General features: G+C 69.0%; 49 protein-coding genes (1 of these 49 cut by a window edge). 21 read left to right on the top strand and 28 right to left on the bottom strand.

From position 1 onward, the window contains the following. Positions 1-628, top strand: partial view of an SIS domain-containing protein gene (locus ACZ6DT_RS06645; protein ID WP_465589665.1) — the 3' portion only. It extends 101 nt beyond the left edge of the window; the window shows 628 of its 729 coding nt (coding positions 102-729); its start codon lies off the left edge, out of view; it ends in the stop codon at positions 626-628. Between the two features lie 95 nt (positions 629-723). On the opposite strand, the gene ACZ6DT_RS06640 is transcribed toward ACZ6DT_RS06645, so the two are convergent. After that, on the bottom strand, positions 724-2589 hold the full coding sequence (locus ACZ6DT_RS06640) for an ABC transporter ATP-binding protein (RefSeq protein ID WP_465589662.1): 1866 nt from the start codon (positions 2587-2589) through the stop codon (positions 724-726). Between the two features lie 146 nt (positions 2590-2735). On the opposite strand from ACZ6DT_RS06640, the gene ACZ6DT_RS06635 reads away from it, so the two are divergent. Continuing rightward, positions 2736-4094: a glycosyltransferase 87 family protein gene (locus ACZ6DT_RS06635; RefSeq protein WP_465589659.1), complete on the top strand. Its 1359-nt coding sequence runs from the start codon at positions 2736-2738 to the stop codon at positions 4092-4094. On the opposite strand, the gene ACZ6DT_RS06630 is transcribed toward ACZ6DT_RS06635, so the two are convergent. From ACZ6DT_RS06630 to ACZ6DT_RS06610, 5 genes are all read right to left on the bottom strand, one after another. Further along, positions 4095-4304 carry a helix-turn-helix domain-containing protein gene (locus ACZ6DT_RS06630; protein ID WP_003071237.1) on the bottom strand — a complete coding sequence of 70 codons (210 nt, stop codon included), beginning with the start codon at positions 4302-4304 and terminating at the stop codon, positions 4095-4097. A 178-nt stretch (positions 4305-4482) separates the two neighbouring features. After that, entirely contained in the window at positions 4483-6111 is a 1629-nt protein-coding gene (locus ACZ6DT_RS06625; protein WP_465589656.1) for an ABC-F family ATP-binding cassette domain-containing protein, read from the bottom strand. Between the two features lie 142 nt (positions 6112-6253). Beyond that, positions 6254-6922, bottom strand: coding sequence for an acVLRF1 family peptidyl-tRNA hydrolase (locus ACZ6DT_RS06620; RefSeq protein WP_465589653.1), 669 nt, complete (start codon positions 6920-6922; stop codon positions 6254-6256). A 247-nt stretch (positions 6923-7169) separates the two neighbouring features. Continuing rightward, positions 7170-10049, bottom strand: coding sequence for a S8 family serine peptidase (locus ACZ6DT_RS06615; protein WP_465590558.1), 2880 nt, complete (start codon positions 10047-10049; stop codon positions 7170-7172). A 212-nt stretch (positions 10050-10261) separates the two neighbouring features. Beyond that, on the bottom strand, positions 10262-11824 hold the full coding sequence (locus tag ACZ6DT_RS06610) for a deoxyguanosinetriphosphate triphosphohydrolase family protein (RefSeq protein WP_465589650.1): 1563 nt from the start codon (positions 11822-11824) through the stop codon (positions 10262-10264). A 41-nt stretch (positions 11825-11865) separates the two neighbouring features. Here ACZ6DT_RS06610 and ACZ6DT_RS06605 point away from each other — a divergent pair, with 41 nt between their 5' ends. Beyond that, positions 11866-12993 carry a lycopene cyclase family protein gene (locus ACZ6DT_RS06605; RefSeq protein ID WP_465589647.1) on the top strand — a complete coding sequence of 376 codons (1128 nt, stop codon included), beginning with the start codon at positions 11866-11868 and terminating at the stop codon, positions 12991-12993. A 72-nt stretch (positions 12994-13065) separates the two neighbouring features. Further along, entirely contained in the window at positions 13066-14748 is a 1683-nt protein-coding gene (locus tag ACZ6DT_RS06600) for a GGDEF domain-containing protein (RefSeq protein ID WP_465589644.1), read from the top strand. 73 nt (positions 14749-14821) lie between these two features. Here the strand turns inward: ACZ6DT_RS06600 and ACZ6DT_RS06595 are convergent, their stop codons facing one another. The 4 genes from ACZ6DT_RS06595 to ACZ6DT_RS06580 form a co-directional block, all read right to left on the bottom strand. After that, complete coding sequence (locus tag ACZ6DT_RS06595; RefSeq protein WP_465589641.1) at positions 14822-15982, bottom strand: sulfotransferase family protein; 1161 nt, start codon at positions 15980-15982, stop codon at positions 14822-14824. 10 nt (positions 15983-15992) lie between these two features. Further along, the gene (locus tag ACZ6DT_RS06590) at positions 15993-16775 is read right to left on the bottom strand and encodes an SDR family oxidoreductase (protein ID WP_465589638.1); all 783 of its coding nucleotides are present in this window, start codon (positions 16773-16775) and stop codon (positions 15993-15995) included. Further along, a complete protein-coding gene (locus ACZ6DT_RS06585) occupies positions 16772-17941 on the bottom strand; it encodes a hypothetical protein (protein ID WP_465589635.1) in 1170 nt (389 codons plus the stop codon). Before ACZ6DT_RS06585 ends, ACZ6DT_RS06590 begins: the two co-directional genes overlap by 4 nt. Before the next feature lie 317 nt (positions 17942-18258). Further along, positions 18259-18726 (bottom strand): nuclear transport factor 2 family protein, encoded by a 468-nt coding sequence (locus ACZ6DT_RS06580; RefSeq protein ID WP_465589632.1) that lies wholly within the window; start codon positions 18724-18726, stop codon positions 18259-18261. 76 nt (positions 18727-18802) lie between these two features. Here ACZ6DT_RS06580 and cysD point away from each other — a divergent pair, with 76 nt between their 5' ends. Together cysD and cysC are read left to right on the top strand one after the other, a co-directional pair. After that, positions 18803-19711, top strand: a complete 909-nt coding sequence (gene cysD, locus ACZ6DT_RS06575) for a sulfate adenylyltransferase subunit CysD (protein ID WP_465589630.1) — start codon at positions 18803-18805, stop codon at positions 19709-19711. Beyond that, a complete protein-coding gene (gene cysC / locus ACZ6DT_RS06570) occupies positions 19711-21537 on the top strand; it encodes an adenylyl-sulfate kinase (protein WP_465589627.1) in 1827 nt (608 codons plus the stop codon). Before cysD ends, cysC begins: the two co-directional genes overlap by 1 nt. A 158-nt stretch (positions 21538-21695) precedes the next feature. On the opposite strand, the gene ACZ6DT_RS06565 is transcribed toward cysC, so the two are convergent. The 4 genes from ACZ6DT_RS06565 to ACZ6DT_RS06550 are packed head-to-tail and all read right to left on the bottom strand — an operon-like array spanning position 21696 to position 25210. After that, entirely contained in the window at positions 21696-22733 is a 1038-nt protein-coding gene (locus ACZ6DT_RS06565) for a serine hydrolase (RefSeq protein WP_465589624.1), read from the bottom strand. An 18-nt stretch (positions 22734-22751) separates the two neighbouring features. Next, positions 22752-23405 carry a response regulator gene (locus tag ACZ6DT_RS06560; protein ID WP_465590555.1) on the bottom strand — a complete coding sequence of 218 codons (654 nt, stop codon included), beginning with the start codon at positions 23403-23405 and terminating at the stop codon, positions 22752-22754. Continuing rightward, positions 23402-24631, bottom strand: coding sequence for a sensor histidine kinase (locus tag ACZ6DT_RS06555; protein WP_465589621.1), 1230 nt, complete (start codon positions 24629-24631; stop codon positions 23402-23404). Before ACZ6DT_RS06555 ends, ACZ6DT_RS06560 begins: the two co-directional genes overlap by 4 nt. Positions 24632-24640: 9 nt before the next feature. Continuing rightward, positions 24641-25210: a TetR/AcrR family transcriptional regulator gene (locus ACZ6DT_RS06550; RefSeq protein WP_465589618.1), complete on the bottom strand. Its 570-nt coding sequence runs from the start codon at positions 25208-25210 to the stop codon at positions 24641-24643. 89 nt (positions 25211-25299) lie between these two features. On the opposite strand from ACZ6DT_RS06550, the gene ACZ6DT_RS06545 reads away from it, so the two are divergent. Both ACZ6DT_RS06545 and ACZ6DT_RS06540 read left to right on the top strand, forming a co-directional pair. After that, positions 25300-26517, top strand: coding sequence for an MFS transporter (locus tag ACZ6DT_RS06545; RefSeq protein ID WP_465589616.1), 1218 nt, complete (start codon positions 25300-25302; stop codon positions 26515-26517). Between the two features lie 13 nt (positions 26518-26530). Next, positions 26531-28495, top strand: coding sequence for an ABC1 kinase family protein (locus ACZ6DT_RS06540; RefSeq protein ID WP_465590552.1), 1965 nt, complete (start codon positions 26531-26533; stop codon positions 28493-28495). Here the strand turns inward: ACZ6DT_RS06540 and lepB are convergent. The 9 genes from lepB to ACZ6DT_RS06495 form a co-directional block, all read right to left on the bottom strand. Then, positions 28419-29210, bottom strand: a complete 792-nt coding sequence (lepB, locus tag ACZ6DT_RS06535) for a signal peptidase I (RefSeq protein WP_465590549.1) — start codon at positions 29208-29210, stop codon at positions 28419-28421. The genes ACZ6DT_RS06540 and lepB overlap by 77 nt on opposite strands. Before the next feature lie 31 nt (positions 29211-29241). Beyond that, the gene (locus ACZ6DT_RS06530; RefSeq protein ID WP_465589613.1) at positions 29242-29571 is read right to left on the bottom strand and encodes a YnfA family protein; all 330 of its coding nucleotides are present in this window, start codon (positions 29569-29571) and stop codon (positions 29242-29244) included. A gap of 174 nt (positions 29572-29745) precedes the next feature. Beyond that, on the bottom strand, positions 29746-30153 hold the full coding sequence (locus tag ACZ6DT_RS06525) for a metal-sulfur cluster assembly factor (protein ID WP_465589611.1): 408 nt from the start codon (positions 30151-30153) through the stop codon (positions 29746-29748). Then, entirely contained in the window at positions 30150-30599 is a 450-nt protein-coding gene (gene sufU / locus ACZ6DT_RS06520) for a Fe-S cluster assembly sulfur transfer protein SufU (RefSeq protein WP_125783745.1), read from the bottom strand. The genes ACZ6DT_RS06525 and sufU overlap by 4 nt, the downstream gene beginning before the upstream one ends. Continuing rightward, the gene (locus tag ACZ6DT_RS06515) at positions 30596-31942 is read right to left on the bottom strand and encodes a cysteine desulfurase (protein WP_465589609.1); all 1347 of its coding nucleotides are present in this window, start codon (positions 31940-31942) and stop codon (positions 30596-30598) included. The genes sufU and ACZ6DT_RS06515 overlap by 4 nt, the downstream gene beginning before the upstream one ends. 39 nt (positions 31943-31981) lie before the next feature. Beyond that, a complete protein-coding gene (sufC, locus tag ACZ6DT_RS06510; protein WP_465589607.1) occupies positions 31982-32752 on the bottom strand; it encodes a Fe-S cluster assembly ATPase SufC in 771 nt (256 codons plus the stop codon). Positions 32753-32787: 35 nt separating this feature from the next. Beyond that, complete coding sequence (sufD, locus tag ACZ6DT_RS06505; protein WP_465589604.1) at positions 32788-33960, bottom strand: Fe-S cluster assembly protein SufD; 1173 nt, start codon at positions 33958-33960, stop codon at positions 32788-32790. Between the two features lie 2 nt (positions 33961-33962). Next, positions 33963-35369: a Fe-S cluster assembly protein SufB gene (gene sufB, locus ACZ6DT_RS06500; protein ID WP_465590546.1), complete on the bottom strand. Its 1407-nt coding sequence runs from the start codon at positions 35367-35369 to the stop codon at positions 33963-33965. Positions 35370-35407: 38 nt separating this feature from the next. Beyond that, a complete protein-coding gene (locus ACZ6DT_RS06495; protein ID WP_465589602.1) occupies positions 35408-36208 on the bottom strand; it encodes a helix-turn-helix transcriptional regulator in 801 nt (266 codons plus the stop codon). A gap of 211 nt (positions 36209-36419) precedes the next feature. On the opposite strand from ACZ6DT_RS06495, the gene mptB reads away from it, so the two are divergent. The 5 genes from mptB (at position 36420) to ACZ6DT_RS06470 (ending at position 41845) form a co-directional block, all read left to right on the top strand. Continuing rightward, positions 36420-38006, top strand: coding sequence for a polyprenol phosphomannose-dependent alpha 1,6 mannosyltransferase MptB (gene mptB, locus ACZ6DT_RS06490; protein WP_465590543.1), 1587 nt, complete (start codon positions 36420-36422; stop codon positions 38004-38006). 19 nt (positions 38007-38025) lie between these two features. Continuing rightward, positions 38026-38952, top strand: coding sequence for an ABC transporter ATP-binding protein (locus tag ACZ6DT_RS06485; RefSeq protein WP_465589599.1), 927 nt, complete (start codon positions 38026-38028; stop codon positions 38950-38952). After that, positions 38949-39749 carry an ABC transporter permease gene (locus ACZ6DT_RS06480; RefSeq protein WP_465589596.1) on the top strand — a complete coding sequence of 267 codons (801 nt, stop codon included), beginning with the start codon at positions 38949-38951 and terminating at the stop codon, positions 39747-39749. The genes ACZ6DT_RS06485 and ACZ6DT_RS06480 overlap by 4 nt, the downstream gene beginning before the upstream one ends. Before the next feature lie 64 nt (positions 39750-39813). Then, the gene (locus tag ACZ6DT_RS06475) at positions 39814-40782 is read left to right on the top strand and encodes a COX15/CtaA family protein (protein WP_465589594.1); all 969 of its coding nucleotides are present in this window, start codon (positions 39814-39816) and stop codon (positions 40780-40782) included. A 115-nt stretch (positions 40783-40897) separates the two neighbouring features. Then, the gene (locus tag ACZ6DT_RS06470; RefSeq protein WP_465589591.1) at positions 40898-41845 is read left to right on the top strand and encodes an acyl-CoA desaturase; all 948 of its coding nucleotides are present in this window, start codon (positions 40898-40900) and stop codon (positions 41843-41845) included. Between the two features lie 119 nt (positions 41846-41964). On the opposite strand, the gene ACZ6DT_RS06465 is transcribed toward ACZ6DT_RS06470, so the two are convergent. Then, the gene (locus ACZ6DT_RS06465; protein WP_465589588.1) at positions 41965-42831 is read right to left on the bottom strand and encodes an ATP-grasp domain-containing protein; all 867 of its coding nucleotides are present in this window, start codon (positions 42829-42831) and stop codon (positions 41965-41967) included. After that, positions 42828-43136: a hypothetical protein gene (locus tag ACZ6DT_RS06460; protein ID WP_037344035.1), complete on the bottom strand. Its 309-nt coding sequence runs from the start codon at positions 43134-43136 to the stop codon at positions 42828-42830. The genes ACZ6DT_RS06465 and ACZ6DT_RS06460 overlap by 4 nt, the downstream gene beginning before the upstream one ends. A 95-nt stretch (positions 43137-43231) precedes the next feature. On the opposite strand from ACZ6DT_RS06460, the gene ACZ6DT_RS06455 reads away from it, so the two are divergent. Beyond that, on the top strand, positions 43232-44203 hold the full coding sequence (locus ACZ6DT_RS06455) for a quinone oxidoreductase family protein (RefSeq protein WP_465589585.1): 972 nt from the start codon (positions 43232-43234) through the stop codon (positions 44201-44203). Next, positions 44200-44739, top strand: coding sequence for a GNAT family N-acetyltransferase (locus ACZ6DT_RS06450; protein ID WP_465589582.1), 540 nt, complete (start codon positions 44200-44202; stop codon positions 44737-44739). Before ACZ6DT_RS06455 ends, ACZ6DT_RS06450 begins: the two co-directional genes overlap by 4 nt. A gap of 337 nt (positions 44740-45076) precedes the next feature. Here ACZ6DT_RS06450 and ACZ6DT_RS06445 read toward each other — a convergent pair whose 3' ends face one another. From ACZ6DT_RS06445 to ACZ6DT_RS06435, 3 genes are all read right to left on the bottom strand, one after another. Further along, on the bottom strand, positions 45077-45649 hold the full coding sequence (locus ACZ6DT_RS06445) for an FKBP-type peptidyl-prolyl cis-trans isomerase (protein WP_465589579.1): 573 nt from the start codon (positions 45647-45649) through the stop codon (positions 45077-45079). Between the two features lie 10 nt (positions 45650-45659). Continuing rightward, positions 45660-47915 carry a HelD family protein gene (locus tag ACZ6DT_RS06440; RefSeq protein ID WP_465589576.1) on the bottom strand — a complete coding sequence of 752 codons (2256 nt, stop codon included), beginning with the start codon at positions 47913-47915 and terminating at the stop codon, positions 45660-45662. Between the two features lie 167 nt (positions 47916-48082). Then, a complete protein-coding gene (locus tag ACZ6DT_RS06435; protein WP_465589573.1) occupies positions 48083-49096 on the bottom strand; it encodes a heme o synthase in 1014 nt (337 codons plus the stop codon). 299 nt (positions 49097-49395) lie between these two features. Here ACZ6DT_RS06435 and tkt point away from each other — a divergent pair, with 299 nt between their 5' ends. Genes tkt through pgl form a run of 6 tightly spaced genes read left to right on the top strand, consistent with a single transcriptional unit; the run spans position 49396 to position 57561 of the window. Further along, positions 49396-51498, top strand: a complete 2103-nt coding sequence (tkt, locus tag ACZ6DT_RS06430; RefSeq protein WP_465589570.1) for a transketolase — start codon at positions 49396-49398, stop codon at positions 51496-51498. 15 nt (positions 51499-51513) lie between these two features. After that, positions 51514-52626 (top strand): transaldolase, encoded by a 1113-nt coding sequence (gene tal, locus ACZ6DT_RS06425; protein WP_465589567.1) that lies wholly within the window; start codon positions 51514-51516, stop codon positions 52624-52626. A 9-nt stretch (positions 52627-52635) separates the two neighbouring features. Continuing rightward, a complete protein-coding gene (locus ACZ6DT_RS06420; protein WP_465589564.1) occupies positions 52636-54270 on the top strand; it encodes a glucose-6-phosphate isomerase in 1635 nt (544 codons plus the stop codon). After that, positions 54267-55796 (top strand): glucose-6-phosphate dehydrogenase, encoded by a 1530-nt coding sequence (zwf, locus tag ACZ6DT_RS06415; RefSeq protein ID WP_465589561.1) that lies wholly within the window; start codon positions 54267-54269, stop codon positions 55794-55796. Before ACZ6DT_RS06420 ends, zwf begins: the two co-directional genes overlap by 4 nt. Continuing rightward, positions 55793-56809, top strand: coding sequence for a glucose-6-phosphate dehydrogenase assembly protein OpcA (opcA, locus tag ACZ6DT_RS06410; protein WP_465589558.1), 1017 nt, complete (start codon positions 55793-55795; stop codon positions 56807-56809). Before zwf ends, opcA begins: the two co-directional genes overlap by 4 nt. Next, positions 56806-57561 carry a 6-phosphogluconolactonase gene (pgl, locus tag ACZ6DT_RS06405; protein WP_465589556.1) on the top strand — a complete coding sequence of 252 codons (756 nt, stop codon included), beginning with the start codon at positions 56806-56808 and terminating at the stop codon, positions 57559-57561. Before opcA ends, pgl begins: the two co-directional genes overlap by 4 nt. Positions 57562-57671 lie beyond the last annotated feature (110 nt).

Below are 57671 nucleotides of genomic sequence, written 5' to 3'. Positions count from 1 at the left end.
GGGGGTCATCCGGGCGGACGCCCTGGTGTTCACCGCCGGGGCCGGGCATTCGCTGGCCGCGGTCGCCGAGACCTTCTACCGCGCGGGCGGGCTCGCCTGTGTGTACCCGGTCTACCACCCCGAACTGCTGCCGCTGCACGGCGCGCAGCACAGCACCAAGACCGAGCGCCGCTCCGGGCTCGCCGAAGAGGTGCTGGCCGAGCGCGCGCCGGGGCCGGACGACCTGCTGGTGGTGTTCTCGACCTCGGGCGTCAACCCGTACCCGGTCGAACTGGCCGCCGGGGCGCGGAAGCGCGGGGCGTCGGTCATCGCGGTGAGTTCGGCCGCGTCCGTGGCCGCGGCGCCCAAACGCGCTGCGACGACGCTGATCGAAGAGGCGAGCATCGTGCTCGACTCCCACGTCCGCCCCGGCGACTCGAGCTATCCGCCGGACGCGCCGCGCACCGCGCCACTGTCCACTGTGATCAACGCGTTCCTGTGGAACCTCGTCCTCGCCGAGGTCGTGGACCTCGGCGCGGCCCAGGGTGTCGACATCCCGCTGTGGCGTAGTTCCAACGTGGACGGTGGCGACGAGGCCAACGCCGCGCTGCTGGCCAAGTACGGCGAGCGGGTCCCCGCCCTCCGCTAGCTTCTCCGCTCGCGCGGACGCAGGCCCCCCACGCGCGCTAGGAACGGTCCGTTCCTTGCGAATTTTGCAAGGAACGGACCGTTCATGGCACGCGGTCACGCAACCGCGGGCTCCTCCGAGAACTGCGTCAGGTACAGCGCCGCGTAGCGCCCTTCGCGCGCGAGAAGCTCTTCGTGCGTTCCCCGCTCGACGATCTCGCCGTGCTCGATCACCAGGATCTGGTCCGCCGCCCGCACCGTCGACAACCGGTGCGCGATGACCAGCGCGGTCCGCCCGTCCAGCGCGTCGGTCAGTGCCTCGCCCACGGCGGCCTCGGACTGCGAGTCCAGATGCGCGGTCGCCTCGTCGAGAACGACGACCCTCGGCTGCGCCAGCAGGAGCCGGGCGATGGTCAGCCGCTGCCGTTCCCCGCCGGAGAGCCGGTAACCCCGCTCCCCCACCACGGTCTCCAGCCCGTCCGGCAACTCCCGGATCAGCTCGGACAGCCGCGCCTTCTCCAGCGCCGACCAGATCTCGGCGTCGGTGACGCCGGGCCGCGCGTATTCGAGGTTCGCTCTGATCGTGTCGTGGAAGAGATGCCCGTCCTGGGTCACCACGCCGACGGTTTCCCGCAGCGCGGCGAAACCCAGGTCACGAACGTCCACATCGGACAAGCGGACCGATCCGGCGTCGACGTCGTAGAGGCGCGGCAGCAGCGAGGCGATCGTCGACTTGCCCGCTCCGGATGAACCGACCAAGGCCACCATCTGCCCGGGTTCGGCGCGGAAGCTGATGCCGTGCAATACCTCCTCGCCGCCTCGATGATCCAAAGTGGACACATCCTCCAGTGACGCCAGCGAGTACCGGTCCGCCGCGGGATAACCGAACCGGACGTCCGAGAACTCCACCGAAACCGGGCCTTCGGGAACGCGGCGCGGGTCCGGCTTCTCTTCGATCATCGGCTTGAGGTCGAGCACCTCGAAGACCCGCTCGAACGACACCAGCGCGGTCATCACGTCCACCCGGACGTTCGCCAGCGCGGTGAGCGGCGAGTACAGCCTGGTCAGCAGCAGCGCCAGCGCCACGACGGTGCCCGGCGCGAGCGCCCCGGTCAGCGCGAGGTAGCCGCCCAGTCCGTAGACGAGGGCCTGCGCGAGCGCGGAAACCGTGGTCAGGCTGGTCAGGAACCAGCGCGTCAGCATCGCCGTCCGCACCCCGATGTCGCGCACCCGCCCGGCCCGCGAGCCGAAGTCGCCCACCTCGCGCGCCGGGTCGCCGAACAGCTTCACCAGTGTCGCGCCCGGCGCGGAGAACCGCTCGGTCATCTGCGTGGTCATCGACGCGTTGAGCTGCCCCGCCTCCCGCTGCAGCGCGGCCATCCGCCGTCCGAGCCGCCGTGTCGGCAGGATGAACACCGGCAGCAGCACCAGCGCCAGCAGCGTGACCTGCCAGGACAGTGTCATCATGACCACCAGCGAAAGCACGAGCTGGATCACGTTGGTGACCAATCCGGACAGTGTCGCGGTGAACGTGCGCTGCGCGCCGATGACGTCGTTGTTGAGCCTGCTCACCAGCGCGCCGGTGCGGGTGCGTGTGAAGAACGCGACCGGCATCCGCTGCACGTGCCGGTACACCGCGAGCCGAAGGTCGAGGATGATCTCCTCGCCGATCCTCGACGACTGCGCCCGTTCCGCCAGTCCGAGTCCGGCGTCGATCAGCGCCAGCCCCGCGATCACCACGGCCAACCACACCACCAGCGAGACGTCGTGCCCCCCGATGATCGCGTCGACCACCTTCCCGGCCAGCACCGGCGTGCTCACCGCCAGCACTGCCGAGACGACGGTGAGCGCCAGGAACACCCACAGCCTCCGCCAATGCGGCCTGGCGAACCGCGCGACGCGACGGAGCGTGCCCTTGTGCAGCCCCTTCGGCACGTCGGCCGACTTCATCGCCGAGTTCATCAGCGACCAAGTGTTGTCCATGAGAACCCTCTCTTTGCCCCCAGAACCTCGATAATAGTCGAGGGTTTTCCCGGATATAAGCATGACCAACACCGGAGCACACCGGATGCTTCCCGGTTTCCGCGTCCTCTTTCCGGCGGACGCGGCCACGTCGGTAGCCTGAGCCGGTGACCATGGACCCGGACCGGCGACGACTGACCACAGACCTGGTCTTCTACACGGGCTGCCTCGCTTTCGCCGTCGTGAACACGGCCGTCGCGGAGTTCTACGGCTATCGCGTGTGGGCGAACTTCGCTGTAGCGGGTTACGGCCTCGCCGTGCTCCACTCCGGCTGGCTGATGGTCGCCGCCCGGCGCGGCGAACGCCCGTCCGGCGCGCTCGGTTCGCGGTGGCTCGGTATCGGGGCGATCGGCCTGTTCGCGATGATCCTTCCGTTGGGAATGCTCGTCATTCGCCGTCTGACCGGAGTGGACTGGCTCGTCACCCCGAACTCGTGGGCCGCCCAGCCCGAGGTCTGGGTGATCGAACGGTCGGCGAAACTCCTTCTGGAGAACGGAACCCCGTACGTCGACGTCACCACGCTCGGTCGCGCGGTGGAAGTAAACGATTACACGCCATACGGTCCGGTAATGACTGTCTTCGGCCTGCCCCGTGCTCTGGCCGACGTGCTTTTTCCCGCTGAGGCCACCTCAGCGCGGTCCGGTGGCGGAGCGGTCGCGAACGCCCTCACCGACGCGCGCTGGATGTTCGCGCTCGCGGCCGTCGCGTGTGTACTGCTGACGCTGCGGCTGCTGAAATGGCCGAAGATTCCGGTCAGTGCTGCGCAACTCGCGCTCGCCTGCCCGCTGACCGCGCTGACCTGGGCGGTCGCCGGGCCGGATCTGGCCATCGTAGGCCTGCTGGTGCTGTCCTTCGCGCTGGCCACGACCGGCCGCGCGGTGTCGGCCGGTCTGGTGCTGGCGCTCGTGGTCAGTGCGAAACTCATCGTCGCGCCCGCGATAGTGGTCCTCGGTGTCCTGTTGATCACGCGGCGTGGTCCTCGCGCACTGGCCGGATTCGCCGCGGCACTCGTGGTGACGACCCTCGTCCTGCACGTACCCGTCTACCTGGTGGACCCCAAGGCGTTCATCGAGCACGTCTTCCGGTTCCCGCTGGGAATCGGGGTGCTCAAGTCACCGGCGGCGAGCCCGTTGCCCGGCCACCTCATCGCCTCGCTCGGCCCGGCGGGCACGGCGGTTTCCTTCGCCCTGCTCGGGATCGCGGCCGTCGCGATCCTGGTCTGGCTGCTGCGCCGTCCTCCCGAGACCGGTTCGGACGCGCTGCTGCGCATGGCCGTCGGGCTCGTCGCGCTGATCATGCTCACTCCGGCCACCAGGTACGGGTACCTGGTGTATCCGCTGGTCCTGCTCGGTGCCAGGCTGGTGTTCATCTCCAGCGAACACGGCCTGGCCGCGGAAACCCGTGAAACAGCGGGCCCCGGAAAGGGAACTGCGCCCCCCGCGCAGCAGTCCGCTACTTCCTCGTGACTACTTCTTCTTGACCCTGGTGGCACCGCCACGGCCGCGCAGCTGGACGCCGGATTCCGAGAGGACCCGGTGCACGAACCCGTACGAGCGGCCCGTGGACTCCGCGAGGGCGCGGATGCTCGAGCCCTTCTCGTATTTCTTCTTCAGGTCAGCGGCCAGCTTGTCACGCGTGTTGCCGGTGATCCGCGCGCCTTTCTTGAGATCAGCCACGTCGATCGCCTTCCCGCCGAGAGTGTTCTGGGCCACATAACGGCCCCTGTCGCCGCAATGATCGAACACTGAGCGCCGGAATGCCAGACGACGAGCGCAAAACTGCCGAAACCGCGATCACATTGGGCCATTTCAGTGGCCGGATGGCATCGATCAAGCACCCGAACGGACGCAGGCGTCACGCAAGCTGGACAAGTTCCAGATAATCCGCCGACCAATGGTCCTCGGTTCCGTCCGGCAGCAGGATCACGCGTTCCGGCTCCAGTGCCTCGACGGCGCCCGGGTCGTGCGTCACCAGGACGACGGCTCCGGCGAAGCTGCGCAAAGCGTCCAGGACCTGGGCGCGACTGGCCGGGTCCAGGTTGTTCGTCGGCTCGTCGAGCAGCAAAACGTTGGCAGCGCTGGACACCAGACCGGCGAGCGCGAGCCTGGTCTTCTCACCGCCGGAGAGCGTGCCGGCGGGTTGATCGAGCTGCTCACCGGTGAAGAGGAACGACCCGAGAAGGTTCCGCAACTCTTGAGCTCCCGTGTCCGGGGCGAGGTGACGGATATTTTCCCACACGGACGCATCGTGGTCGAGCGTTTCATGTTCCTGTGCGTAATAGCCCAAACGCAATCCGTGACCCGGAATGGTCTCACCGGTATCCGGAGTTTCCATTCCGCCGAGCAGCCGGAGCAAAGTCGTCTTTCCGGCGCCGTTCAATCCGAGTACGACGACCTTCGACCCGCGGTCGATGGCGAGGTCGACTCCGGTGAAGATCTCGAGCGAACCGTAGGACTTCGAAAGCCCCTCCGCGGTGAGCGGGGTCCGGCCGCACGGCGCGGGCTCGGGGAACTTGATCCGGGCGACCTTGTCGGCCTGCCGGGTCTCGTCGAGCGCGGACAGCATCTGCTCGGCGCGGCGGGCCATGTTCTTGGCGGCCACGGCCTTCGTCGCCTTGGCACCCAGTTTCGCGGCCTGCTGCTGCAGCGCGGACGCCTTTTTCTCGGCGTTCGCGCGCTCGCGGCGGCGGCGCTTCTCGTCGGTGGCGCGCGCGTCGAGATAGCGCTGCCAGCCCATGTTGTACAGGTCGAGCTCGCCGCGGGTCGCGTCGAGGAACCACACCTTGTTGACCACGTCCGCGAGCAGTTCGACGTCGTGGCTGATCACCACGAGACCGCCGTCGTGCTGCTTCAGGAAGCCGCGAAGCCAGTTGACGGAGTCTGCGTCGAGGTGGTTGGTGGGCTCGTCGAGCAGCAGGATCGTCTCGGATTTGCCACCCGCGCCGGCTTCGGCGGCGGCGAACAGGATCCGGGCGAGCTCCACGCGGCGGCGCTGACCGCCCGAGAGCGTCTGCAGCGTCTGCTCGAGCACCCTGTCGGCGAGGCCGAGGTTGGAACAGATCCGCGCGGCCTCGCTCTCGGCGGCGTAACCACCGAGGGAGGCGAAGCGCTCTTCGAGCCGGCTGTAGCGGTTGACCGCCTTGTCGCGTTCCTTCTCGTCCGCCAGCTCCGACATCGCGGTCTGCGCTTTTTCCATGTTGCGCAGCAAGGTGTCGAGGCCGCGCGCGGAGAGCACGCGATCCTTCGCGGTGACGGACAGGTCGCCCTCGCGCGGGTCCTGCGGCAGGTAGCCGAGCTCGCCGCTGCGGCGGACCTCGCCGGCGTACGGCTCGCCCTCCCCCGCCAGCACCTTGAGCGAGGTGGTCTTGCCGGCGCCGTTGCGGCCGACCAGGCCGATGCGGTCGCCCTGCTGGATGCGGACGTTGGTGTCGTCGAGCAGAATGCGTGAGCCTGCGCGCAGCTGCAGGCCAGAGGCCGTGATCACGGGAACTCCCGGTAAAAGGATGGATGAGCGGACGGCTTCGACTCGTCTGCCGAGGGGCAGACGAGGAGCTCACTCCAAGAGGATGTCCACGCGATCAGTGTACGGGCCGGTGTCGAACGGTTTTATCGGACCGTGCCCGACGTCACGGCCCGAAGAGGGTGATCTCGACCGCGACCGCCCGTTCGGCCGCGTCTTCGAGCACCGTGCGGCGCGGTTCGGCGATGTCGAGCACGCGGGGTTCGGCACGCTTGAACAACGGCGCCAGCCGCTTGTCCTCACGCAGTGTTTCCAGCGCCCGACGGTCGCCGCCGAGCACGACAGCGTCCACTTCGGACAATTGTGGGACGAGTACCTCGAACGCGTCATCCGCGGCGGAACGAAGCGCTGTGCGCGCTTGCCCTTCCCTGCGCCGCGCGAACCGCTGCTGCGACCAGCCACCCGCCGCGGACCGGCCTTGGACCAGATGCCGGTCCGTCCTGGATTGGACGACCACTCCCCCGCGCGCGATCCCGACGCTGTGCCCGCCGCGGCGCACCAGCAGGAGCGCGATCCTTCGCGAGATCAGCGCGTGCTCGATGAGCGGGCCGACGGCGAGACCCGGCACGGTTCCTTCGGCGTTCAGGGGTCCGAAAGGGACGGTCGCGCCGGCGACGACGCCGTTCTCCGCGGTGACCGTGACGGTGTCCGCCGCGAGTTCCGTCGAGCGGACACCCTCGTTACGGACGGCGAAGCGGGCGTACCAGCCTTCGAGGCGATCCGGGGCGACCTCGACCGCCCGTCCCCCGCCCGCCACCTGCCGCTCCCTCGCCATGGGTCCAACGTACGGGGCCCGGCTCGGATCGGCAGGCGATCTTTCAGTGCCGATGCCGCGGCCGAACACCGCACTCGCGTGATCGGACCCGGAACTCGCGTGATCAGAGACGGAACTCGCGAGTGCGGCCTCCAATCACGCGAGTTACGTCCCTGATCACACGAGTTACGTCTTCCCGAAGCGGGTGAAGGCCCCCTTCCCTCGGCTGAGCCGAGGGAAGGGGGGCTTCACCCGCAAACCGAAAGGACTAGACCGGCTTCACCGGACCACGACCGACCGACTTACCCACGCTCGCGGGCCGCTCAGCCACGCCGGGCTGAACGAAACCGTTGACGTGCAAGGAGAGCGCGCGGATCGACCCGGTGTCGCCACCGGCGACGTCCACCGCGGTGAACTGCCAGGTGCCGTCGGCCGTGCCGGCGGCCAGACCGCCGAGTGCCTGCGCCGGCTTGTAGGTGCCGGTGAACGGCGCGTTCACCGCGCTGACCGAACTGAACGCGGTGGCCGCGTTGTCGGCGAAGGCGACCTGGCACAGGTTGTTACCCGAGCCGCCGTTGCGCTGGAACACGGTCGCCTTGGCACCCGAGGGCGAGGTCAGCGTGCCGACCAGGTCACCGACGTACGAGTGGTTGATGCCCACGGTCGTCGACGTCTGGTCGGCGTTGCAGGTCGCCCCGTCCACCGAGAACGTCAGCTTCGACGCGCGTCCGACCCCGCTCACCGTGATCGGCACGGTCACGCCGGTCGGGTCGCTGTCCGGGATCGCCACCGCGGCCCCGGCGTAGGCGAAGTCCCGCGTCACCGGCGACGGGGTGCCGACCGGCAACGAGAACGTGGAAGTGGTCGGCGAGAACGAACCCGCGAAGGTCACGCGGGCGTTCAGCACCACCGGCACGCCGAGTTCCTGCGTGGCGGGAACGGTGATGGTGAAATCGTTCACGCCGGTCTGCCCGGGGCTGATCGTGCCGTACGACTTCGATCGCGGCGCCACCGTGACCCCGGGGGTCGGGCTGGAGAGCACGACGCTGGTGGACGTCGCGGTGCCGTCGCCGCGGTTGGTCACCGGCAGGGTCACCTTGGCGGTGTCGCCCGGGTCGAGCGCGGAACCGCCGTCGGCCGGGGTGACCGTCGGCCGGCCCGCCGTCGCGAGCGGCTGCGGGCTGGCTCCGGTGTAGGCGAGCACCTTGTCGGCGAGGATGACGCCCGCGCCGCTGGAGTTGTCGCGGCCCGGAGCCAGGATGTCGACGGCGGTGTTGACCAGTGCCTCGCGCACGTCGGCCGGAGGCAGCCCCGGGTTACCCGAGAGCACCAGGCCCGCGATCGCGGCGGCGTGCGGCGCCGCGGCCGACGTGCCGTAGAACGTGGTGAAGCCGGTGACGCTGGTCGAGACACCGTCGGCCGCGGTGATATCCGGTTTGGCGCGGACCTCGCCACCGGTCCCGGACACGTTGCCCGGCGTGATCGGGGTGCCGTCGGCCTGGTAGAACATCCGCCGCGGACCGTCCGAAGTGAACCGTTCGACCTTCGTGGCCGCGCCGAAGGCACCGGGGAACGGACCCGCCGGGTTGGCCGGGTCGCCCGGTTCGAGCGCACGCGGGAACGCCTTGGCCGCCGGGGCGGCCGCGACGCTGAACGCGTCCCGCGCGGCCGAGTGGCCCACGGTCACGCCGGGGCTGGTGTAGGCCTTGAGGCCGTCGGCCGAGTCGGAGAAACGACCGCGCAGCGCGGACAGCGACAGGTAACGGCCTTCACCGGAGAACTTGACGATGGCCAGCCGGAGCCCGATCCCGCCGGCGGCGGGTGTGTCCACTCGCTCGTAGGCGTCCTGGGTGCCGGTCTGGTTGTCCTGGCTGAAGTCCACGACGTTGCCCGCCGCGTTCAGCAGGTACAGGTCGTAGTCGTTGTTCGAGGCGCCCAGCGGGTCCGACCAGAACAGCGTGACCGGCAACCGCGCCGAGGAGGCGTCGGAGATCGGCTCGAAGATCTGGTTGCCCGCGGCACCGGCGAAGTTGTGCGCGGTACCGGCGAATTTGCCGACACTCTTGCCGGAGTCGACGAAGTCGCCTTCCCAGTGGCCCGAGGTGCCGTCGGTGACGTTGCCCTCGTTACCGGCCGAGGAGAAGTACAGCGCGCCGTCGGCGGTCACGTCGTTCACGGCCTGGGCGATGATCCAATCCTGGAACGGCGACTCCTTGAAGTACAGGACATCGTCGACGATGACGTCGCAGCCCGCGTCGAAACGCAGCTTGCGGATGTTGTCGGCGAAACTGGCGTCGGAGTTGAACGCGCTGGCGAAACCGAGCGACGCGTTCGGCGCGAGATCGTGGATGATCTCGAGCATCGCGGTGCCCTCGTCACCGTCGCCTTCCTGACCGGGGATCACGTCGACGCCCGCCGGGAGTTCGCCGCGCGCCTGCGAGGTCGCGAGCGAGTTGACGCCGTCGGACAGCGCGCAGATCTTGGTGCCCACACCGGTGACGCCGAACTGTTGACGCGCGGTGTCCGCGTTGTGCGCACGGTCGCCTTCGCTGGTGATCGATCCGGCCGCGATGCCTGTCTTGCCCTTGGCGTCGACGGCCTTCTTCAGCTCGTCGGCGATCCGGGCGGCCTTCTCTTCCTTGCTTTCCCGCTTGCCCGCGGTGGCGGGTTCGGCGAGTTGGCGGGCGGTGAACGCCTCGTTGGCGGTCTCGACCTTCTTGACGTCGGCACGGTCAGCGATAGCCGGGACCGCGTTCAGCGGAACCTCCGCGCGCACACTGCCGTAGCGCTGCGACACCGCGCGTATCCCCGCACCGGATTCACGCAATCCCTTGAGGAGTTCTTCCGAGACCTGGCCCCGGATGTCCACGAGTACGGTGCCGGCCGCGGAGACATTCGCCCCAGACCCCAGTGCGGGAACCGCGGAAGCCGACATCCGCCGATCGCGGAGTTTCTGCTCGACGAGCAACCGGCTGTCCACTTTGGACTCACCGGCGTGCTGGCTCTTCTTGATCGACTGAAGGGCCTCGATCTGCCGGACGGTGTTCTCCGAGAACGCGTCCGGGGATGGGCCGCTCATCCCCGCCGCGACGGGCGGGCTCACCAGGCCCAGCGCGGTGACGAGGGCAGCGGTGCCCGCGGTCAGGATCGTTCTTCTTCTCCTGCTAGAACGGGTTGGACGCACGTGCGCCTCCGATTCCTAGGCGCGTGCCCCGACTCACGCTGACCGACGCCGGCGATCACCGGCTCGATCAAGCTAAGTACCGGGCGTGCACCGGCGGCAGGAGCCGTTCGGGTGACGTCGGCTGGAGATCTTCCGGATCCGGCCGCAGGTCGTGGGCCGTTCAGGGTAATCGCGCGTTACAGGACGAACGAGTCCGACCAGGGCTGTGAAGCACGGCCGGACAAGCCGTCCAAAAGGGTCACCGCCTGCTTGTCCGTCAGCGACGCCACGAAGTCGACCACCGCCCGCCCTCGTGCCAGCCCGCGTACGGCGTCGGCACCGGTGACCGGTTCCCCGGTCGCTCCGATGAGCAGTTCCGGAGACGTCCGTGCCAGCGCGGAGAACTCGGACCGTGCCAGCTCCATCAAGTCGTGCAACCGTCGCGGAAGCCGGTAGAACTCGTCACGGTCGAGCAGCCAAGCGTCGAGCGCGTCGACCAGGGTGGTCACCAGGCTCGCCTGCCCGCGCTGGTGCAACGCCAGTTCCGGGCGCAGCAACACGAAGCGCCGGTGCACGAATTTCAGCACCTGCACCTCGTGCCACTGCGCGGGCCGCAGGGTGAGATGTCCTGTCCGGGCAGAAGGCGACGCCACCACCTGCACACCGTCGACGAGCCGCGCGGTCCACTTCGCGGAGAAGGCGGCGGTGGCCTGCTCGGCCTCGATGGAACCGTCGAACCCGGTGGCGAGCAGGCCGTCGACGAGTTCGGCGCGGACACGGGCGACGGCGCTGGTGAAGGCGTCGTCGTCGACGATCCAGCCGTCCTTGGCGTGCATCCGGCGGCGCAGTCGTTCCAGCGAGCGGCCGGGCAGCCGCCGTTCGGCGGTCAAGGTCGCGTCGTCCAGCCCGGCAAGGTCCAGCGCGTGGTCGACCCAGCCGGTGAACTCGGCGGCGACCGGCGCGTGCTGCAGGACGCCGATCCGGTGGAAGTCCTGGAGGTCGTGGATGGCGTAGGCGATGTCGTCGGCGGTGTCCATCACGGACGCTTCGACGGTCTGCTGCCAGGGTTCGATCCGGCCGTCGAACGGGGCCCGCGCCTGGGTGAAGTCGTCGAGTTCGGTGCTGTAGGCGGAGAACTTGCTCGCGCCGGTGCCGGGGGCGTCGGCCGGTTCCGCCGCGCCGCGCGGCTGGACGGCCATGGAGGTCGGATGCGGATCGGGCACGTGCAACCGCGCCCACGGGTACTTCAGCACCGCGGCGCGCACCGCCGCGGTGAGGTCGAGCCCGGAAGCAGACGGGCCGCGCACGTCGGTGGTGGTGATGATCCGGAACGACTGCGCGTTGCCTTCGAAGCCGTCCGCGAGGCCGAACCGGTGCCGGGCGATCCGGTCCAGGGTTTGCTCGCCGAGGTGCCCGAACGGCGGATGTCCCAGATCGTGCGCGAGCGAGGCGGCCTCGGCGACGTCCGGATCACAGCCACCCAGTTTCGCGACGAGTTCGGCGGAATCGCCGCCGGCGTTGATCCGCTCGGCGATGGCGCGCGCGACCTGCGCGACCTTGAGACTGTGCGTGAGCCGGTTGTGCAGCAACCCGGCGCCCCCGGCGCTGACGACCTGTGTCACGCCGCCGAGCCGGGCGAAGAACGGCGAAGCGGCGATCCGGTCCCGATCGATCCGGAACGGGCTCGTGGCGAGATCGCTGAACCCGGCGTTCGCGCTCTCCGGATCGCGCCGCCACGCCCTCGGGTCCGTCTGTTCCATGCGGCACACCGTATCCGTCGCGGCTTTGAGACACTGCCCAGGTGGCGGACGTGGTGATCGCGGGTGGCGGCCCTGCCGGACGAGCGCTCGCGCGTGCCTGTGCCCGGCGCGGCCTGGAGACGACCCTGGTCGACCCGGCGCCGGGCAGGCGCTGGCCGGCGACCTACGGGCTGTGGGCCGACGAACTGCCCGCGCTGCCGGAGAGCGCCGTCGCGTGCGCGCCTTCGACCACGCTGGCCTTCGGAACCGGGCCGCATGTGCTCGATCGGCAGTACCTGGTGCTGGACAACGCCGGCCTGCGCACGTGGCTGGACGGCGGCTACGACGTCGTCACCGGTTCGGTGTCCGGCGTGGACCACGGCGGTCAGGGTTCGTCAGTGCGCCTCGATGACGGACGGGTCCTCGCGGCAGGTCTCTATGTCGACGCGTCCGGTGCCCGACCGCGGGGGAACCGGCACGAACAGACGGCGTTCGGCGCCGTCCTCCCCGCCGAGGACGCGCTGCGGCTGGTCGACCGCCCGGACACCGCGGTGTTCATGGACTGGCGGAAGACCGAATCCGGGTTTCTGTACGTGCTGCCGCTCGGCGACGGCACCGTCCTGGTCGAGGAGACCTCACTGGCCCGCAAACCCGGCCTGCCGCTGGAAGTCCTGGCGGCGCGGCTGCGCGCCCGGCTCAAGGCGGCCGGACTGACGTCGCGCGGGCGCGAGGAACGCGTGCGGATCGTCCTCGATGTGCCGGTGCCCCGGCGTGGCCGGTCGGTGCCGTTCGGCGCCGCCGCCGGGCTGGTGCATCCGGCGACCGGATACAGCGTCGCGACGTCGATCCGGCTCGCGGAGCCGGTGGCCGACGCCGTCGCCCTGGCCTGGGACCGAGGACCGGCGGCGGCCGCGGCGGCGGCTCACCGGGCGCTGTGGCCGCCCTCGGCGCGCACCGTCCACGCTCTGCGCCGCCACGGGCTGCGCGCGCTGTGCGGGATGCCGCCCGAATCGGTCCCGATGTTCTTCGATCTGTTCTTCACGCTGCCCACCCCGCTCCAGCGGGCTTTCACCAGCGGTCGCGAAGATGTTCCGAGTACCGTCGAAGCGATGTCGGCGTTTTTCCGCTTGTCACCATGGCAAGTAAGAAAACACCTGATCGGGTGGCGTGCGTTACGCCGTTCTAGGTAACCCAGCCGCCGTGACGATGAACATCAGTTGACACGTGTTTCGTTTCCCGCCGCCACCCGCGACTATGCGCTTGTGACGTTGCAGATCGCTGTCCGCTTCGCTTACCAGCCGTTGTACAGCCTGCACACCGGTGGCGTCGTCGCGTTCGAGGCCTTGGCACGGCCGGGCCGCGGCACCGCCCATGAACTGCTCGCCGACGCCCGGCGCAGCGGCAGGCTGGCCGAGGTCGACGTCGGGCTGGCCGCCGAGGCCGTCCGGCAGCTGCGCGAGCCGCAGGCCGCCCTCCCCCTGCACCTGAACCTGTCCGCGCGGACGGTGGCGGCACCGCCGGCACACTTCGACCCGCTGACCGAGGCGCTCAGCCTGGCGGGCCGCCGGACCAGGGACGTCGTGCTGGAGATCGGGCCGCCGTTCACGCAGATTCCCGCCGACCTGCTGCTCACCGGTATGCGACGGCTCACCGACCTCGGGTTCCGGCTCGCGCTCGACGGCCTCGGCCGCGGCGACCTCCCGCTGACCCTGCTCGCTTCGGCGCCTGTCGACCTGGTGAAACTGGACCGCAGTGTGCTACGCGGCCTGCCGCACGACCCGGCCGCCGTCGCGGTGGTCGAAGCGGTGCTGCATTTCGCGTCGCGCACCGACAACCGCCTGGTCGCGACCGGGCTCGAGACCACCGAGCAGCTGGAGTCCGCCCGGCGGCTCGGCGTGCGCATCGCGCAGGGCAACCTGCTCGCCCCGCCGGACGGCGATCACTCCCCGCTGCCGGCGCCGGACGCGCCCGGCCCGTTCGTCCCCGGCACCGCCCGCGCCCGCCGCGTCGGTGACTTCCTCCGGCCCGCGACAACGCTGCCGGAGGACGCGACCTGTGACGACGTGCGCGAGGTACTGGCCGCCGCCGACGGGCCGAGCGGCATCGTCGGCGTCGACGACCGGCACTGTCCACAGTGGTCGATCGACCGGACTCGTTTTCTGGTCGCGGTCACCGGGTTGTACGGCCACGCCCTGCACGCCAAGCGGCCGGCGTCGCGGCTCGCCGACCGGCCGCACACGATCCATACCGACGCGAGCGCGCTCGAATTCCTCGAACTGGTCACCGACGCGGACTGGGGCCGGACCGGTGACGACGTCGTGGTGGTCGACGACCGCGGCCGGTGTGTCGGCGTGGTGCTGGTGAACGAGGTCGTCCGCGGGGTCGCGGAGGCGAAGGTCGAGGAGGCGGTCTCGTTGAGCCCGCTGACCCGCCTGCCCGGCAGCGACGCCGTCGCCAGGGACGTCGACCGCCGGATCAACGCGCGGGAGCCGTTCGTCGCGGCGTGGCTGGACGTCGACTCGTTCAAGACGGTCAACGACACGGCCGGGTTCGCCGCGGGCGACGATCTCATCCGCACACTCGGCCGGACACTCACCGATCTCGAGGCCCGGCTGCGCCGGATGCGCGTCAGCCACGTCGGTGGGGACGACTTCCTGATCGCCTGCGACGTCGACGAGATCGGCACGGTCGCCGCCGCGCTGCTGGACACGCCGTGGTCGGCCGACGGGCTGCCGGTGACGGTTTCCCTGGCGACCCTGGTGTGCGGGCACGGCGCGATCCGGTCCTACAAGGACGCTTCCCGGCTCTTGGCGCCGCTGAAGAAACGCGCCAAGGAGGTCCCCGGGTCGAGCTGGGTGCTCGGGCGGCCGGATTCGGACCGCGTCGAGGTGCTGCGCGGGATCACGACGCGCGGCCTCCCCGCCCAACGCGCCGCCGGCTTCTAACCCCCGCATTTCGTCCTCTGAATGCGGTCCTTGCGCGTGCAACTACCGCATTCAGAGGACGAAATGCGGTGAGTCAAAGGGCGTAGGCGGCGCGGTAGGCCGAGAAGCGTTCGTCGACCTCCCCGGCGGTGAGCCCGAAGTCCGCGAGGTCGTACCGGTGCACGGGTTTCCTTTCCCCGGAACGGCTTTCGGCGTGCACCACGGTCATCGCGTCCCGGGCGGCGTCGCTCAACGGGAGCCCGAAATGCCGGTAGACGCCTTCGACCGTACCGATCGGGTCGGCGACGAAATCCTCGTACCGGATATCGCAGAACTGCGCCGGATCGTGCCGTTTCCTTGCCTCCAATGACATTTCCGCACCGCGCGCCCAGAGGTCCAGCTGGCCGCGGCCGATCACGTCGCCGCGGAAAACGTCGGACCAACCCGCCGAAGCCTGCTCGTTCAGACTGCACACCGACGCGACGATCGTGCTCGGCGCGCGATGGGTCTGGACGATCAGCGCGTCCGGGTACACCTCCAGCAGCGCGTCGAGCGCGAAGAGGTGACTCGGGTTCTTGAGCACCCAGCGGCGCCCGGCGTCCGGCAGGCCGATGAGCTGCAGGTTGCGCCGGTGCCTGCGATAGGCGTCAGTCCAGCTCTGGCCGTCGAGCCATCGCGAATACGACGGCACGTGCGCGAGGCATTCGTAGGACACCGATTTCAGGGACTGCCGCAGGAGCTGCCAGCATTCCTCGACCTGAGCGGCGGACATGTGGTGCAGGCCCATGAACTCGGGATGTTCGACGTGGTGTTTCTCGTAACCCGCCTGGATCCCTTGGAAGACCGGATTCTCCGTCCACGTCTCGCGCGGCGGCCGTGGTTGCGGCACCTCGGTCAGCCAGACCTCCAGCCCTTGGTGCGCGGGATCCTCGGTGAGCAGCCGGTGCAGTGCCGTGGTCCCGGTCCGCGGCAGACCGGTGACGAAGATGGGCCGTTCGACGGGAACGCCGGCGTACTCCGGGTTTTGCTTCCAGGAGGCCTCGCTCAACGCCCTCGCCACCAAGGCCCCACGCAGGAACGCGCGATGGATCTTGTTGCCGTACGGGGTCAGGCCCGCCTCGCCGGCATACGAATCCAGCAGCACACGGAGACCTTCGAGGTGGTCTTCGCCGCCGAAGTCGTAGAGCCCGGTGAGGTTCGCCGCCGACGCGTGCAGATCGTCCACGGTGCCGACGTTTTCCCGCCCTGGCGGCATGTTGTTCCCTTCAGTGGTGGTATTCTCCGGCGTTGACGTCGAGGCACTGCCCGGTGACGCAGCGAGCGAGCGACGAGGCGAGGAACACGACGGTGTCGGCGATCTCGTCCGGCTCCGGGAGGCGGCGCAGGTCGATCGTCTCCGCTGTTTCGGCGTATACCTGCTCCGGTGGGACCTCGCGTTCCTTGGCCAGATAGGCGAAATACCATTTCAACGAGTCCGCCCAGATGTAGCCGGGCGCCACGGAGTTGACCCGAATCCCGCGTGGCCCGAGTTCGGAGGCGAGACTCTGCGCGAGCGCGAGCAGGCTCGCTTTCGCCATCTTGTACGCGCCGAACGTCCGCCGGGAATGCCGCAGCACGGCCGAATTGATCATCACCACCGAACCGCCGCTCTCGGCGAGCGAAGGCGTGAACAGGCGCGTGAGACGAAGCGCGGCGAGCACGTTGGTCTCGAATCCCGCCCGCACGTCGGCGAGGTCGACGTCGGCGAGATCCATGATCGGCGGGATGGCGAACGCGTTGTTCACCAAGGCGTCCACCCGGCCGAACGTCTTCAACGCGGCCTCGGTGAGGTTCGCCGCCGAAGCGTCGTCGGTGATGTCGGTGGGCACGGCGACCGCACGGCGGCCGAACGCGTCGACCTCCTTGGCGACCTCGGCGAGCCGGGCTTCGGTACGGGCGGCGAGGACGACGTCGGCGCCCGCCGCGGCACAGCGCACGGCGATCGACCGGCCGAGCCCCGGACCGACGCCGGAGACGACGATCACCTTGTTCCGCAGGAGATCCGTCATCCCAGCATCCTCGCCGCGACGGCCTTCTGACGGGCCGAGATCCGGTCCGCCCACTCCCTCGGGGTCACGCGCGCCTCGTCGTGGAACGGCAACCGGTCGGCGAGTTCGCCGAATTTCACCACCTCGACCTCGGGACCGTCGGCTCTGTCCAGCGCGCGGGACAGTCGCTGCCACCGGATCTGGACGTACCCGCGGTCGTGCCCGGTGCGTTCGAGCCAGTTGGCCAGGCCGGGGTCGCGTTCGCTGAGCACGAAGCGGATCTTGCCGTCCGGATCGACCCGCGCCTGGTCTGCGGTGAGGCTCGTCTGATGGTTGATGTAGTCCAGCGAGAGGTACCAGACGCTGCCGAGCTGGATGCCCTGATAGGGCGCGTCGGACCGCGGCACCGTGACGATCATGACCTCTTCGTCGCCGAGTTCGTAGTGCCCGGCCGAGGAGTACTGCGTGGTCAGGCCACCCGGCGTGGGCCGCGGTTCGGTCATCGTGTTCACCGGCAGGTTCAGGTAGAACCACTTCGGGAAGGCGAGGAAGGTACGCAGCCTGCTCAGCAGGATCTTGCCGGTGACGCCGTAGCGTTTGGCCAGCCCGTCGCGAGTGAGCGGCGCGGGCGCGCCACCCGCGGTATCGGCGCACTGGATCTGGATCGTGCCGCGGCGTTCGGTGGCCCAGTCGCTGTAGACCTCACGCACCACGAGCATCGACGAACCCGGGCCGAGGACGAAATAGTTGGGTCCCGGGTCGGGTTTCGCCGGTCCGAAGCGGAGTTCGAACGAGCCGTCCTCGGCGATCTCGATCTCGCGGTCGTCGAAGGCGGCGAGGCTGTCGGGCACTTCGACCGGCGAATAGTCGCCGTTGAGGACCTGGAAACTGACGTCGGCCGTGCTCCCCCGCGTCCCGGTGACGACGTACTCGCGGTCCTCACGGATGTTCGCGTTGAAGTACAGCGTGTCCGGATTGTCGAGGCCCATCTTCGTGTACGGGCCCGTGGATTGGGTGAAGAACGGATGGTCCCGTTCGTAGGCCCACGCCATCTGCAAGGACGCGCGGATGCTGCCGGCGAGGTAGTCGTACCCCTCGACCAGATCCTGTTCGGTCCGGATGTGCGGCGCCTCCGCGATGACCTTCTCGGCTTCGACGATCGCGTCCGCGAACGGTTGAGTGAGCACGGCGACTCCTCATACTGGTACAAATACGTACCGGCTTGGTACGTTCTCCGCGAGATCAGACTAGAACGCGTTCTAAGGGTGGGTCAATGGCCCGGCGCTCACCGCCTACCGAGCCGCCTCCCCTCGCGTTTAGTCCTCTGAACGCGGTAGTTGCACGCGCAAGGACCGCATCCAGAGGACTAAACGCGAAGATGACCTATCGCAAAAGCCCGTCGACAGCGTGATTCGCGTGTTCGGACACGCGTGTTCCGGCTTCACGCACGCGTGATCCGGTTGGAAACACGGGTGTTCCGGCTGGAAACACGGCATCGCGCGGGTCAGGAAGACCAGCGGTTCGCGGTGAGCTTCAGGCTCGGTACGTCGTCCATCGACATCATCGTCTCGTACAGCCGGTCGTACTGGGTCGAAGCGGTCAGCCACGCGCCGTCCACCCGCCGGTAGGCGTCCTCGTAGAACGCCGCGCCCTCGATCACCACCCGGTGCTCCGGCACGATCACCTTGTCCCGCATCAGCCAGGTGCCCGTCGCGGTGTCGCCGTCCACGTCGATCTCCGGCTGTCCGGCGAAGTGCACCGTGGTGACACCGGGCCCGACGGCGTTCCGGAAGAACTCGATGACCGCTTCGCGACCTTCGAAAGTCAGCGGTTCGCCGTAGGACGGCGTGCCGTACCGCGCGTGCGCGTCGACGGTCAGGGTTTCGGCCAGCTCGTCCCACAGCTTGAGGTCGAGGCACCGGAGGTAACGGGCTTTGAGGCGTCGGATCTCTTCGAGTGCGACCAGGTCCATGCCGACAGCGTCCTCCTCCCCTTGACCAAGCACAAGAACTTGTTCTACTTTCTGCTCTGGAACCACGGAGGTCACGATGGCGTCCCCGGCCTACGAGCTCACCCATCTCGAAGCACTGGAAGCCGAAGCCGTGCACATCCTCCGCGAGGTCGCGGCGACCTTCGAACGGCCGGTACTGCTGTTCTCCGGCGGCAAGGACTCGATGGTGATGCTCCACGTGGCGGCCAAGGCGTTCTGGCCGTCATCACCGCCGTTTCCGGTGATGCACGTCGACACCGGGCACAACTTCGACGAGGTCATCGCATTCCGGGACCACACGGTCGACACCTACGGGCTCCGGCTCGTCGTCACCAGTGTCCAGGACGACATCGACGCGGGCAGAGTCGTCGAAGATCCGAAGGCGGGCCGCAACCGCCTCCAGACCGCGGCCTTGCTGCGGGGAATCCGCGAGCATTCCTTCGACGCCGTGTTCGGCGGAGCACGCCGCGACGAAGAGAAAGCCCGCGCGAAGGAGCGGGTGTTCAGCTTCCGCGACGAGTTCGGCCAATGGGATCCGCGCAATCAACGGCCGGAGCTCTGGAATCTCTACAACGGCAGGCATCGCAAGGGTGAGCACATCCGCGTCTTCCCGCTGTCGAACTGGACGGAACTCGACATCTGGCAGTACATCGAGGCCGAGGGCGTCGACCTGCCGTCGATCTACTATTCGCACCGGCGACCGGTCGTCCAGCGGGACGGCATGCTGCTCGCGCACACCCGCTTCCTGATCTTGAACGAAGACGAAAGCCCTTACGAGGCAACGGTTCGCTTCCGAACCGTCGGCGACGCGACCTGCACCGGCTGCGTCGAATCGACGGCGACGTCACCGGGCGAAGTGGTCGCCGAGGTCGCCGTCAGCAGGCTCACCGAACGCGGCGCCACCCGCGCCGACGACCGGATCTCCGAGGCGGGCATGGAGGACCGGAAGAAGGAAGGCTACTTCTGATGGGTGCTTCATTGGTCCGCCTCGCGACAGCGGGCAGTGTCGACGACGGGAAGTCGACCCTGATCGGCCGCCTGTTGTTCGATTCGAAGACGGTGTTCACCGACCAGCTCGAAGCCATCGAACGCACCAGCCGCGACCGCGGCGAGGCATATCCGAACCTCGCGCTGCTGACCGACGGCCTGCGCGCCGAACGCGAACAAGGCATCACCATCGACGTCGCACACCGGTATTTCGCCACCCCCATACGGAAGTTCGTCATCGCCGACACGCCGGGGCACGTGCAGTACACCCGGAACATGGTCACCGGGGCGTCCACGGCGGATCTCGCGCTGATCCTGATCGACGCCCGCAAAGGCGTGCTCGAACAGTCGCGGCGGCACGCGTTCCTGGCGACCCTGCTGGGAATCCCGCATCTGGTGGCGTGCGTCAACAAGATGGACCTGGTCGGCTGGTCACAGGAACGCTTCGAGGAGATCCGTGAGGACTTTCGCCGCTTCGCGATGAAACTCCAGGTGCCCGACCTGACCTTCGTGCCGATGTCGGCGCTGCACGGCGACAACGTCGTGCACCGGGGCTCCGGTATGTCTTGGTACGAAGGGACTTCCCTGCTGCATCACCTCGAACAGGTGCATGTGGCCTCGGATCGCAATCTCATCGACGCGCGATTCCCGGTGCAATACGTGATCCGGGAGCACAGCCGCGATTTTCGCGGGTACGCGGGCACCGTCGCGGGCGGGGTGTTCAAACCCGGTGACGAGGTCGCCGTGCTGCCTTCCGGCTTCACCACGACGGTGCGCGCGATCTGGGGGCCGGGCGGCACCGCGGTCACCGAAGCCTTCGCCTCGCAGGCCGTCACGATCGAACTCACCGACGACCTCGACCTCGGTCGCGGTGACCTGATCTGCCGCCCCGGCAACCGTCCGCACACCGGCCGGGACGTCGACGCGATGGTGTGCTGGTTCTCCGAACAGGGCTCACTGACGCCCGGCTCGCACTACCTCGTGCGACACACCACCCGCGAGACCAAGGCCGAGATCCGCGACCTCGACTACCGGCTCGACGTCACCACACTGCACCGCGATGAGACGGCGAAGTCGTTGTCCCTCAACGACATCGGCCGGATCCGACTCCGCACGCGGCAACCGCTGCTGTTAGATTCCTATCGCCGTAACCGCTCCACCGGCGGTTTCCTCCTCGTCGACGAGCAGTCCGGGGCGACGGTCGCGGCGGGCATGATCACCGGGCCGAGCGCGACGGCGTCGAACGTCGTCTGGCACACCGCCGCGGTCACCAGGACGGAACGCGCCACGCGCGGGCTCACCGTCTGGCTCACCGGGCTTTCCGCGTCCGGGAAGTCGAGTGTGGCCGTGGAACTGGAGCGGCGGCTGGTGGCGTCGGGCAGGCCCGCGTACCTGCTGGACGGCGACAACCTCCGGCACGGGCTGAACGGGAACCTCGGCTTCAGCCCCGCCGATCGCGCCGAGAACGTCCGCCGCGTCGCCGAGGTCGCGAAGCTGTTCGCCGACGCCGGCGTGGTGTCGGTGGTCTCCCTGATCAGCCCGTACCGTGCCGACCGCGAACTAGCCCGCGCCGCGCACGATGCGGCCGGGCTGCCGTTCCTCGAAGTCTTCGTCGACACACCGCTCAAGGTCTGCGAAGACCGCGATCCCAAAGGGATGTACGCGAAGGCGAGGGCCGGTGAGATCAGCGGGTTCACCGGGGTGGACGCCCCCTACGAGCGACCGGAGAGCCCGGATCTGGTGCTGCGCCCGGAACACGGGAATCCCGCCGCGATGGCCGCGCTGATCCTCGCCGCCCTGAAGTAACCCAAACGGAGGTCGTGGGTTGCGGGTCGTGGTCTATGCAGGGACAAGGCGCGTTGCGAAAGTGGCTTTTCGCAACGTCGGCAGGTGGTGGCGGACGGCGATCGTGACATGAGGTCCAGCCCGCAGAGGTATCGGCCACGCCACCTCTGCTTTACCCTTCAGCCGCCGTTGGAGGCCCGATACGGAGCGGCCGCGTAGGTGCGGGCCGTGGCGGCCGTCAGCTTCTCGACCGACCGGAACATCGTCTTCCCGAGCTTCGCCCGTGCCTTCAACGCCGGGTGCGTCGCGGCGTAGTCGTCCTTGTTAGCCGCCGGATCACCCGCGAACTCGCCGGAGGCGAACAGCGAATAGGTCAGGATCGGCTTGCCGTCGGCACTGAACATCACCCCGGCCTCGTTGCGGCCGTCGTTGAACCAGCCAGCCTTCGTGGCGACCCGCAGCCGCTCGGCCGAGGTCAGGCCGAGCCGCACGCCGTCGGTGAACGCGCTCAGCGAACGCAGGATGTTCAGCAGGTACTCGGTGGACTTCGCCGAAAGCAGTGTCCCGCCGACCAGTTTCCGCAGCAGCGTATGCGTCTCGGCCGGGGTCGTCCTGCCGAGGAAGAACCGGTTCGGGTTCGCCACCGGAACGACCTGGGTGTGCACGAATCCCTTGCCGCGCAGGATCTCGTTGAGTTCGGCGGCGGGGCAGACCAGCCCGCAGAGGCGGACGGCGGTGTTGTCGGACAGCGTCAGCAACGCGGCCATCGCGTGCCCGAGGGTCACCGAACTCGGGTACGCGCCGTCGAGGGCGAAGATACCGTCGGTGTCCTTGATGACGATGTCGGCCGTGACGTCGACGCGCTGGTCCAATGTGAGCAGTCCGCGGTCGATCTTGTCGAGCACCGCGGTGGCGACGGCGATCTTGTTGACACTGTAGGCCTCGACCACCTCGTCCGACCGCTCGGAGACGGCGGGAACCAGGTTCCCGGCGGAATCCGCGACGCTGACGCAGGACGACCAGGTGCCACCCGCCTTCGCGGTTTCCTTGGCGTAGACTTGGGAAATCCGGCGCGCGGCGGCCGAAGCATCGGCGGCGGCCGTGTCTGTTTCGGACTCTTCGGCGGCGTGAGCGACCTGCGCCGTCCCGAGCACCGCGCCCGCGGCGGCGACCGTGCCCAGCCCCAGCAGGCGACGACGATTGACGTTGGTATCCACTCGGGAACCCTATCGCGTTCAGCCCGCCGGTGTGACGAATCCGGTGTCGTAGGCCTTGATCACGGCCTGCGTCCGGTCCCTCGCGCCGAGTTTCGCGAGCACGTTCCCGACGTGCGTCTTCACCGTCTGCACGCCGAGGTACAGTTCGCCCGCGATCTCCACATTGGACAGTCCGCTCGCCATCAGCCGCAGCACCTCGCGTTCGCGTTCGGTGAGCCCCGCGCCGGCGAGACCGTCCTGCGGACCCCGGTTCGTCTGCTGCGCGGCCAGCCGCCGGATCGCGGCCGGGAACAGCAGCGACTCCCCCGCCGCCACCGTCCGGATCGCCGCGACGATCTCCTCGGGCCGGGCCCGCTTCAGCAGGAACCCGCTCGCACCGGCGAGCAGGGCGTCGTAGACGTAGTCGTCGTTCTCGAAGGTGGTCACCACGATCACCTTCGGCGGGTCGGTAAGAGTGGCCATGAGATGCGCGGTCGCGCGGATCCCGTCGACCGAAGGCATCCGGACGTCCATCAGCACGACGTCGGGCCGGAACCGCGAAACCAACCCTGGCACCTCGGCCCCATCGGTCGCTTCACCCACGACGTCCAAGTCCGGCTCCGAGGCGACGATCGCCCTCAGCCCCGCCCGGATGAGCTGTTCGTCGTCGACCAGCAGCACCCCGATGCTCATCGCCGCTTCCCCCATGGCACCGCCACCTCGACCTTCCAGCATCCGTCCGCGCGGCCCGCGGTGATCGTGCCGCCGAGCACTTCCACCCGTTCCGACATTCCCCGCAGCCCCCGGCCGCCGCCGTCCCGCGACGGGGCCGCGGCGCCGAGCGGGTTGGACACCCGCAAACGCAACAGCTCCGCTCCGGCGTCGACGAGGACCGTCACCGGCACCTTACCGGCGTGCCGCAGCGCGTTCGTCAGGCATTCCTGCAAGATCCGATAAGCCTCGCGAGAGACGACAGGCGGCACTGAAGACGTCTCGCCCCTTACCTCCGCCGCCACCTCGGCGCCCGCCAGCCGTGTGGCTTCGACCAGCGCGGGCAGCTCCGCCAGACCTGATTGCGGTGCTCGTGACGACGCCTCCTCCCGCAGCAATCCGAGCACGTGGTCGAGATCGTCCAGCGCGGCCCGTGCCGAGTCCTCGATCGCGGTGAGCGCCTGCTCGGTGAAACCGGGATCGGTCCTCAGGGTCCGGCGCGCCGCCCCGGCCTGGATGGTCACGACGCTCAGCGCGTGTCCGACCGAGTCGTGCAGCTCCCGCGCCAGCCGGTTGCGTTCGGCGAGCTGTTCGGTGCGCTTTTCCAGCTGGGCGATCCGCTCGGCGGCCGAGACACCCAGCAGGCTCTTGGCGCAACGGGTGAGTACCGCGCCCGCTCCCCACACCACATACGCCAGCGCGACGACGCCGAGCAGGAACGCCAGCGGGATCCACGCGCTCGCCCACCCCGCCGGCACCACGATCGGGTCCTCTGTGGACAGTGCGATCCGGCCGGTGAACGGGGCCGCGATGGTGAAACCGAGTCCGACCGGGACGAACAGGCTCGCCAGGCTGAGGACGCAACCCGTGCCCACGTGCAGCAGGTACATCGCGGTCGACCGCAGCCGGACGGGCCAATTCCCGGCGGGCCCGAACGTCACTCCCGGCACGGGATCGTCGAGCAGTTCCCGTACGGCCGCGCCCTCCAGCACCCGGACGGCGGGAAGGAACGACGACGCGATGACCACCAGGACGAGGGTGCTCAGCGCGATGATCAGCCCGCGCTCCACCGTCACGACGAGGGGCAGCAGCGACGGCACCACGATGGCGGCGAAGAGCACATACGGCACGCTCAAAGCGCCACCGAGGATGAAGTAGACCCACCGGCGGTAGGTCGCCCGGTCCACGAGCGGGCCGAAAAGTCGCATGCGCTCTTTCTAGCGCGTGCCGGCCGGACGCGGATCCCGCATCAGTATCTCCGCGATCTCCCTCGCGAGGGTGACCCGATGCGCGTCCCCGTCGATACCGGTGTGCGCGACAGCGCCCTCGACGAGAAGGAAGAGCTGCTCAGCGAGCCTCTCCGGATCGTCCGCGCCCGGGGCGTCCTCACGGATGAGTTCGGCGAACTTCGCCCGCACGGCCGCCTTGTGCCGCCGGATCACGTCGAGCCCGGGATGGCCGGCGGTCAGTTCGGCCGCCGCGTTGAGGAACGCGCACCCCCGGTCGCTGCCGAGCTTCGGATGATCGACGTAGGCGTCGAAGACCGTCAGCACCCGAGGCCGTTCGGCCGCGGCCAGCCGGTCTTCGAGGTACGCCCACCAGACGTCGTGACGACGCCGCAGGTACGCGACCGTGAGCTCCGTCTTCGACCCGAAGCACGCATACAACGTCTTCTTCGTGACGCCGGCCGCCTCGGCCACGGCCGCGACGCCGACCGCGTTCAGGCCCTCGCGGTAGAAGAGCTCGGTCGCGGCGCTCAGGACGCGTTCACCCGCCGGAGTCAGCATGCCTCGACTATACCGATCGGTTGACCTGGGAGCGGAATGCAGGAACACTCCCTGAGTATACCGATCGGTATACTCAGGGAGGCGAACTGATGGTTACTTCGTACAAACGCGAGCTGACCCTGACCGCGGCCGGATTGTCGCTGATCGCGGTCTCCTACGGACTGGCGAGGTACGCGTACGGCCTCTTCGCGCCGACCCTCCGGACGGAGTTCGGCCTCGACGGCGGCGCACTCGGCGCCATCGCGGCGGGGAGCTATGTCGCTTACTGTCTCGCCGTCGCCGCCTCGACCGCCGTCACGACCCGCTGGGGCGCGCGGGCGGGCGCACTCGCCGCCGGGACGGCCGCCACCGCGGGAACCGCTCTGATCGCGTCCGCGCCCAACGCCGCCGTCCTCGCGCTCGGCGTCGTCCTCGCCGGAGCCAGCACCGGTCTGGCGTCCCCTTCGCTCGCCGACGCGGTCTCACGCGTCGTGCGGGTGACCCGCCGCGACCGCGCCCAGTCCGTGGTGAACGCCGGGACCGGACTCGGCGTGCTGATCTCCGGCCCGGTCTCCCTGCTCGCCATCGGTGACTGGCGAATGGCTTGGTGGGCCTTCGCCGCGGCCTCGGCGCTGGTGACGGTGTGGATCGCCCGGGTCGTGCCGCCGGGCAAGGAGGATCGCGCACGCGGGCTGCCGTCGCCGCTGTTCCCGCCCGCCACCGGACGGCTGCTGCCCGCCGCCGCGACACTCGGCCTGGCCAGCGCGGCGATCTGGACGTTCGGCCGGGACATCGCCGTCAGCGTCGGTGGGCTCGACCAGACCGCCTCGACGGTGGTGTGGATCGTCCTCGGCGCGGTCGGCCTGGCAGGCGCCTTCACCGCCGAGCTGACCTCGCGGGCGGGACTGCGCCGGGCCTGGTCCGCGGGGATGGTCCTGTTCGCCGTCGCCACGGCGCTGTTCGCGCTCGCCACCCGGTCTCTCCCCGCGCTCGTCATCGCGGCCGCGCTCTTCGGGGCCGTCTACATCGGACTGACCGGCGTGCTGATCCTCTGGGGCACGAGGGCCTATCCGTCGGCGCCCGCGTTCGGTGTCGGTGTGGCCTTCCTGATGCTGGCACTCGGCCAGGCGGCCGGCGCACCGCTCATCGGCCTCCTCGGCGATCTCATCGACCTCCGTGCCGGCTTTCTCGCGGCGGCGGTGATCGCCGTTCTCGGCGTCCTCTTCGCGCCCCGGGAGGCGACCACGACGTACAACTTCGGGGTCCGCTCCCTCTCGAGGGTGAGTACCGTCCCGCCGGAGCGGGAATCGCGTGCGGACAACGCGTGATGTGCTCTTCGGCATGAACCTGCTGCTCGGCCTGCTCACCCTGCCCGTCTACGCGCTGATGCTGTGGCCGCTCGTGGTCGCCGCCCGCCGCGTGCTGGGGGTGCGGATCGGCGCGGTCCGCGCGTTCTGCGCCGCCGGCTTCGGGTGGCTCGTCGCGGGCGGCATCCTCAGCGCGTTCCCCTGGCCGATGTACGCGGGTGGCGCCTTCGCCGGGCTGGTCATCCCGGTGGCGGGCGGCGCGTTCCTGGCCACGCTGATCTTCTTGTTCGTCGCGGAGTTCGTCCTGCCCGCGGGGTCGGGGCTCGGGCTGATCGGCAGGATCCGTTCCCTGCGCCGTCGCGCGGCCCGGACGCGGCGGTACTCGCAGATCACCCGGATCGCGATCAAGCACGGACTCGGCCGCTACCTCGCCGGTCGCCGGGAATCCGGGCTCGCCCAGGTCCGGCACGCCAAACTGGCGCGTTCGCTGCGCCGCGCGCTGGAAGAGGGCGGCGTGACGTTCGTGAAGCTCGGCCAGCTGCTCTCGACCCGGTCCGATCTGCTCCCGCCGGTGTTCATCGACGAACTGAGCAAGCTCCAGGACCAGGTCGCCTTCGCCGACGCCGACGAGGTCGCGACCGTGCTGCGGGAGGAACTGGGCGGCCACCCGGACGAGATCTTCGCCGAGTTCGACCCGGAACCGATCGCGGCCGCGTCGATCGCGCAGGTCTACCGCGCGAAGCTGCGCGACGGGCAGGACGTGGTGGTCAAGGTGCAGCGGCCCGGTGTGCAGTCGCTGGTCGACCGGGACCTCGACATCGTCCGCCGCGTCGCCGCCGCACTGGATCTGCGCGCGGACTGGGCCCGTTCGCTCGGCGTCGTCGACCTCGCCGAAGGATTCGCCGACGCGCTGCTCGAAGAACTCGATTTCCGCACGGAGGCAAGGAACATCGAAGCGGTCGCCGCGGCCTACCCCGGCACCGAAGTCGCTATCCCGACCGTCCACAGCGAACTGTCCACCGAACGTGTCCTGGTGATGCGGCGCCTCGACGGCAAGCCACTGGCCGCCGCGAGGGAACAGGTCCCGGTCGCCGAACGGGTCAAGCTCGCGCGGTCGATGCTGCGCTGTGTGCTCGGCCAGGTGATGGGCAGCGGTGTCTTCCACGCCGACCCGCATCCCGGTAACGTCCTGCTGCTCACCGACGGCAGGCTGGGCCTGCTCGACTTCGGCTCCGTCGGACGGCTCGATTCGGGACTGCGCGCCGGATTGCAGAACCTCATCCTCGCCCTCGACCGGGGCGACCCGGCCGCGCTGCGCGACGGCCTGCTGGAGATCGTCGACCGGCCGGACGAGATCGAAGAGCAGCGGCTGGATCGGGCACTGGGCGCCTTGGTGGCTAAGCACTTCAACCACGGACAGGCCCCGGATCTGGACATGTTCACCGACCTGTTCCGGGTGATCGCCGACTTCCGGCTCAGCGTGCCCCCGCCGATCGCCGCGGTGTTCCGCGCCTTGGCCACTTTGGAGGGAACGCTGGCCGCGCTGGCACCGGGATTCAACATCGTCGTCGAATCCCGCGCCTACGCCGCCGAACAGGTCGGTGCCGGACTGCGGCCCGAGTCGTTGCGCTCCACGGCCACCAACGAACTGCTGGCGCTACTGCCGGTGCTGCGCCGCCTCCCCCGCCGCGTCGACCGGATCGGCAACGCGCTGGAGCAGGGCAGGCTTTCGGTCAACGTCCGGCTGTTCTCCGACGAACGGGACCGCGACGTGGTCACCGGCCTGGTGCACGAACTCCTGCTGGCCTTCGTCGGCGCGGCCACCGGGCTGATGGCCGTGCTGCTGCTGGGCAGCGCGACGGGCCCGGAAATGCTGCCCGGCGTCACGCTGCACCAGATGTTCGGCTACAACCTGCTGGTGGTCAGCGCGCTGGTGGGATTGCGGCTGCTCTTCGTCGTTTTCCGGCGGACCGGACAACGCTCACGATCGTCCCGATGACACCGAGGGCGACGAGTCCGGCACCGGCGAACACGAGGTTCCGCGAGGTGCGGAATCCGGTATCGGACAAGGGATCCCCGGGAAGACCCGCTTCGACGAACGCGGTGGTCTGCGGAAACGGCTCCGCGCCGAGGAGGCTTCCCATGCCGACGACGACTCCGCGCACTTTGGACAGCGGTACGGCGCCGTTGCCCGGCATGTCGACGTAGATCCGCGAGTCCCGGGAATTGTTCCGCTGATCGCCCGCGACGAACACCGCGGTCGGCGGTACCTGGACGCTGAACGGCCGGTACTCCTTGCGACCGTAGCCGTTGTCGTCATCGGTGTACGGCTCTCTGACCGGCTTTCCATTGACGGTGATCAGGTTGTCGTTCGTGCAGCAGACGACCTGATCACCACCGACACCGATCACCCGCTTGACGATCCGGCCATCGCCGGGTGTCGCGTCCGGAAACGCGGAAAGATCCATGAGGACGACCGCGCCGCGGGGGACCTCGGGGAGATCGGCCCAGCGGTAAAGTACGACCGCCTCCGGCTGGATCGTGGGCGCCATTCCGCCGCCGGGGACAGTCGCCATCTGATAACCCATCAGGGTCCAGAAGCCGTATCCGCCGGTGCCCACGCCGACGATCGCCACCAGGATCATCACGAGCAGGAGCGGGGAGAATTTTCGCTTCGTTCCGGGTCTGTCAGCGGGCGGAGCGGGGAAGTCCATTTCGGTCACAGCGCAGATTAGCGCCGGTGGCTCACCCGCGTGGGGCGTACATGATGACGCCGACCCCGGCCAGACAGATCAAGGCGCCGATGACGTCGTAGCGATCCGGCCGGTAACCGTCGGCGGCCATCCCCCACGCCAGGGAACCCGCGACGAACACTCCGCCGTACGCGGCGAGGATGCGGCCGAAGTTCGCGTCGGGCTGCAAGGTCGCGATGAAACCGTAGAGACCGAGTGCGACGACGCCCGCGCCGATCCAGAGGTAGCCGCGGTGCTCCCGGACGCCCTGCCAGATCAGCCAGGCGCCTCCGATCTCCAGCAGGGCGGCGAGCGCGAAGAGCGCGATGGACCGGACGATCATCCTGGCAGCCTAACGACGGGATGCGGTATAGGCCGTTATACGCTCGACGCCCCAAGTACGTGAAGGCCCCCTTCACGTACTTGGCCCCCCGCCCGCCAATGCTATGAACGGTCCGTTCCTTGCGAAATTTGCAAGGAACGGACCGTTCATAGCACGCGAGAGCGCGAAGTGAGGTCAGACGGTGAAGCCCAGGGCACGCAGCTGTTCGCGGCCGTCGTCGGTGATCTTCTCCGGGCCCCACGGCGGCATCCAGACCCAGTTGATCCGGAAGTCCTTGACCAGCCCGGTTCCGCCGCCGACGAGCGCGGCTCCGGTCTGGTCCTCGATGACGTCGGTCAGCGGGCAGGCCGCCGAGGTCAGGGTCATGTCGATGGTGGCGGTGTTGTCCGCCTCGACACGGATGTCGTAGACCAGCCCGAGGTCGACGACGTTGATGCCGAGTTCGGGGTCGACGACGTCGCGCATCGCCTCTTCGAGATCCTCCACCTTCGCCAGGTCGGCGGTGTCCGGGGCGGCGGCGGTCTCGGCGTCGAGGTCGGCGGCCGTGCGCCCCTCGCGGGTTTCGGTCTGCTGTTCGGTCATGCCGTCTCAACTCCGTTGGTCGTGCGGGTGACGGCGTCCTTGAACGCCATCCACCCGAGCAGGGCGCATTTCACACGGGCCGGGTACTTGGCGACGCCGGCGAAGGCGATGCCGTCCTCCAGCACTTCCTCGTCCGGTTCGATCTGCCCTTTGCCCTGCATCAGCTCGACGAAGGCGTCCATGGTGGTGAACGCCTCCTCCACGGTGTGCCCGACGACGAGATCCGTCAAGACCGACGTGGAAGCCTGGCTGATCGAACAGCCCTGTCCCTCGTAGGAGACATCGGCGACCTTACCGTCGTCGACCTTCACCCGCAGCGTCACCTCGTCGCCGCAGGTCGGGTTGACCTGGAACGATTCGGCGTCGAACGGCTCGCGAAGACCGCGGCCGTGCGGGTTCTTGTAGTGGTCCAGGATGATCTCCTGGTACATGCTCTCGAGGTTCACTGTGCCGCACTCCCCCCGGCCACCCCGAAGAACTTCTGCGCCTCACGCACACCGTTCACCAGCGCGTCCACTTCGGACAGTGTGTTGTAGACATAGAACGACGCGCGCACGGTCGCCGGGACCGAACAGGCCCGGTGCAGCGGCCACGCGCAGTGGTGCCCGACGCGGACGGCGATCCCGAGGCTGTCCAGCACCTGGCCCGAGTCGTGCGGGTGGACACCGTCGATGACGAACGACACCAGTCCGCCGCGGTCGACCATGTCGGTGGGGCCGATGATCCGCACGCCCGGGATCTCACCGAGCCCGGCCAGCGCCGCCTCGGTGAGGAGGTGTTCGTGCGCGGCGACCCGTTCCATGCCGATCGCCGACAGGTAGTCCGCGGCCGCGCCGAGGCCGACGGCCTGCGACGTCATCGGGGTGCCCGCCTCGAACCGCTGCGGCGGCGCGGCGAAGGTGGTCTGTTCCATGCGGACCAGCTCGATCATCGAGCCGCCGGTCAGGAACGGCGGCATCGCTTCGAGCAGCTCACGGCGTCCATAAAGGACACCGATGCCGTACGGGCCGACCATCTTGTGCCCGGCGAAAGCGGCGAAGTCGACGTCGAGCGCGTGCAGGTCCACCGGAAAGTGGGGAACCGACTGGCAAGCGTCCAGTACGACCAGCGCGCCGACCTTGCGGGCCTTCTGCACCAGGAACTCGACGGGGTTGATCGTGCCGAGCACGTTGGACTGGTGCGTGAACGCCAGCACCTTGGTCCGCTCGGTGATCAGCTCGTCCACTCCTGCCAGATCGAGGCGGCCGTCCGCCGTGACGGAGAACCACTTCAGCGTCGCGCCGGTGCGCTGGCAGAGCTGCTGCCAGGGCACCAGGTTCGCGTGGTGCTCCATCTCGGTGATGACGATCTCATCGCCGGGACCGATCTTGAACCGCTCGGCCCCGGGACCGGCCGTGGCGGCGTTGCTCATCGCGTAGGCGACGAGGTTGATGCCCTCGGTGGCGTTCTTGGTGAACACCAGCTCGTGCGGGGAGGCGCCGACGAACTCCGCGATCCGCACGCGGGCGGATTCGTAGGCGTCGGTCGCCTCCTCGGCGAGCTGGTGCGCGCCGCGGTGCACCGCGGCGTTCGAGGTCTCGAGAAACCGGCGCTCGGCTTCGAGCACCTGCATCGGTTTCTGGGACGTCGCACCGGAATCCAGATACACCAAGGGTTTCCCGTCCCGCACCGTGCGGGTCAGGATGGGGAAGTCGGCCCTGATGGTCGCTACGTCCAGCGGTGCGGCCCGACCCGGCGTACTAGTTCCAGCGGAGGGTCCATCAGGAGAGTTAGCCGTGGTGGTGGTCATCGGGCCAACTCCTCTCGGTGTAGTCGTGAAGTTCGGTGATCAGACGGCGGCGGTCTCGGTGGAGCCGGCGTACTTGACGTACCCGTGCTCCTCCAGCTCGTCCGCGAGCTCACGGCCGCCGGACGCGACGATCTTGCCGCCGGCGAAGACGTGCACGAAGTCGGGCGTGATGTGCCGCAGGATCCGCGTGTAGTGCGTGATCAGCATGACGCCGGCCTCGTTGTTGGCCTTGAACTCGTTGACGCCCTCGGACACGACGCGCAGCGCGTCGACGTCGAGGCCCGAGTCGGTCTCGTCGAGGATGGCGATCTTCGGCTTGAGCAGCGCCAGCTGCAGGATCTCGTGGCGCTTCTTCTCGCCGCCGGAGAAGCCCTCGTTCACCGAACGCTCGGCGAACTCGGACGAGATCTCCAGCTTGCCCATCTCCTCCTTGACCTCCTTGACCCAGTGGCGCAGCTTGGGGGCCTCGCCACGGACCGCGGTGGCCGCGGTGCGGAGGAAGTTGGACATGGACACGCCCGGCACCTCGACCGGGTATTGCATGGCGAGGAACAGGCCCGCGCGGGCACGCTCGTCGACGCTCATCTCCAGCACGTCCTCACCGTCGAGCAGGACCTGCCCGGAGGTGACTTCGTACTTGGGGTGACCGGCGATGGCGTAGGACAGCGTGGACTTGCCCGAACCGTTGGGGCCCATGATCGCGTGGGTCTCACCCGACTTGATGGTCAGGTTGACGCCCTTGAGGATCTCCTTGGGGCCCTCCTCGGTCGTGACCGAGGCGTGCAGATCCTTGATTTCCAGCGTAGGCATTTCTTTCCTAAAGTCTGATGTGGACGGACGAGGGCTTAGACGCCCACGGCTTCGAGCTCGGCTTCGATCGCGGCCTCGAGACGCTCGCGCACCTCGGGAACGCCGATCTTCACCAGGATCTCGTGGAAGAACCCGCGTACGACCAGGCGGCGCGCGGCGTCTTCGCCGATTCCGCGCGACTGAAGGTAGAACAACTGCTCGTCGTCGAACCTTCCCGTGGCGCTCGCGTGGCCGGCGCCTTCGATCTCGCCGGTCTCGATCTCCAGGTTCGGGATCGAGTCCGCCCGCGCGCCCGGCGTCAGCACCAGGTTGCGGTTGAGCTCGTAGGTGTCGGTGGCCTCGGCGGCCGCCCGGATCAGCACGTCGCCGACCCACACGGTGTGTGCGCCGTCGCCCTGCAGCGCGCCCTTGTACATCACCCGCGACTTGCAGTTCGGCACCGCGTGGTCGACGAAGAGACGGTGCTCCTGGTGCTGTCCTTCGTCCGCGAAGTACAGGCCGAGCATCTCGACATCGCCGCCCTTGTCGGCGAAAGTCGCCGTCGGCGAGACGCGGACGAGGTCACCGCCCAGGGTGATGACGATGTGCTTGAGCGTGGCGTCGCGGCCGAGCTTGAGGTGCTGCTCGGAAACGTGCACCGCGTCGTCGGCCCAGTCCTGGACGCTGACCACGGTCACGTTCGCCGAATCGCCGATGACGAACTCGACGTTGTCGGCATAGGTGCCGGAGCCGACGTGGTCGAGGACGATGACGGCCTCGGAGAACTGTTCGGCGCGCACCTGCATGTGCCCGTAGGCGACCTTGCCCTCGCCGGGGCCGGTGATCTTCACCGTCGACGGCTTCGACGTCTTCGTCTCCTTGGGCACCGTGATGACGGTGGCCTCGGTGAACGAGGAGTACGCCTGCGCGGCGATCCGGTCGCTCGGGACGCCCGCGGCGCCGAGGCGCTCGTCGTCCCGGCCGACCTGCTCGATCTTCAGTTCGGGCGCGGCGTCGGCGTCCACAGTGGCCGAACCCGAAGCGGCGGCGGACCCGTCGTGCAGGCCGCGCAGCCGCTTCATCGGAGTGAAACGCCAGTTCTCCTCACGACCACCGGGGGCCTCGAAGGCCTCGACCTCGTAGGAGGTGAACCGCTCCGCGCGGGACGTGGCCGGAATGACCACGCCCTCGCGCAAAGCTTCGGAAACATTGTTCTCGGTAACCGACATGACTAGCCGACGGACCCTTCCATCTGAAGCTCGATCAGGCGGTTCAGCTCGAGCGCGTACTCCATCGGCAGCTCACGCGCGATGGGCTCGACGAACCCGCGCACGATCATCGCCATGGCCTCGGCCTCGTCGAGACCGCGCGACATGAGGTAGAACATCTGCTCTTCGCTGACCTTCGAGACGGTCGCCTCGTGGCCCATGGAGACCTCGTCGTTGCGGATGTCGACGTACGGGTACGTGTCCGACCGCGAGATCGTGTCGACCAGCAGCGCGTCACAGACCACGCTGGACCGCGAGTGGTGCGCCCGCTTGGCGACCTTGACCAGGCCGCGGTAGGAGGTGCGGCCACCGCCGCGCGCCACCGACTTCGACACGATGGTCGAGGAGGTGTGCGGCGCCAGGTGCTCCATCTTCGCGCCGGCGTCCTGGTGCTGGCCCTCGCCCGCGAACGCGACCGAGAGGACCTCACCCTTGGCGTGCTCGCCCATGAGGAACACGGACGGGTACTTCATCGTGACCTTGGAACCGATGTTGCCGTCGATCCACTCCATGGTCGCGCCCTCTTCGCACTTGGCGCGCTTGGTGACCAGGTTGTAGACGTTGTTCGACCAGTTCTGGATGGTCGTGTACCGGCAGCGGGCGCCCTTCTTCACGATGATCTCCACGACCGCCGAGTGCAGCGAGTCCGACTGGTAGATCGGCGCGGTGCAACCCTCGACGTAGTGCACGTAGGCGTCTTCGTCGACGATGATCAGGGTCCGCTCGAACTGACCCATGTTCTCGGTGTTGATCCGGAAGTAGGCCTGCAGCGGGATGTCCACCTTGACGCCCTTGGGCACGTAGATGAACGAACCGCCCGACCATACCGAGGTGTTCAGCGCGGAGAACTTGTTGTCCCCGGCCGGGATCACGGAGCCGAAGTACTCCTTGAAGAGCTCCGGATGCTCCTTGAGCGCGGTGTCGGTGTCCAGGAACAGGACACCTTGCGCTTCCAGATCCTCGCGGATCGAGTGGTAGACGACCTCGGACTCGTACTGCGCGGCGACACCGGCGACGAGGCGCTGCTTCTCCGCCTCGGGGATGCCCAGCCGGTCGTACGTGTTCTTGATGTCCTCGGGCAGGTCTTCCCAGGAAGTCGCCTGCTTCTCACTGGACCGCACGAAGTACTTGATGTTGTCGAAGTCGATCCCGGAGAGGTCCGCACCCCAGTTGGGCATCGGCTTCAAGTCGAAGAGCTTGAGCGCCTTCAGTCGCGCTTCGCGCATCCACTCCGGCTCGGACTTCTTCGAGGAGATGTCGATGACGACATCCTCGTTCAGTCCTCGACGGGCCGTTGAGCCCGCCTCGTCGGAGTCCGCCCAGCCGAACGCGTACTTGCCAAGGGACTCGATGGTCTCTTCTTGGCTCATGGGCGCGGTGGTGGGAGTGCGCTGCTCGGCAGCGGCAGTCATGCGGGTTTCCCTCCATTCGGGATCCGTGCTGTGCGCCCAGGGGAGGGCGCCGTACTTCCCGGCCCAGGTGTGGCCGGGTGACCCGCCGAAACGACGGGTACGTGGGTGGTGCACACGTTGTCACCGCGTGCGATGGTCGCCAGCCGCTGGACGTGGGTACCCAGAAGTTCCGCGAAAGCCTCTGTCTCGGCTTCGCACAACTGGGGGAACTCAGCGGCGACGTGGGCGACGGGGCAATGGTGCTGGCAGAGCTGTTCACCGACACCGACCTGACGGGTCGACGCAGCGTAACCCTCCCTGGTCAACGCCGCAGCGAGAGCCTCGGCGCGAGCGGCGGGGTCCGCGTGCTGGGTGATCGCGTCCTGATGCGGGCCGACCAGCGAGGCGACCCGAGCCTCCGCGAAGGCCTTCACGGCGTTTTCCCCGGCGTGGTCGGCGAGGAAGCGAATGGCCGAGGACGCCAGGTCGTCGTAGGCGTGCCCGAACCGGGCCCGGCCGGCTTCGGTGAGCAGGAAGTTCTTGGCGGGACGGCCTCGTCCGCGGGGGCCGCGGCGGGGCGCGTCCCGGGTTTCGGCCTCGCCGTCGGCGAGCAGCGCGTCGAGATGACGGCGGACGGCGGCGGCGCTGATCCCCAGCTGCTCGGCCACCACGACGGCGGTCATCGGACCCTGTTCCAGCAGCAAACGGGCCACTTCGTGCCTGGTCCGCCCCTCGGGGCCGACCTGTACGGGGACAGGCTGGACCTCGGCGCGGGGCATGTCGCCACCGGCCTCGTCCCGCGTCCCCGTCTTTTTCACAACACAAGTGTGACGTATTTCCGGAGAGACGGCAAAGAGGGGTGCCTCACGGAGTGGCGTGGGTCACTTCAGCCGGTGATCTTCCTGGGGGAACCACGTACCCGCTCGGTCTGTTCCCGCCGGTCGCTACCCTTCCTCCGTGGCAGTGGGCGATCACCCGGCGCGGCGGGACAAGGACGGGGCAGAGCCGGAAGACCCGGCGGCGGGTTCGGTGGCGACGCTCACCCCCGGGCACCCGCGCGAACCGGAGCCGCTGGACGACAAGGAACTGCGCGGCCTGAACGTGGTCCGCCGGTTCGGCGCGGTCGGTTCCCTCTTCCTCGCTCTCGGCTCGCTCGGCGCGGGCGCCGCGCCGGTGATCAACCCGGTGCAGGAGATCCCGGTCCTGCGGCTGTTCACCCGCATCCCGATGGTCTCGCTCGCGATGGGCCTGGCTGGGATGGCGATCATCGTGCTGAGCTGGCTGCTGCTCGGCCGGTTCGCCCAGCCCGCGCGCCGCCGCCTCGCCACTCAGGGCCAGCTCGCCCGCACCATCGCGCTCTGGTGCGCGCCGCTGCTGGTCATCCCGCCGCTGTTCTCCCGCGACGTCTACAGCTATCTCGCGCAGAGCGAGATCGTCGCCCGCGGGATGGACCCGTACTCCCTCGGCCCGGCCGAAGCGCTCGGCGTCTCCGACCCGCTGACCTCGGGCGTCTCCAACATGTGGCGGGAGACCCCGGCGCCCTACGGCCCGCTGTTGCTGCGGCTCGGCGGCTGGCTCGCCCCGCTGAGCAGCGGCAACATCGTCACCGGGGTGCTGTTGCAGCGCGGGCTCGCGCTGATCGGCGTCGTCCTGATCATCTGGGCGCTGCCCCGGCTGGCCCGGCGGTTCGGCGTGCAGCCCGCCACCGCGCTGTGGCTCGGCGCGGCGAACCCGCTGTTGATCTTCCACTTCGTCGCGGGCGCCCACAACGACGCGCTGGCGATCGGGCTCATGGTGGCCGGGCTGGAGGTCGGTCTCCAGCGGATGCCGGTGCGGTTCAAGCACGACGCGCCTCCCCCGCTGGCCAAGGGTGAGCTGCTCTACATCGGGCTCGGGGTGGCGCTCATCACCCTCGGCGTCGCGGTGAAGATCAACGCGATCCTGGCGCTGCCGTTCTTCACCGTGATGGTGGCCAGACGCCGGCACGGCCGGATCAAGGACCTGGTCACCGCCGCGGTACCCATGGCGCTGCTGTTCGGGGTGGTGCTGGTGGCGGTCTGCTACGGCACCGGCCTCGGTTTCGGCTGGGTCGGCGCGCTCGGGACGCCGGGACTGGTCCGCTCGTGGATCTCCCCGACGTCGGAACTCGCCGCGCTCGGCGGCGTCCTCGGCATCGCCCTCGGCCTCGGCAACCACACCAACGCGATGGTGCCGATCCTCGGCACGCTCGGCTATGTCGTCGCGGGTGCGGTGACGCTCAAATTCCTTTGGGACAGCTTCAAATGGCGCTACCGGCCGATCATCGGTCTCGGTGTCTCGCTGGGCGCGGTGATGGTGCTGCACGTCGCGCTCCAGCCCTGGTACCTGTTGTGGGCGATCATCCCGCTCGCCGCGGCGGCCGGGACCTCACGGTTCCGCATCGCGGCGACGATCGTCACCGCCGTCCTGCCGTTCTTGCTGCCGACGACGGGAAGCACCTTCGAGGGCCGCGGCTTCGTCCTGCCGTTCGCGTGGGCCGCCGCCGGGGTCGTCACGCTACTGGGGCTGTTCATCGTCCACCGCCTCTCCCCACTGCTGCTGTCCAGACCGTCCCCGGAGCATCCGGTCCCGGCGTGAGGCCGTATCGTGACCTGTCGTGAACACCCCCGCCGTCGAGATCACCGGGCTGGTGAAACGCTACGGATCCACCACCGCCGTCGATGGACTCGACCTGCGGATGGAACGTGGCACGCTGCTCGCGCTGCTCGGCCCGAACGGGGCCGGCAAGACCACCACCGTCGAGATCTGCGAAGGCTTCCTGCGGCCTGACGAAGGCGAAGTCCGCGTGCTGGGGATGAGCCCGGCACGAGAGGGCTCGGCGCTGCGGCCGCGGATCGGCGTGATGCCCCAGGGCGGCGGCGCGTATCCAGGCGTCCGCGCCGACGAGATGCTCGGACTGGTCGCCGCGTGTGCGGCCAACCCGCTCGAACCCGCCTGGCTGCTGGATGTCCTCGGTCTTTCGGGAGCAAGGAAGACGCCGTTCAAACGGCTCTCCGGCGGGCAGCAGCAACGGCTCTCGCTCGCCTGCGCCCTCGTCGGCCGCCCGGAACTGCTCTTCCTCGACGAGCCGACGGCGGGGATGGACCCGCAGGCCCGCCGCCTGGTCTGGGACCTGCTCGGAGCATTGCGCGCCGACGGCGTCAGCGTGCTGCTCACCACGCATCTGATGGAAGAGGCCGAAACGCTGGCCGACACCGTGGTGATCGTGGATCACGGCAAGGTCGTCGTCGAAGGCTCCCCGCAGTCGCTGACCGTCGAGACCGGCGAGACGGCGCAGCTGCGCTTCAAGGCCCGCACGCGGCTCGACACCGCGCTGCTGACCGCGGCGCTGCCCGAGGGGCACCTCGTCCACGAGTCCGCGCCGGGGACCTACCTCGTCGAGGGCGCGATCGACCCGCAGGTGGTGTCGACGGTGACGGCGTGGTGCGCCCAGCAGGGTGTCATGCCGGAGGAACTGCAGGTCGGCAGGCGCACGCTGGAAGAGGTCTTCCTGGAGCTGACCGGACGGGAACTGCGCGCATGACCACCACGCCCACGCCGCGGTTCGCCGCGGGCACGTTCACCCCGGCCCCCGGTCGCGGTTCGCTCGGCAAGATGCTGCGCACGCACGCGAAGGTCGAGGCGAGCCTGACCCTGCGTCACGGCGAGCAGATCCTGCTGACCCTGCTCATCCCGCTCGCGTTGCTGATCGGCCTGTCGCTGCTGGACATCCTGCCGGCGGCTCAACTCGGCGATTCGTCCAAAGTGGACTGGATCACGCCGAGGATCCTGGCGCTCGCGGTGATGTCGTCCGCGTTCACCGGACAGGCCATCGCACTCGGCTTCGACCGCCGCTACGGCGTCCTCAAACGGCTTTCCGCCACCGCGCTGCCCCGCTGGCTGCTCGTGGCGGGCCGGGTGGCCGCCGCGCTGGTCGTGGTCGCGCTCCAGGCGGTGATCCTCGGCGTCGTGGCCGCGCTGCTGGGCTGGTCGCCGTCGCCGGGCGGACTCCTCGGCGCGATCCCGTTCCTGCTTGTCGGCACCCTCGCGTTCGGCGCGCTGGGCCTGTTGCTCGGCGGGGCACTGCGCGCGGAGGCCGTGCTGGCGCTGGCGAACATCGTCTGGTTCGTGCTGCTGCTCGCGGGCGGCATCCTGCTGGCGCCTTCGACGATGCCGTCCGGGGTCGCGTGGATCGTCGAACTGCTGCCCTCGGGCGCGCTCGCCGAAGGCCTGCGGTCGGTGCTGGTGGACGGTTCGTTCGACTGGGGCCCGTTCGCGATCCTCCTCGGCTGGGGCGTCGTCGCGGGTGCGCTGGCGAGCAAGACCACGAAGCTCACCTGAGGCGCCTGACACAGCGAGTCCGGCCGGTGGAACGCTCTCAGGAACGGCGTTCTAGCATCGGACGGTGCCGTTCCAGAGCCTTGTAGCGCGTCTGCCGTATCCCTCGTCCGCGGTCCAGCGAGCGGTCGCGATGGCGGCGGTGATCGCCCAGGCCGGAATCGGCGTCACCGGCTCGGTCGTCCGGGTCACGGGTTCGGGCCTCGGTTGCCCGACCTGGCCGCAGTGCGTCGAAGGCAGCATCGTGCCCGAGCCGCATCCTGAGTTCGACGCGCTCAACCAGTGGATCGAGTTCGGCAACCGGATGCTGACCGGTGTCGTCATCGCCGTCGCCGCGCTGTGCGTGATCACCGCGTGGCGCGTGCGGATCGAGCACCCGAGCCGCAGTCGTCTGGTGAAGCTGGCCTGGACGATGCCCGCCGGCGTGCTGCTGCAGGCCGTCGTCGGCGGGATCACCGTGCTCGCCAAACTCGAATGGTGGACCGTCGCGCTCCACTTCCTGGCCTCCACTCCCCTGGTCTGGCTCGCGGTGCTGCTGCTGCGGGCGTTCAAGGAGGGTGACGAGCCCGCCCGCTGGCTGATCCCGGACGCGGGCCGCAAGACGCTGATCGCGCTCGCCGTGTCGATGTGGGCCGTCCTGGTGGCCGGCACCACCGTGACCGGTGCCGGCCCGCACGGCGGCGACCCCGGCACTCACCGGCTCCAGGCCCCGATCGAGACGCTCACCCAGGTGCACGGCGGACTGCTGGTGGTCTACCTGATCGTGCTGGCCGTCTTCGGGCTCCAATTGATGCGTGGCGAGACGCCGAAGCAGCTGTGGCGGCGCTACACCGTCGTGTGGGTGGTCGCGCTCGCCCAGGGTGTCCTGGGTTCGGTGCAATACGCCCTGGGCGTGCCGGAGGCGCTGGTGTCGTTCCACGTCCTCGGCTCCGCGCTGGTGATCATTTCGACGGCGGCCCTGTGGTGCGGCTCACGTGATCGTGGTCCGGTGTTGGTTTCCCCCGCCGCTGACCGGGAACTCGCCATTTCGAACTGACCCCCTGGCAAACCGGACGTAACCCCCGGGCGGCGTGCTCGCCAGACGCTGCCCTTACGCTGCGTTTCGGTGCCCCGCACGGGGGTTCACCACCAGTCGAGGCACGAGGTGTCGTATGACCGCCAGCACCGAGCCGGACGCACCGGCCAGTCCGTCCAAACCCCTGATCTCCCACCGGCGAGGCTCCGGGGAGATGCTGATCCTCAAGACCTTCCTGCTGGTCCCGTTCGTCGCACTGCTCGCCGCGGTGCCGATCGTGTGGGGCTGGGGCATGACCTGGGTCGATCTCGCGCTGGCGGCCGTGTTCTACACCATCGGGACGCTCGGTGTGACCGTCGGCTACCACCGCTACTTCACCCACGGCGCCTTCAAGGCCGGACGGCCCCTCCGGATCGCGCTCGCCATCGCCGGGAGTTTCGCGGTGCAGGGGTCGGTCATCTTCTGGGTGGCCAGCCACCGCCGCCACCACGCCTTCGCCGACCGCGAAGGCGACCCGCACTCCCCCTGGCTGTTCGGGACGTCGCCTTCCGCGCTGCTGCGCGGCTTCTGGCACGCGCATATGGGCTGGATGTTCAGCCGTGAAGTGACCAACTACGACCGGTTCGCGCCGGACCTGGTGGCCGACAAGGATCTTCGCGTGGTGAACCGCTACTTCTGGCTGTGGATCACGCTGAGCCTCGCGCTGCCCGCGGTGCTCGGCGGGCTGATCAGCTGGTCATGGTGGGGTGCGGTGACCGGGTTCTTCTGGGCAGGGCTGGTCCGGATCGCGTTCCTGCACCACGTCACCTGGTCGGTGAACTCGATCTGCCACATGGTCGGCGAGCGTCCGTTCGCCAGCCGCGACAAGGCGGCGAACTTCTGGCCGCTGGCGATCCTGTCCATGGGCGAGTCATGGCACAACTCCCACCACGCCGACCCGACCTGTGCGCGGCACGGTGTCCTGCGCGGGCAGGTCGACGTGTCGGCGCGGGTGATCTGGCTGTTCGAGAAGTTCGGCTGGGCACACGACGTACGGTGGCCGAAGCCGGAGCGCTTGGCCGCCAAACTCGTCAAACCCGCCTGACGCCCCTCGCGTTTCGTCCTCTGAAGGCGACTGCTGCCCTCGCGTACGGATGCTATGAACGGACCGTTCCTTGCAAATTTTGCAAGGAACGGTCCGTTCATAGCGTCTTGAGACGCGGGTCAGGCGAGTTGCTGGCGGACAGCCGACGCGAAACGCCAAGCGGCGGTGGGGTCGGCCTGCCGGAAGCCGAGCGAAGGCTCGACGAGCTCCAGTTCCAGCAGCAACGGCCTGCCGTCCGGCCCGGCGACGAGGTCGACGCGGGCGTAGAGCAGCTCCGCGCGCAAGATGCCCAACAGCGCCGCTGTCGCGTCCAGAGCGTCTTCGGCCAGTGCGCGGAAGTCCGCGGCCGGCTGCACGGGCGCGAGCTTCTCCGTCACGTACAGGCCGGATTCGTCGAGCTCACGGCCCAGCATCGCGGCCTTCGAGAACGCGTGCGAGTACACGCCGCCGAAGTACACCAGCGCGATCTCGCCCTCACTGTCCACACTGGACTGATACGGCTGGAGCAGCACGGTGTTCCCGTCGGCTTGCAGCCCGGCGAGATGAGCGGCGGCCGCGTCACCGGCCGTGAACCGGCCGGCTCCCCGCGAGCCGGCACCGACGGCGGGCTTCAGCACGAACTCGCCCTTGGGCCAGCGCGGGGCCTGGCCGTCCGGCGCGATCAGGGTCGTCGGCACGACCGCGACCCCGGTGTCGCCGAGTTCGGCCAGATAGGACTTGTCGGTGTTCCACCGCACGACTTCGGCCGAGTTGGCCAGCGTGGGCACGGATTCGGTCCAGGACAGGAACTCGTCGCGGCGCTCGGCGTAATCCCAGGTGGCGCGCAGCACGACGATGTCCGCCGCGCCGAAGTCGACGGTCGTGTCGTCCCAGGCGGCCCAGCGGGTCTTGAAACCGAGGTCGGCCAGCGCCTCGGGAACGGCGTGCTCGTCGCCGTCGCCCTCCGGCAGCCCGGAACAGGCGACGAAGATCGCGGATCCGTTCACTTCCCCGCCATCCGGCGGCGGTGCTCGGCGCCGATCTTGGTGGCCTTCACGGTCTCGCTGTCCCATTCGGCGGGCTCGAGGTCCTCGACGGCCTCGACGAGCGCCTCGCCTGCCTCCACGGAGGCGACGACGACGTCGCCGAGCGCGCCGTCGGCGCCCACGAGCACGACCCTGGCGCCGATCCGGCCGATGTTCTCCACCACCGCGCGTGACGGCTTCCCGTGCCGCTTCACGAAGTCACGGGCGGCCGCGACCTGGCGCGACGTGGGGGCGGCGGTTTCGGTCTTCTCTTCGGTCTCAGCCACGGCCAGAGCTTAACCGCGAAAGGCCCGGGACGCGGAATAACCGTGGCCTCGGCCATAGTTGTCCCGGTCGGAACGACCTTGAACGAGGAGGATGTATGCCCACGGCAGTGCAGATCCGGCGAACCGGCGGTCCCGAAGTCCTTGAGCTGGCGCAAGTCGAGGTCGGCGAACCCGGAGCCGGGGAACTGCTCGTGGACGTCGCGGCGGCGGGCGTCAACTACATCGACACCTATCACCGCGAGGGCGTCTACCCGGTCGACACGCCGTTCGTCCTGGGCATGGAGGGTGCCGGCACGGTGGCCGCGGTCGGCGCGGACGTGACCGGTTTCGCCGTCGGCGACCGGGTCGCCTGGCAGGGTTCGCTCGGCAGCTACGCCCAGCGCCGTCTGCTCCCCGCCACGATCGCGGTGAAGATCCCCGACGGCGTGACCGAGGAGATCGCCGCCGCCACGATGCTCCAGGGCATCACGGCGCACGCGCTGATCGCCTCGACCTACGAGGTCAAGGCCGGTGACGACGTGCTGATCCACGCCGCCGCGGGCGGGATGGGCCTGCTGCTCGTCCAGCTGGCCAAGGCGCGCGGGGCCCGCGTGATCGGCACCGTCTCCACCGACGAGAAGGCCGAACTCGCCAAGCAGGCGGGCGCGGACGACGTCATCCGCTACGACCGGGTCGACTTCGCGAAGGCCACCCGCGACCTCACCGGCGGCAAGGGCGTCGACGTGGTCTACGACGGCGTCGGGAAGTCCACTGTGGACGGCAGCCTGGCGAGCCTGAAGATCCGCGGCCTGCTCGCCCTCTACGGCGCGGCCAGCGGCCCGGTGCCGCCGATCGACCCGCAACTGCTCAACCGCAGCGGCTCGGTGTATCTGACCCGACCGACCTCCGCGCATTACGTGCTCACCCGCGAGGAACTGGAGTGGCGGGTGAACGAACTGTTCGCCGCCGTTCAGGACGGCTCGCTGAACATCCGGATCGGCGGCCGCTACCCGTTGGGAGACGCCCGTCAGGCACACGAAGACCTCCAGGGGCGCCGCACCACCGGCAAGCTCCTGCTGATCCCGTGACGGTGCTCTGGCCGGAGGAGGTCCGGCTCGAAGGCGATGGACTCGTCCTGCGGGAGTGGACCGAAGACGACGTCGCGTTCATGCCCGGTCTGTTCGACGACCCCGCCGTCGCGCGGTTCACCCCCTTGGCCTCACCGTTCGACGACGTGGCGGCGAAGGCCCACTACGCGAAGTGCGTCGCCCGCCGCGCGGAAGGCAAGGGACTCCGGCTCGCCATCACGGCCGACGGTGGCGCGCCGCTCGGTGAAGTGGTGCTGATGCTGCCGGGAGAACCCTCGGACCCGGTCGAACTCGGCTACATGGTCGGGCGCGTCCACCGCGGCCACGATCTCGCGGCGCGGTCTCTCCAGGTGCTCACCGCGTACGCGCTGCAGCTCGGACTCAGCCCGCTTCGGCTGCGGATCGACGCTCGGAACGCGGCGAGCGAGGCCGTCGCCCGCCGCGCCGGCTACGTCCCCGCCGACCTGCCGCCCAAGGTCGAGGTCGAGAAGGGCGTCGAGATCACCCTGCTCACCTGGGAGTACGCCGACTCCTGAGTCAGAGCCGAGGAGGCCTTCACACCTTGCCCAGGTACATGAAGGCCCCCTTCTTGTACCTAGGCGCAAGGAAGGGGGCCTTCATGTACTCGGGCGGGAGGGTCACCACTCACGAAACCGAGCGCATCCAGACCCCCGCAGCCGGAACTCGTCCTGTTCCGCGTGCTCGACGGTCAGCTCGACCTCATCGCCCACGTGAAGCCGCCGGAACTCATTGGGACGGACGCGGTCACCATCGAGTAATGGACCCAGATCGGATCGGCGAAGTCGGCCGACTCCACGACTCCCCAACCGTTATCGACCAGCCACGAACGGACCCGCCCGTCCGAGGTCCCCATCAACCGTTGGCGGCCGGGACGCTCACCGCGTCGGTGACGAACACCAGGGTCTCGTTCGGCTCGATGCCGTTGTCACCCTGGCCGTAACCGAGATCCGGCGGAATGATCAGCAGCCGCCGCGCGCCCTGCTTGATCCCGTCCAGGCCCTGGTCCCAACCCTTGATGACCATGCCGGCGCCGAGCGTCAGGTCGAACGGCTCGCCCCGGTCGAAGGAGCTGTCCAGCTTCTGCTTGTTGGACCAGGTGACCAGCGAATAGTTCATCTTCAGTTTCGCGCCTGCCTTGGCGCCCTCACCGGTGCCGGGCTCGAGATCCTTGGTGATGAGCTTCTTCGGCGGGTCGCAGTCGTCCGGGATGGTGATGGTCGGTGCCTCCCCGAACTTCCCGGTGGTCTTGACGTCCTCCGCCGTGCATTCCTTGCCCTTCGGGGCGGCCGGAGCCGAAGACGACGCCGACGCGGGGGCCGCGCCGGAGGACGGCTGGGCGGAACCTGCGGTGTTCTGTTTCTCGCCACAGGCCGCCAGGGCGAGGACGCCCGCGCCGATGACCACGATCTTGCCGAATGTGCGCATGCGGCCGACCTTAGCCAAGACCCTCCAGCGCCGGAACAAGGTCACCGGTCTGCACTACGCCCATCCGACGGGTCGCCCTGGTCAGGGCCACATAAAGATCGTTGAGCCCGCGCGGCGAATCGGCGACGACCTCGTCCGGCGCGATCAGCACCACGGAGTCGAACTCGAGGCCCTTCGCCCGGTCCACCGCCATCACCGACACCCGGTCCCCCGCCTCACCGAGCGCCTCGGAAACGGGACCGACCCGGGCGGCGGGGCACAGCACGGCGACCGTCCCGCCGTCCACAGCGGACAGTTCGGCGTCGACGATCCCCGGTAGTTCGGTGCCGAACTCCGACGGCTCCACGGAACGCAGCCACGGCTCGAATCCCGTCTCCCGCACCGAAACCGGCGCTTCGAGCGCCGGGTTGACTTCGGCGAGCACCCGGGACGCGACGGCCATGATCTCGGCCGGGGTCCGGTAGTTCACCGTCAGCTCTTCGAGCCGCCAGCGGTCGGCGACGTAGGGCGAGAGCACCTCGCCCCAGGACCGCGCGCCGCCGGAAGCGCCGGTCTGCGCGACGTCACCGACCAGCGTCATCGACCGGTTCGGGGACCGGCGCATCAGCAGCCGCCAGTCCATCGCGGTCAGCTCCTGCGCCTCGTCGACGATCACGTGCCCGAAGGTCCAGGTCCGGTCCTGCGCGGCCCGTTGCGCCGCGGTCATCTCGCTGCGACGCTGCTGACGTTCGGCGAACAGTTCGGCGTCGAGCACGTCGCCCACCCGCAGCAGCTCCTCGTCGACGATCTCCTCGTCCTGCTCGAGGATGTCGAGCACGCCTTCCGCGTAGGCGCGGTCTTCCCGTTCGCGGCGAGCGCGCTCGACGCGGGCTTCGGTGTCATCCTCGCCGAGCAGCTCGGCGAGCTCGTCGAGCAATGGCACGTCCGACGGGCTCCACGCCGCGTCCGTCGGGCTGTAGAGATGCTCACGATCGGTTTCGGACAAGGCTTTGCCGGCTGCTCTGCGCAACCGTTCGCGGTCGGCGAACAGCTCGTCGAGCACGATCTCGGGGGTGAGCGTCGGCCACAGCCCGTCGATCGCGGCGGCCACGTTCTTGTCGGCGGCGACCTCGGCCCGGATGTCCTGGACGTCCCGCGCGTCGAGCAGGTCCTCCCCCAGTTTGCGGGCGGCCTGGCGGGTCAGCGCGTCGAGGAGGTCCGAGGCGAAGATCCGCCGGGCGAGGTTGTGCGGACGGCGCGAGCGGCGGGCCCGCGTCCGCGCCTCGGTGCAGGTCTTGCGGTCGAGCATCAGGATCTCGCGCTCGAACTCGATCTCCAGCACCGGTTCCGGCACACGCTGACGGTCGCGGACGGCGTTGGCGAGCACGTCGGCCATCACCGCACGGCCCTTGACCTCGGCGGCCTCGCGCGTGACCGGCCCGGTGGCGTCCAGACCCGGGTACAGCCGCCCGATCGTGGCCAGCAGCACGCCGGTCTCCCCCAGCGACGGCAGGACCTGCCCGATGTAGCGGAGGAACGTGCTGTTCGGCCCGACCACGAGCACGCCGCGCGTGGTGAGCTGCTGCCGGTGGGTGTAGAGCAGATACGCGGCACGGTGCAGCGCGACCGCGGTCTTGCCGGTGCCCGGCCCGCCCTGGACCACGAGAACGCCGTTGGGTGTCGCGCGGATGATGCGGTCCTGTTCGGCCTGGATGGTGGCGACGATGTCGCTCATCTCACCGGTGCGACGGCGTTCGAGCGCGGCCAGCAGCGCCGCCTCTCCCGCGAGACCGAGGTCCTGCCCCTGGTCCGCGGCGGAGAGATCGAGGATTTCGTCGTCGACGCCGACGACCTTCCGGCTCAGCGACCGGATGTGCCGCCTCCGGCGGACACCTTCGGGTGAGGCGGCGGTCGCCAGATAGAACGGCCGCGCGACCGGCGCGCGCCAGTCGACGAGCAGCGGGCGGTAGTCGTCGTCCTCGTCGAAGAGCCCGAGCCGCCCGATGTAGGTGGTCTCCTCCGCGTGCTCGGGGAGGAAGTCGAGGCGGCCGAAGCACAGGCCCTGCTCGACGGAGCTCAGCTGGGACAGCCTGTCGGTGTACAGCGTTGTGGCGACGTCGCGTTCGGTGCGTGCCTGCGGGGTGCCGCCGGTCTGGCGCAGGGTCTGGTCGAGCCTGCGCTGAGCGTCGGCGCGTTCGACGTCGAGCTTGCGGTAAAGGGTGGTGACGTACTCCTGCTCGAGCGCGACGTCCTGCTCGAGCGCGTCGAGTTCCCGGTCCGGGGACACGGACAAAAGCAGCCTGCTTTCGAGAGGTGGGACAGGGGCCGATGGGATTACAACGGCGCCCGCCATCATCTCATTCCCGCACGGTGCGGCCCCAGAACGCGTTTAGTCCTCTGGATGCGGTAGTTGCGTACAACAACTATCGCATCCAGAGGACTGAACGCGAGGAGTCAGAAGGGCAGGCCGATGACCGGGAGGCCGATGGCCGAGTCGACGGCCAGCGCGACGAACACGATCATCAGGTACGTGTTCGACCGGTGGAACAGCGACATCGGCTTGGTCTCCTCGCCGCGCCGCACCGCCGCGTTCAGGCTGTGCGCGTAGAAGAGGAACCAGCCGCCCGCGAGCAACGCGAACGTGGTGTAGATCCAGCTCGTCACCGGGACCAGCAGCAGCGTCCAGGTGACCATCACCCACGAATAGATGACGATCTGCCGCGCCACGTGCTGCGGGGTGGCGACCACCGGCAGCATCGGCACGCCGGCGCGCTCGTAGTCGTCGCGGTACTTCATGCCCAGCGCCCAGGTGTGCGGCGGGGTCCAGAAGAAGATGACGCCGAACATCACGAACGCGGGCCACTCGACGGTGCCGGTGACGGCAGCCCAGCCGATGATGACCGGCATGCAGCCCGCCGCACCGCCCCAGACCACGTTCTGTGACGTACGCCGCTTCAGCACCAGCGTGTAGACGAAGATGTAGAACAGGATCGTCGCGACGGCGAGGATCGCCGAAAGCAGGTTCACCGTGAAATAGAGCACGACGGCCGACAGGACGCCGAGCGCGAGACCGAAAATGAGCGCGCCGCGCCGGGGCACCGATTCCTTCACCAGCGGACGGCGCTTGGTGCGGTTCATCACCTTGTCGATGTCCGCGTCGATGACGCAGTTCAAGGCGTTGGCGCTGCCGGCGGCCATGGTGCCGCCCACGAGCGTCGCGAGCACCAGCCACGGCGACGGGATCTCCCGGCCCGCCAGGAACATCGCGGGAATCGTGGTGACCAGGAGGAGCTCGATCACCCTGGGCTTCGCGAGGGCGGCGTACGCGCCGACGACCTGGCGGATTGTTCGCCGGCCACCGTGCGGTCCGTGCCCATGGCTCGGGCCCGCAAGCGACCCTCGCGCACCGGTCGGATGTACGGCGCTGGTGCTGTCACTGCGTCCGTGCGCAGCGTTCACCAACGACATTTCACTCCCTGCGTCAGTTTTCGGGGCGGGCCCACCAGGCTTCCGGGTGATGTGGCGGCCCCGGATCCGGAGTGTTCTGAACCCTTCCCCGATGTTAGACGTGCTGTTTCCAGAGGGTGATCGCGGGTCCTCGACCGGCTGAACCATTAGGCTGGCCGCGGTAGCTCGCGGCGTGCCCCTGCGAACGGCCCGGACCAGGAATATCGTCCCTTCCGGATCGATTGAGATTAATAGCGGTACACGTGGGTTACCCACGAGGGAAGAGAAGCCACAACCTGATGACGGGGAGTTCGAGTTCAGTGTCCGAAACCGCCTCTACCAGCGAGAAGAACCCACTCCTCCGGCGCAACGTGCCCGCCGACTGGACCGACCTCGACACGCGGGCCGTCGACACCGTGCGGGTGCTCGCCGCGGACGCGGTCGAGAACTGCGGCAGCGGTCACCCCGGAACCGCGATGAGCCTGGCGCCGCTCGCGTACACGCTTTTCCAGCGGACGCTGCGTCATGACCCGTCGGACCCCGAGTGGCCCGCGCGTGACCGCTTCATCCTCTCCGCCGGTCACTCGAGCCTCACCCTCTACATCCAGCTGTACCTCGCCGGGTCCGGCCTGGAGCTGGAAGATCTGAAGCAGTTGCGCAAGTGGGACTCGAAGACCCCGGGTCACCCGGAGTACCGCCACACCAAGGGCGTCGAGACCACCACCGGCCCGCTGGGCCAGGGTCTGGCCAACGGGGTCGGCATGGCGATGGCGGCCCGCCGCGAGCGCGGCCTGCTGGACCCGGACGCCCCGCAGGGCGAGAGCATCTTCGACCACTACGTCTACGTCATCGCTTCCGACGGTGACATCGAAGAGGGCGTCACCGCCGAGGCCTCCTCGATCGCCGGCCGTCAGGAGCTGGGCAACCTCATCGTCTTCTGGGACGACAACGAGATCTCGATCGAGGACGACACCAAGATCGCGTTGTCCGAGGACGTCGTTAAGCGCTACGAGGCCTACGGGTGGCACACCCAGGTCGTCGAGGGTGGCGAGGACGTCGTCGCGATCGAAGAGGCCATCAAGGCCGCGAAGGCCGAGACCGGGCGCCCGTCGTTCATCGCGCTGAAGACCGTCATCGGATACCCGGCGCCGAAGAAGATGGGCACCGGCAAGGCCCACGGTGCCGCGCTCGGCGCCGAAGAGGTCGCCGCGGTGAAGGAGATCCTCGGTTTCGACCCGGAACAGACCTTCCAGGTCGACGACGAGGTCATCGCGCACACCCGCCAGGCCGTCGACCGCGGCAAGACCGCCCGCGCCGAATGGCAGGAGAAGTTCGAGGCGTGGGGCACCGCCAACCCGGAGCGCAAGAAGATCGCGGACCGGATGTCGACCCGCACGCTGCCCGAGGGTTTCGCGGACAACCTGCCGACGTGGGAGCCGGACGCCAAGGGCATCGCGACCCGCAAGGCCTCCGGTGAGGTGCTCAACGCGCTCGCCGAGCCGCTTCCCGAGCTGTGGGGCGGTTCCGCGGACCTCGCGGAGAGCAACAACACCACCATGAAGGGGGCCGACTCGTTCGGCCCGGAGAAGGCTTCCACCGACATGTGGAAGACCAGCCCGTACGGCCGGACGCTGCACTTCGGCATCCGCGAGCACGCGATGGGCTCGATCCTCAACGGCATCGCGCTGCACGGCGGCACCCGTCCCTACGGCGCGACGTTCCTGATCTTCTCCGACTACATGCGCCCGCCCGTGCGGCTGGCCGCGCTGATGAAGGCGCCGGTCACCTACGTGTGGACGCACGACTCGATCGGCCTGGGTGAGGACGGCCCCACCCACCAGCCGATCGAGCAGCTCTCCGCCCTGCGCGCCATCCCCGGCCTCAACGTCGTCCGCCCGGCGGACGCCAACGAGACCGCGTACGCGTGGAAGGCCGTCCTGGAGGACGTCCACCACCCGTCGGGCCTCGCGCTGACCCGGCAGAACGTGCCGGTGCTGGAGGGCACCAGCGCCGAGGGCGTCAAGCGGGGCGGTTACGTCCTCGCCGAGGCGTCCAACGGCAGCCCCGAGGTCGTGCTGATCGCGACCGGCTCCGAGGTCCAGCTGGCCGTCGAGGCCCGCAAGACCCTCGAGGCCGACGGCATCCCGGCGAGCGTCGTCTCGATGCCGTGTGTCGAGTGGTTCGACGCGCAGGACAAGTCCTACCAGGACTCCGTCCTTCCGCCGTCGGTCAAGGCACGAGTCTCCGTCGAAGCCGGTATCGCCCAGTCGTGGCACCGCTTCACCGGTGACGCCGGGGAGAACGTTTCGATCGAGCACTTCGGTGCTTCGGCCGACGCCGCCACGCTGTTCCGCGAGTTCGGTTTCACCGCGGAAGCCGTCGTCGACGCCGCCCGTCGCTCGATCGCCAACACCAAGAACTGAAATGAAGGGGAAAGCATGAGCAACGACAAGCTCGCTCAGCTGTCCGAGGCAGGCGTCTCGATCTGGCTCGACGACCTGTCCCGTGAGCGCCTGAACACCGGCAACCTCGCCGACCTGATCCGCGACAAGCACGTCGTGGGCGTGACCACCAACCCGACGATCTTCGCCAACGCGATGTCGAAGGGCGAGGCCTACGACGAGCAGACCCGCGAGCTCGCCGCCCGCGGCGCCGACGTCGAGGCCACCATCCGCGAGCTCACCACCACCGACGTGCGCAACGCCGCGGACCTTTTCCGCGACGTCTACACGGCCACGAACGGGGTCGACGGCCGGGTGTCCATCGAGGTGGACCCGCGGCTGGCCAAGGACTCCGACAAGACGGCGGCCGAGGCGCAGGATCTGTGGAAGGCCGTGGACCGGCCGAACGTGCTGATCAAGATCCCGGCCACCGAGGAAGGTCTCCCGGCCATCACCAAGACCCTGGCCGAAGGCATCAGCGTCAACGTCACGCTGATCTTCTCGGTCGAGCGGTACCGGGCGGTCATCGAGGCCTACTTCGCCGGGCTCGAGCAGGCCAAGGCCAACGGCCACGACCTCAAGGGCATCCACTCGGTCGCGTCGTTCTTCGTGTCCCGTGTGGACACCGAAATCGACAAGCGCCTCGACGCCATCGGCACCGACGAGGCCAAGGCGCTGCGCGGTGAAGCCGCTCTCGCCAACGCGCGGCTCGCGTACGCGGCGTTCGAGGAGCTGTTCGCTTCGGACCGCTGGAAGAAGCTCGCCGAGGCGGGCGCGAACGCGCAGCGTCCGCTCTGGGCCTCCACCGGCGTGAAGGACCCCGAGTACTCCGACACCCGCTACGTGGACCAGCTCGTCGTCAAGGACACGGTCAACACGATGCCGGAGAAGACCCTCGACGCGGCCGCGGACCACGCTGAGGTCACCGGTGACACGGTGACCGGCAAGGGCGCCGACGCGCAGGCCGTCTTCGACAAGCTGAGCGCTGTCGGCATGGACATCACCGACGTCTTCCTCACCCTCGAGAACGAGGGCGTCGAGAAGTTCGAGAAGTCCTGGGTGGAGCTTCTCGAGACCGTCACCGGGCAGCTCGAAAAAGCAAAGGACTGATCACCGACCATGGCAGGGGTAACGACCGGCGTCGAAATCGTCGACACCGCCCTGGCCGGCGAAGCCGCTCCGTTCGCGGAGCGGCTCGTCGCCGATCAGGTCGCATCGAAACTGGCGTCCCAGGACGCCACACTGTGGGGTCCCGAAGCCGAGTCCGAAGCGTCGATCCGTCTCTCGTGGACGACGCTGCACAAGTCCTCGCGGCCGTTGATCGGCGAAATCGAGGCACTGCGGACCGACCTGCGCTCGGAGGGCGTCGATCGCGTCGTCCTCGCGGGCATGGGCGGTTCGTCGCTGGCCCCCGAGGTCATCGTAGCGACCGAAGCAGACAAAATCGGACACAGCGCGCTGACCGTCCTCGACACCACCGACCCTGGCCAGGTCGCCGACGCACTCGCCGGTGATCTGGAACGCACGGTCATCGTCGTGTCGTCGAAGTCCGGCGGCACCGTCGAGACCGACAGCCACCGGCGGATCTTCGCGAAGGCCTTCGCCGACGCGGGCATCGACGCGGCCCGGCGGATCGTGGTCGTCACCGACCCCGGCTCGCCGTTCGCGGAACTGTCCGAAAAGGAGGGTTACCGCAAGGTCTTCCTCGCCGACCCGAACGTCGGCGGCCGCTACTCGGCGCTGACCGCGTTCGGGCTCGTCCCGGCCGGGCTCGCCGGCGCGGACGTCGCCCGCCTGCTCGACCAGGCCGCTTCGGTGGCCGAGGAACTGGCCGCGGACTCCGTGGACAACCCCGCGGTCACACTCGCGGCGGCGTGGGTCGCGGCACACGAAAAGGGCGCCGAGAAGGTCGTCATCGGTGATACGGGTTCCGGTATCAAGGGTTTCGCCGACTGGGCGGAGCAGCTGATCGCCGAGTCCACCGGCAAGCAGGGCACCGGTCTCCTGCCGGTCGCCGTCGAGGGTCCGGACTCCCCCGGCTTCGCCGACGCCGACGCCGACGCCACCCCGGTGGCGGTCGGACCGGCGGAAGGCGCCGCGAAGATCTCCGTGACCGGCTCGCTCGGCGCGCAGTTCCTGCTGTGGGAGTTCGCCACCGCGCTCGCGGGGCGGCTGCTCGGGATCAACCCGTTCGACCAGCCCGACGTCGAGGCCGCGAAAAAGGCCGCGCGTTCCCTTCTGGACAACCCGGACGCGCTCAAGGGCGGCGAGAAGCCGTCCACTGTGGACGGCGCGGTCCAGGTGTTCGGCTCGGATGGGGTGGCCACCGACGGAAAGCTCGCGGACATCCTGCGGGCTTTCTTCGATTCCGCCCCGGAAAACGGCTACATCGCGGTGCAGGCGTATCTCGATCGTCTCGATGACGCGTCGACCGCGATCCTGCGCGGCGAGATCGCCAAGCGCACCGGCCGCCAGACCACCTTCGGGTGGGGGCCGCGGTTCCTGCACTCGACCGGGCAGTACCACAAGGGCGGGCACCAGAACGGTGTCTTCCTGCAGATCACCGGCGCCGTCGAAGACGATCTCGACGTTCCGGACCGGCCGTACACGCTCGGAGTGCTCCAGCACGCGCAGGCACTCGGCGACGGCCAGGTGCTCGCGGAGCACGGCCGCCCGGTCTTACGCTTGCACCTCACCGACCGGGCCGCCGGCCTGGCCGAACTGGTCCGCGCGGTACAGGAGGCCGGCGAGTGACACGTGCCTGGAACAACCCGCTGCGCGACCCGCGCGACAAGCGGCTGCCGCGGATCGCCGGGCCGTCCAGCCTGGTGATCTTCGGCGTCACCGGTGACCTCGCCCGCAAGAAGCTGATGCCGGCGATCTACGACCTCGCCCACCGCGGGCTGCTGCCCGCCGGGTTCTCGCTGGTCGGTTTCGCTCGCCGGGATTGGGAACACCAGGACTTCGGCGAGCTCGTGCACGATTCGGTCAAGGAGCACGCGCGGACGCCGTTCAAGGAGTCGGTGTGGAACCGGCTCGCCGAAGGCATCCGGTTCGTCCAGGGCACCTTCGACGACGACGACGCCTTCGACAGGCTCGCGCAGACGGTCAAGGATCTCGACGCCGAGCGTGGCACCGGGGGCAACACCGCGTTCTACCTGTCGATCCCGCCGAGCGCGTTCCCGGTGGTGACCAAACAGCTCGCCCGCTCCGGCCTCGCCGAGGCGAGCGAAGACACCTGGCGCCGCGTCGTCATCGAGAAGCCCTTCGGCCGCGATCTCAAGAGCGCCAAGGAACTCAACGGGATCGTGAACGACGTCTTCCCCGAGGAGTCGGTGTTCCGCATCGACCACTACCTCGGCAAGGAGACGGTGCAGAACCTGCTGGCGCTGCGGTTCGCGAACCAGCTGTTCGAGCCGATCTGGAACGCCAATTACGTCGACCACGTGCAGATCACCATGGCCGAGGACATCGGCCTCGGCGGCCGCGCGGGGTACTACGACGGCATCGGCGCCGCACGCGACGTCATCCAGAACCACCTGTTGCAGCTCCTCGCGCTGACCGCGATGGAGGAGCCGGTCTCGTTCGCCCCCCGCACTCTCCGCGCGGAAAAGGTCAAGGTGCTCTCGGCGACCAAGCCGCTGGCGCCGTTCGACGAGACCACCGCGCGCGGACAGTACGCGGGCGGCTGGCAGGGCGGCATGAAGGTGCCGGGTCTGCTGCAGGAAGGCGGTTTCGCGAAGGACTCGACGACCGAGACCTACGCCGCGGTGACGCTGGAGGTGCAGAACCGCCGCTGGGCGGGGGTGCCGTTCTACCTGCGCACCGGCAAGCGGCTGGGCCGCCGGGTCACCGAGATCGCCGTGGTGTTCAAGCGGGCACCGCACCTGCCGTTCGACTCCACCTCGACCGAGGAACTGGGCCAGAACGCGCTGGTGATCCGGGTGCAGCCCGACGAGGGCATCACGCTGCGGTTCGGTTCGAAGGTGCCGGGGACCACGATGGAGGTCCGCGACGTCACCATGGACTTCGGCTACGGGCACGCGTTCACCGAGTCGTCGCCGGAGGCCTACGAACGGCTCATCCTGGACGTGCTGCTCGGCGAACCGTCACTGTTCCCGGTGAACGAAGAGGTCGAGCTGTCCTGGGAGATCCTGGACCCGATCCTCGACCACTGGGCCAAGAAGGGCGCGCCCGAGGCGTACCCGCCCGGTTCGTGGGGGCCGCCGTCCGCGGACGAAATGCTGGAACGTACCGGCCGGAACTGGAGGCGTCCGTGATCATCGACCTGCCGTCGACCACGACGTCGCAGCTGAACAAGAAACTCGTCGAGATCCGCGAACAAGGCGGGCAGGTGGCGCTCGGCCGCGTGTTGACGCTGGTCATCGTGGCGGACGACGACGACAGGCTCGAAGAGGCGATCGAGGCCGCCAACGAAGCCAGCCGGGAACACCCCTCGCGGGTGATCGTGGTGGCCAAGGGCGCGCGGACCGCGGCGCCGCGGATCGACGGCCAGATCCGGGTCGGCGGCGACGCCGGCGCGAGTGAGGTCATCGTCCTGCGGCTCTACGGTCCGCTGGCCTCGCAGGGCCAGAGCGCGGTCGTGCCGCTGCTGCTGCCGGACGCGCCGATCGTCACCTGGTGGCCGGGCACCGGTCCGAAGGCCCCGGCCAAGGACCCGCTCGGCGAGCTGGCGCAACGCCGGATCACCGACTCGGCGGCGGAAAAGGCGCCCATAAGGGCACTCACCACCCGGGCGAAGTCCTATGTGGAGGGCGACACCGACCTGGCGTGGACCCGGCTGACCAGCTGGCGCGCGCAGCTGGTGTCCGCTTTGGACCTTCCGCCGCATGAGAAGGTCACCGGCGCGACCGTGACCGGTGAGGCCGACTCGCCCTCGACCGAGCTGCTCGCCGGCTGGCTGGCCGAGTACCTCAAGGTGCCGGTGAAGCGGGTCAAGAGCAGCGGTGCCGCGGGCATCATCTCGGTGACGCTGGACCGGCGGTCCGGCCCGGTGGAACTGCGCCGGCCGGACGGACGGGTCGGCATGCTGACCCAGCCGGGCCAGCCGACGCGCCGCATCGCCCTGCAGCGGCGGAACAACAAGGACTGCCTGATCGAGGAGCTGCGGCGGCTCGACCCGGACGAGGTCTACGAGGCTTCGCTCCACGGGCTCGGCAAGATTTCGTCGGGCACGGCGGTCAAGGCGGTTCCGGCGAAAAAGGCGGCTCCGGTGAAGAAAGCCGCCCCTGCCACGGACGCCAAGCCCACGACCGCGAAGAGCGCCTCATGAGCAAGACCGAGGTCGTCGTCTACGAGAACCCGGACCTCCTGGCCGCCGCCGCGGCGGCCAGGCTGGTCACCCGGATCGTCGACGTTCAGGCCGCCAAGGGCTCCGCTTCGGTGGTGCTCACCGGCGGCGGTACCGGGATCGCGATCCTGCGGGAACTGCGCGACTCCAGTGCCCGTGACGCCATCGACTGGTCGCGTCTGGACCTCTACTGGGGCGACGAACGTTTCGTGCCGGCGGACTCGGACGACCGCAACGAGAAGCAGGCCCGCGAGGCGCTGCTCGACCACGTCCCTCTCGACCCGAAGCGGGTGCACGCCATGGCGCCCTCGGACGGCGAGTTCGGCGACGACGTCGACGCGGCGGCCGCGGCCTATGCCGAGGTGCTGGCGGCCAACGACGCGGCGTTCGACATCATGCTGCTGGGCCTCGGTGGCGAGGGGCACACCGCCTCGATCTTCCCCGAGAGCCCAGCGGTGTACGAGAAGGAACGCTCGGTCGTCGCGGTGCGGGACTGCCCGAAGCCGCCGCCGACCCGGATCTCGCTGACCCTGCCCGCGATCCGTCGCGCGCGGGACATCTGGCTGGTCACCGGCGGCGACGCCAAGGCGGACGCCGTCGCCCAGGCGCTGGCCGGTGCGGACGAGGTCCAGATCCCGGTGGCGGGAGCCCGCGGCAGCCGTCGCACGCTCTGGCTGCTGGACCGGGGTTCCGCCTCGAAGCTGACGAAGGTCTACCAGACGCCTACGGGCTGACGCTTTCGCGGGGGGGGGGGCCCCCCCCCTCGGCGCAGCAAAAGAAAGGGGGAGTCCCCCACCTCCGTAGGTGGGGGGGTGGGGGGGGGGGTGGGCCCGTGGGAAACCCC

The organism is Amycolatopsis sp. NPDC041971 (assembly GCF_055588925.1).
This window is presented reverse-complemented; position numbering and strand designations above follow the sequence as displayed.

Excerpts from the sequence above, each read along its gene's own strand:
- ACZ6DT_RS06640 (WP_465589662.1), bottom strand. The coding sequence starts at position 2,589 with ATGGACAACACTTGGTCGCTGATGAACTCGGCGATGAAGTCGGCCGAC.
- ACZ6DT_RS06620 (WP_465589653.1), bottom strand. The coding sequence starts at position 6,922 with ATGGCGAGGGAGCGGCAGGTGGCGGGCGGGGGACGGGCGGTCGAGGTC.
- ACZ6DT_RS06610 (WP_465589650.1), bottom strand. The coding sequence starts at position 11,824 with ATGGAACAGACGGACCCGAGGGCGTGGCGGCGCGATCCGGAGAGCGCG.
- ACZ6DT_RS06595 (WP_465589641.1), bottom strand. The coding sequence starts at position 15,982 with ATGCCGCCAGGGCGGGAAAACGTCGGCACCGTGGACGATCTGCACGCG.
- ACZ6DT_RS06590 (WP_465589638.1), bottom strand. The coding sequence starts at position 16,775 with ATGACGGATCTCCTGCGGAACAAGGTGATCGTCGTCTCCGGCGTCGGT.
- ACZ6DT_RS06580 (WP_465589632.1), bottom strand. The coding sequence starts at position 18,726 with ATGGACCTGGTCGCACTCGAAGAGATCCGACGCCTCAAAGCCCGTTAC.
- cysD (WP_465589630.1), top strand. The coding sequence starts at position 18,803 with ATGGCGTCCCCGGCCTACGAGCTCACCCATCTCGAAGCACTGGAAGCC.
- cysC (WP_465589627.1), top strand. The coding sequence starts at position 19,711 with ATGGGTGCTTCATTGGTCCGCCTCGCGACAGCGGGCAGTGTCGACGAC.
- ACZ6DT_RS06560 (WP_465590555.1), bottom strand. The coding sequence starts at position 23,405 with ATGAGCATCGGGGTGCTGCTGGTCGACGACGAACAGCTCATCCGGGCG.
- ACZ6DT_RS06555 (WP_465589621.1), bottom strand. The coding sequence starts at position 24,631 with ATGCGACTTTTCGGCCCGCTCGTGGACCGGGCGACCTACCGCCGGTGG.
- ACZ6DT_RS06550 (WP_465589618.1), bottom strand. The coding sequence starts at position 25,210 with ATGCTGACTCCGGCGGGTGAACGCGTCCTGAGCGCCGCGACCGAGCTC.
- ACZ6DT_RS06545 (WP_465589616.1), top strand. The coding sequence starts at position 25,300 with ATGGTTACTTCGTACAAACGCGAGCTGACCCTGACCGCGGCCGGATTG.
- ACZ6DT_RS06540 (WP_465590552.1), top strand. The coding sequence starts at position 26,531 with ATGAACCTGCTGCTCGGCCTGCTCACCCTGCCCGTCTACGCGCTGATG.
- lepB (WP_465590549.1), bottom strand. The coding sequence starts at position 29,210 with ATGGACTTCCCCGCTCCGCCCGCTGACAGACCCGGAACGAAGCGAAAA.
- ACZ6DT_RS06530 (WP_465589613.1), bottom strand. The coding sequence starts at position 29,571 with ATGATCGTCCGGTCCATCGCGCTCTTCGCGCTCGCCGCCCTGCTGGAG.
- ACZ6DT_RS06525 (WP_465589611.1), bottom strand. The coding sequence starts at position 30,153 with ATGACCGAACAGCAGACCGAAACCCGCGAGGGGCGCACGGCCGCCGAC.
- ACZ6DT_RS06515 (WP_465589609.1), bottom strand. The coding sequence starts at position 31,942 with ATGACCACCACCACGGCTAACTCTCCTGATGGACCCTCCGCTGGAACT.
- sufC (WP_465589607.1), bottom strand. The coding sequence starts at position 32,752 with ATGCCTACGCTGGAAATCAAGGATCTGCACGCCTCGGTCACGACCGAG.
- sufD (WP_465589604.1), bottom strand. The coding sequence starts at position 33,960 with ATGTCGGTTACCGAGAACAATGTTTCCGAAGCTTTGCGCGAGGGCGTG.
- sufB (WP_465590546.1), bottom strand. The coding sequence starts at position 35,369 with ATGAGCCAAGAAGAGACCATCGAGTCCCTTGGCAAGTACGCGTTCGGC.
- ACZ6DT_RS06480 (WP_465589596.1), top strand. The coding sequence starts at position 38,949 with ATGACCACCACGCCCACGCCGCGGTTCGCCGCGGGCACGTTCACCCCG.
- ACZ6DT_RS06470 (WP_465589591.1), top strand. The coding sequence starts at position 40,898 with ATGACCGCCAGCACCGAGCCGGACGCACCGGCCAGTCCGTCCAAACCC.
- ACZ6DT_RS06455 (WP_465589585.1), top strand. The coding sequence starts at position 43,232 with ATGCCCACGGCAGTGCAGATCCGGCGAACCGGCGGTCCCGAAGTCCTT.
- ACZ6DT_RS06445 (WP_465589579.1), bottom strand. The coding sequence starts at position 45,649 with ATGCGCACATTCGGCAAGATCGTGGTCATCGGCGCGGGCGTCCTCGCC.
- ACZ6DT_RS06435 (WP_465589573.1), bottom strand. The coding sequence starts at position 49,096 with ATGTCGTTGGTGAACGCTGCGCACGGACGCAGTGACAGCACCAGCGCC.
- tal (WP_465589567.1), top strand. The coding sequence starts at position 51,514 with ATGAGCAACGACAAGCTCGCTCAGCTGTCCGAGGCAGGCGTCTCGATC.
- ACZ6DT_RS06420 (WP_465589564.1), top strand. The coding sequence starts at position 52,636 with ATGGCAGGGGTAACGACCGGCGTCGAAATCGTCGACACCGCCCTGGCC.
- pgl (WP_465589556.1), top strand. The coding sequence starts at position 56,806 with ATGAGCAAGACCGAGGTCGTCGTCTACGAGAACCCGGACCTCCTGGCC.